The following is a 56,223-nucleotide window of genomic DNA, read 5'->3' on the forward strand; positions in this document are numbered from 1 at the left end:
GACAGGGAGTTGGAGTCGAGCGTGAATATGCCCGGCGTCGACTGGCCGTTCCAGGCGCTGTTCGGCACGGGGGCGGGATTGATGGCCGGCGCGGCGGGAGTGGCTTCGCCGCCCGTTCGCATCTCGAGAGGCGCCGGCATTTGCATTGGCGCCGGAAGTTGCGTTTGCGGCGGCAGCGGCGGCGGCGACGCTGTCTGGGATGGCAGGGACGGCTGGGTCGGAGATGGCGGCGTTTCCGGTTGGGTGGTTTCCGGCGGGGTCGTTCCCGGAAGCGTGCCTACCGTGAGCTCGTTGGCGCTGCCGTCGTGGGCGATATTGCCGGCCAGGTCGGTCACCGTCGTCACCACGTCGTAACGATTTCCGGCGCTCAGCGCCAAGGCGCCGCTCACGGGGATGGCGGTCGCCAGATCGAGGCTCCACCTGCCGGCCGTCGGGATGACATCGTAGGTGGCGCCGCCGACGGCGACGGTCATGGTTTCTCCGGCGGCCAGGGCGGCGTTGCCGGTCAGCGTGGGCGTGCTGCTATCGGTCTGCAGCGTGTCGACGGTCGCCACCGTCGCGGCGGTATTGTAGACATACGACTGGCTGAGCACGGCGCCGTCGTTGCCGGCGATATTGCTGACCTTGACCAGCAAGGTGTCGCTGGCGCTGAGCGTCCCGGCCAGCGACCAGGTGGCGGCGCCGGCGGTGGCGGCAGCCGTGGTCCAGGTGGCGCCGTTGTCGAGCGAAACCAGCACGACTTCGTTGGCGGCCAGGTTGGCCGACAGCGTGCCGCTGATGGTTTGTGCCGCGGTATTGGTGATGAAGTCGCTGCTCGAAACGCCGCTGTCGGCCGAGAAGGCAACGCTGGCCACGCTGGTGGTCGGGCCGCTGGTGTCGAGAACGTAGGCCTGGCTGGTGGCGGCGCCGTTGTTGCCGGCCGCATCGGTGACGCGCAACTGCAGCGTGTTGCTCGAGGCCAGCGTGACGCCGGTCCAGGTCAGCGTGGCGCCGCTGACTCTGTTGGTGATGTCGGTCCAGCTGGCGCCGTTGTCGAGCGAGCCCCAGACGGTGTCGCCGGCGGCCGGCGCGGCGCTGAGCGTGGCGCTGATGGTCTGGGCCGCGGTGTTGGTGATGAGGTCGCTGTTGCTCACGCCGGTGTCGGCCGACAGCGCGAAGTTGCTGAAGGTGATGGTCGGCGGCGTGGTGTCGAGCACATAGGCTTGCGCGTACTCGGCGCCGTTATTGCCGGCGTCGTCGCTGACGCGCACCTTGAGCGTGCCGCTGCCTGACAGCGTCTGGCCGGCCAGCGACCAGGTGGCGGCGCCGGCGGTGGCCGTGGCCAGGCTCCAGGTGGCGCCGTTGTCGAGCGAGACGTAGACATGCTCGCCGGCCGCCAGGTTGGACGCCAGCGTGCCGCTGATGGTCTGCGCCGCGATCCTGGTGATGAAATCGCTGCTGGAGGAACCGGTGTCGGCAGAGAAGGCGGCGCTGGCGATGGTGTTGGTCGGCGCCGTCGTGTCGATGACGATGTTCTTGTTGGCGCCCAGCGAGCCGGCCGTACCCGGTGTGGCCAGCGTGACTGCGGCGGGCGGATGGCTGCCGCCGGCGTCGGTGATGGTGGCGCCGTTGAGCGACAGCGCGCTGGTCGAGCTGTAATCGAGATCGGCGCTGTTCTGGCCGGCGCCGACGGTGTAGCTGAAGCTCAGCGTGCCGCTGCCGGAGCCGCCGATGTAGCTGGCGCTGCCGCCGCCATTGAGCGCCAGGGTCGGCGTGCCGTTGCTGGTGTCGACGCTGACCGCGCTGGAAAAATCGACCGTGATGATGATGGTCGAGCCGCTGCCGTAGGCGCCGTCGGCGGTGCTGGCGCTGACGCCGGTGATGCTGGGGTTGGTGCTGTTGACATTGACGCCGCTCGTGTCGCCTCTGCTGTTGAGGGTGGTCGCGGCATCGTTGCCGGCGAGATCCTGCAGCGTGCCGCCGTTGGCCGACAGCGCGCCGATGGTGATGCCATTGGCGTCGATGTCGCCGCTCTGTATGGTGTAGCGGAACAGCAGCGCGCTGGTGCCGGAACCGGACACGTAGCTGGCGTAGCGGGTGGTGGCGCCGACCACGATGGCGATGCGCGGCGTGCCGCCGAAGGTGTCGACGACGACGGTCTCGTCGAAGTTGACGGTGAAATTCAGCGCATCGCCGTTGTAGTAAGTGCCGCTGGCCGGCACCGCCACCGAGGCGACGACGGGTGCGGTGGTGTCGATCAGGATGGTCAGCGCGGCGGAGGTGGCGGAGGAATTGCCGGCGGCATCGGTGGACACGGCCACGATGGTGTGGGTCCCCTCGCTCAGCGCGCCGATGGTGTAGCTCCAGCTGCCGGCGCTGGCGGTGACGGTGCCGAGCAGCGTGGCGCCGTCAAACAGGGTGACCGTGCTGCCGCTTTCGGCCGAGCCGCTCAGGGTCGGCGTCGTGTCGGAAGTGATGTGGTCGTTGTTGAACGAGCCGGTGTCGCTGGCGGCGGCCAGCATCGGCGTGCCGGGTGTGGCCGGCGGCGTGGTGTCGAGGGTATAGCCCTTGGCCAGCACGCCGCCCGTATTGCCGGCGGCGTCGACAACTTTCAGTCGCAGCGTGTTGCTGCCGGCCAGCGTGACGCCGTTCCAGATCAGCGTGGTGCCGCTGACCTTGCCGGTGATGTCGGTCCAGGTGGCGCCGTTGTCCAGCGAGCCGTAGACGATGTCGCCGGCGGCCAGCGTCGTGCTCAGCGTGGCGGTAATGGTCTGGGCGGCGGTGTTGGTGATGAAGTCGCTGTTGCTGCTGCCGGTGTCGGCCGACAGCGCCAGGCCGCCAAAGATGATGGTAGGGGCGGTAGTGTCATAGACATAGGCCTGCGACAGTGCTGCGCCGTTATTGCCGGCGACGTCGCTGACCATGACCTTGAGGGTGTTGCTGCTCGTCAGTGCCTGTCCGCCCAGCGACCAGGTGTTCTGGCCGACGGCGGCCGTGGCGGCGGTCCAGGTGGAGCCGTTGTTGAGCGACACATAGACGGTCTCACCGGCTTCCAGGTTGCGCGACAGCGTGCCGCTGATGGTCTGCACCGCCGTATTGGTGATGAAGTCGCTCGACGAGGTGCCGCTGTCGTTGGAAAATCCGGCGGTGGCCACGGTGACGTCCGGTGCGGTAGTGTCCAGCGTGTAGTTCTGGAAGCTCAGTGCGCTGTCGTTGCCGGCCGCGTCGCTGACCTTGAACATGATGGAACTGCTGCCGGCGCCGAGCGTCGCGCCGTTCCAGCTCAGTGTGGTGCCGGTGACCTTGTTGGTGATGTCGGTCCAGGTGCTGCCGCCATCGGTGGAGCCCCAGACAGTGTCGCCGGCGGCCGGCGCGACGCTGAGCGTGGCGCTGATGGTCTGGGCCGCGGTCTTGGTGATGAAGTCGCTGCTGCTGATGCCGCTGTCGGCCGACAGCGCGATGTTGCTGAAGGTAGTCGTCGGCGCCGTGTCCAGCACGCCGTCGTACTGGGTCAACGCCAGCTCGCGGGTATCGATATCGCCGACATGCGCTTCCAATGTCCAGTTGCCGCCAAGGCGCGCGGCGCCGGTCAGGTCGGTCGATGCGGCGACGTCGGCGCCGGTGGCGCGCGCCAGGTCGGCCAGAAATACGGAATTGTCGGCCGCCACATCGCAGCCGTACAGCAGCAGATCGCCATCGGCCGTGAGCGCCTGCCCCAGCTGCGCCAGTTCGGCCTGCACCGTGGCCGAACCCAGCGCCGCCTCATTGAGTTGCATGCTGCCCAGGGTCAGCAGCCCCTCTGAACCGTGCGACAGGATGTGGATCGCATCCAGCCCGTTTTGCGTGGCCGCCCATTGCGCGATCTGCGCCAGGCCGTCTTTGCTGCCGTCGAATTCGACGATGCCGACGCCGTCGCGCACGCCAGCCTCCAGGCTCTTGTAATCGGCCACGGAAGTATCGACCAGCACCACCTCTTTCTTGCCTTCGTCCTTGGCCGGATCGGCCGCGCGCACGGTCACGGCCGGGGGCGTCGGCGGCGGCGCGCTGTCATGCGCCTGGGCGGCATGCGCGGCATCGGCCACGGCGCCGTCGAACATGAAGCGTTGCTCCAGCGGCAGCAATTGCGAGGCATGGCGCAGCGGGCGGCGGCCATGGGTGGAGATGGCGGGGATGGCGGCGCGGCGCAGGGTGGAAATCAATGGATCCATGGCTGGCTCCTGAAAGAGAAGCGTTTGTTCCGAAACGCCCCTGCAATGCGCGGGGCGGGAGAATGCTAGTGCCTAGGGTTGCGGCGGCGCCATCAGGACTTTGCCGCTCATGCCGGCGATCAGTTCGTTGAAGCGGCCGTCAATCACCGCCGTCAGCTTGACCGACTGGCTGACCGGGTCGACCCGGGCGCCGATGCGCAGCACCCTGGCCGGGTAGCTCTTGCCGGTTTCGTCGATGTTGACCTGGAAGGCCGCGCCATTGCGCAGCCATGCCAGCCAGCGCGAAGGGACGATGAATTCCAGTTCCAGCTGGCTGTCGTCGATGATCTCCAGCAGCGCCTGTCCCGGCTGCACGTATTGCTGTTCCCTGACCTTCTGTTCGGCGATGCGGCCGGAGAACGGCGCGGCGATCTGGCATTTGCCCAGCAAGGCGCGGCTGGCCGAGACCTCGGCTTGCGCCTTGAGCACATCGGCCCTGGAGATGTCGAGTTCCATCTTGCCGACCGAATTCAATTCAGCCAGTTTCTGGTTGCCGTGCCAGGCGGTATTGGCGGCCATCAGCGCGGCATCGGCCTTGGCCAGCTGGGTCTGCTGCAAGACGCAGTCGAATTGGACCAGCAACTGGCCTTGCTTGAAGGCGGCGCCTTCGGCCAGCGGCAAACGGTTGATCTTGGCGCCGATCTCGGCGGCGAGCGTGGTATAGCGGCGCGGCGCCAGCTGGGCGCGGATCTCGCGATTGTCCAGCGCGGCGCCGGCAACGGCGGCGGGCTGCGTGGCATGCGCGGCGGGCGCCAGCAACAGGCCCATGCCGGCCAGGCACAGGCCGGCGCAGGCGCCGCGCATGGCCGCAATCATGGCCGGCTCTCCGGGTCCGGCAATACGCCCCGGTCCCAGGCTTGCAAGGATTGGCCGACCGCCTCCGACAATGTGGCCAATGGCATGTCGGCGCTGGCATCGACCGCCGGTTCCATGCCCAAGGTGGCTTGCAGGCGCGATGCCGCGGCCTGGGCGTTGGACAAGGCCTGGTAGCGGCGCAATTGCGACAGCACCGATGTGCTCTGTTGCGAGATCCTGTCCAGCGCCGATTGCTTTTGCGCGCTGGCCTGGTTGGCGACGTGCTGGGCCAGGCGGATGTCAACCTGCGCAATCGCATCCGAGCGTTCGTACTGGCGCGCGGTATTGGCGTATTGCAGGCGCGCGATGTGCAACTGGCTCAGCACGGCCATCTGCACGGCCATGCGGCGCTGGTCGGCCAGGGCGACGCCGGCGTCGGCCAGCCGCATCTGCGCCGGGGCCGACAGCAAGCCCAGGAGATTGAACGAGATCTGCGCGCCGGCTTCGGTCCAGTTCTGGTGGATCAGGTACTCGTCGTCGCTGTGCTTGTAGCCGTAATTGAAAGACAAGCCGGGGAAGAACTTGAGCAGCGTGCGGCGCGTTTCCTGTTGGGCGATGCGGGCGTTGTAAATGCCTTCCCGCAGGTCGGGGTTGCGCAGCAGCGCCACCTCTTCCATCTGTTCCATCGGCTGGTCCAGCCACAACGTATTGACCGCGTTGGCCGGTTCGACCACCGTGTATTCGGCGGTCAGCGGCAAGGCGGTCAAGGTGGCCAGCTCGATGCGCGCGGTCGACAATTCCTGCTCGATGGTTTCGAGCAGGCGCAGGTTTTCGAGCAACTGGCGTTGATAGCGCAGCGGTTCCAATGGGGAGCGGATCCGGTCCTCTTCCGCCTTGCGCGCATCCTTGAGGGCCTGTTCCGATTCGCTGATGGTGGCGCGCAGCATCGGCATCAGCTTTTGCGCGGCGACGACGCGCCAATAGGCCGCGCGCACATCCAGGATCAGGTTATGCAGCGCCTTGCGGCGGCGTTCGCCGGCGATCAGGACGCGGTTGGCATTCTGGCGCGCCGCATAGTAACTTTGCCCGAAGTCGAGCAGGCTCCAGGAAATGCCCACCTCGGTGGTGAGCGCATTGCGGCTGGAAGAGATATAGGGATTGGCCAGGGAGGGCTGGCCGGTGACCGAATCCACGCTGCGGGTGATCAGGTCATTGTCGCGGCTGCGGTATCCGGCCGAGGCGATCAGCTTGGGCAGCATGTCGAATTGGCCGGCCTCGAAGGTGCCCATGGCCACCGCCTCTTCCATCGCGCGGTAACGGCGCTCGGCGTTGTACTTGATGGCGCGGGCAATGGCCTCGTTCAAGGTCAGCGGGCCGGCCAGGGGTTCGACATCGCGCGCCAATGCAGCCCTGTCCTCGGCCAGGGTGGAGCGGATTTCCGAATTCGAGAGGCGGGAGGATTCAACGTCGAGCGTTGAGCAACCGCTTAAGATCATCAGGCTGATAACAGCGCCGGCGGCGGCTTTGGCGGCCGACGGCCGCACGGCGGCAGTGATGGACGAAATATTCCCCAACGCAAATGACATTCGCGTTCCCCTATCCCTAAGTGGATGAGCTAAACCAAACTCATCTTGTTTTCAATATTTGGTATTTTTTCTTGTTAACAGGGAATTTTGGCATGTAACTCTTGGTTAATCAATGTATACAAGTGTTGCTTTATTTTTTTGGGGGGGCGGGGTTTGTTGCTTGTTTGACCATTCGTGCCGGGACTGATTTCGGTTAAAGAAAAAGGGCACCTGCCACCAATAGGCCAAGTACCCTTTCTTCACTTTAGAAGTAACGAAGCCCTGCTAACGGACTTTTTTCCGCGCCGCTATCAACAGTCCCGCGATCACCAGCAGGGCAATGACGACGACCGCCGCGATGGCCGGTGCGATATAGGGCTGCAGGCGGGCCAATGCCGGCGCTTCTCCCCCCTTGCGCGCCTGTGCCACGTAAGCTTCCGTCACCTGCACATCAGGATTGCCGTATTGCTTGAGCACGTAATTGGCGATCAGCGCGATCTGCTTGTCGGTCAAGGGATTGACGTAGGACTTGTCGTCGAAGCGCGGCATCAGGATTTCCTTGTCCCCGACCTTGCGTTCTACCCCATTGAGGATGGCCGCCACCAGGTTGGCCGGGTTGTGCGATCCCGTCGCGGTGTTGTTGAACAGGGAAGGATAGTCTTGTCCGCTGCTGCCGGCGCCGGACGCAGCGTGGCAACTGGCGCAATATCCGCTGAAAAGCACCGCGCCGCTGTTAAGGCTGCTGTGTTCGTTCGGCCCGTTCATTCCGCGCAGGCGGGATTCGTCGCTGGCGGCCTTGCCATAGCTGTACGCCGGTTGCGTTTGGGCGCTGTCGCGTACCGGCGGTACCGTGCGCAGATAAGCCACGATAGCGGCGATATCATCATCGCGCAAATGCTGGAAGCTGTTGGTCACGGCTTCAGCCATTGCGCCGCCGGCTTGTCCCTTGCCTTCCGCATGGCCGGTTTTCAGGTACTGCATCAGGTCCGCATCGCTCCAGCCGCCCACGCCGCTGACCGGGTCGGAGGTGATGTTGGGGGCATGCCAGGGACCCAGGGCGGCGCCCGCCAGCGCGGAACCGCTCTGTTCTCCCATCAGGAAGTTGCGCGGCGTATGGCAGGTGCTGCAATGGGCCAGTCCGTTGGCCAGGTAGGCGCCGCGATTGATTTGCTGCGATTTGTCGGCGTCCGGCGTAAATCGCTTGTTGTCCAGGAAGATCGCATTCCAGCCCAGCATCGATGCCCGCACGTTGAACGGGAACGGCAGTTGGGTCTGGCGGCTGGCCGGCTCGTCGACAGGTTCCACCGCATTCATGAAATAGCTGTACAGCTTGTGTACGTCACCGTCGGTCAGCATGGCGTAGCTGGTATAGGGCATCGCCGGATACAGATGGCTGCCGTCGGCCCGCACGCCTTCGCGGATGGCGCGGGCGAATTGCGCTTCGCTGTAGTTGCCGATGCCGGCCGTCTTCGAGGGCGTGATGTTGGTGGCGTAGATGGTGCCCAAGGGCGACTCGATCGCATAGCCGCCGGCGTATGGCTTGCCGGACGGCGCCGTATGGCAGGCCATGCAATCGGCCGCGATCGCAAGGTAGCGGCCAGCCTCGATGTCCGCCTTGGCGCCGTCCGCATTGGCCGCCGCCGGAGGCGTTGGCTGGGCGGGCGATTGTTCCTGCGCCTGGACATCGGCCGACACGGCCAATAGCAGGGTAGCGAACACGAGGGTGCTGCCGATGAGTTTGCGCATCGCGGTCAAGGCCGGGGCGCCGGGGAAAGTAGGGAGCGTCATGGGTCAGCCGTTCGCCAGTGTCTTGCTGATGTCGTCGGCTGCGCGCAGACCTAGCGCAGCCATGCTCAAGGTGCTGTTGACCACGCTTGCCGAGGGGATGGCGCCGCCTCCCGGCAGCCACAGGTTGGCATGGTCGTGGGCGCGGCAATTGCCATCCACCACCGAATCCTTGGGATTGCTGCCCATGATCACGCCACCCATTACGTGGTTGTTGGCGTTGAGGCTGGTCGTGATGTGGAACTCGACTGCGCCGAACAACTTGCCGATGTGTTCAAGCTGTTTATGCGCCGCCTCGGCGCCCTTGCGCACATAGTCGCCGACATCGTAGTAGATGTCGGGGCAGGCCAGGCCGAGCGGATCCTTGCGGGTCTTGCTCAGGGTCAGGCGGTTTTCCGCTTCCGGCAGCGGTTCCAGGCTGATCGACAAGTCCACGCCATAGGCGGCGCGTCGCCGGATTTCGTCGTCCAGTTCCTGGCCGACCAGGCCCAGCTTCAGCGCCTGCTGTGTGGCCGGGCCAACGCGGGTGATGTTGTTGAGGATCATCTTGTTGGATGAGTATTCGGAGCGGAACGCGCCATCGCGCGGCCCCACCAGGCAGCTGCTTTGGGCAGGGCCGCGGCCGGTCCAGATCGGTTCGTTGGCGAGGAAGGTGCAATGGAAGCCGGAGTGATCCATCATGTTGCGGCCGACCTGGTCCGACGAGTTCGCCAGGCCGTTCGGATTGCCTTCGTTGGCGGCCAGCAGCAGCAGGCGCGGGGTCTCGATGCCATTGCAGGCGAAGACGAAAACCTTGGCGCTGGCCTTGTGCGACTTCTTGCCGGCGTCATACCAGTGCACGGCCGTGATGCGATTGTTTTGGTCGGTATCGGCTTTGTAGACCACCGCCTCAGCCAATACTTTCGCCCCTTTCATTTCGGCGCGCAGCACATGGTGAATACCGTTGTACATGGCGCCGATCGGGCAGATGGGCTGGCAATTGTTGTTGCCGCAGCAGGTCGGGCGGCCTTGCCACGGGCGGGTGCTGCGACCCTGTGGAATCGGCACCGAGTTATAACCATGCGGATTGACCACTTCGGCAAAACGCTTGTCGCCGTAACCCCACGGCACCATGTCCATCGGGTAAGGCTTGCTGCGTTCGCTGGGCGACTGCAAGGCCGGATCGTTGGGGCCGGCCACGCCCATTTCTTCTTCGGCGCGACAGTAATACGGTTCAAGCTCTTCGTATGAAATCGGCCAGTCGCGGCCCACGCCGTAAGTCGATTTCATCTTCAGGTCGACTGGCAGGTGGCGCCAGCATGACGCCGCCCAATGCCAGGTCGTGCCGCCCACCGTGCGCAGGTAACCTTGCTGGAAACTGCTGCCGCTGGGGCCGGAGAGGGCGATGTAGTCGTTCTTCGGGAAGTAGAGCGGCGCCGGGGCATTCGGCGCTTGCGGATACAGGCCCTGGAAGTCAGAGCCGACGCGGTTTTCGAAAGGCATGTTGCGCCAGTTTTCCACCGCTTGCGCACGCTCGATGCGCAAGCCGGCTTCCAGCATCAGCACCGAGTGACCCTGGCTGACCAGCTGATCGGCGATCATGCCGCCGACCACACCGGTGCCGACGATGACGACATCCGCGACGGCATCGCCGTCGGCAGTAAAAGTAGGAAGTTTCATAGCGACGTGGATTTCGATTTTGGTTCAGGAGTGCCGCTGGCGGCAGGGGCGGGAGCGGCCCGGGCAGTTGGGGGCGCGACGCGGATGGCCGGCGGCGCCTTGGTCCACCAGAGCGGGCCATAGTTGCAGTAGGTCGGTACCGTCTGTCCGTCTGCCACTGGCTGGTACATCAGCGCTTCGGCATAGGACACGACGACCGCGCTCTTGCCGCTGCCGACAGTGCCGGTGTACCAGGCCGCCACGATGGCCAATGCCAGGTCGCGAAGTCCGGCGTCGGTTGCCGCTGCCAGCAAGGCCTTGGGCTCCTTGTGGTCTTGCAGGAAAGCCGCCAGTTTGGGCAATTGACTGGAAAAATCGGGATAGTTCTTTTGCATTGCCGCCTCGATGCGTCCGGCGGTTTCCGGGTTGAGGTCGGCATGGCCGGTAATCTGGACGGAGAATGCGAGAAAGGCGGCTGCCGATGGACTCAGCGCGGGGCCAGCGCCTGGCGTGGCCGTGCTGTTCGTGGCGGGTGTTTGCGCATTGCTGAAGAGGGGATTGCTCCAGAAGCCGGCTTCCGCAATCAACGCCGCCAGTCCGATCAGCATATGTCGCCGGGTGATGCCCCCGGTCAGTTTGAGGCCCGCGGCCGGGCGGGATGATCCGGAGGCGCCGGTAGGCACGATCGGATCGATGTCGGGAGGCGTCTTCATAAGGCGACTCCTGGGCTGGGTTCAGAAACCTGGCGCATGGTGCAAACTCCTGCAGTTTTTATTTGAGGCAATTTTCTGTCTTGCCGGGTGCGGTAAGACGGAACAGCCATTGCCGAAAATCGTTTCAGTCAAACTCTGGAAATTTTCTTCATAAACCGCTCGGAATTGAGGCGGGCATAGCCGGTAACAAGGGTGAGACAGGCGCGAAGAGGCAGCGATAAGACGGTCGAAACTGCGCCTATGTTAACGCTAACATTTGAAAAAGAAAGCAAAAATTTTCATCTGCGTTGGCACGGATGTCGATCATTCGCTTTCAGTGTCGCGGCCTTTTTTCAAAGGAAAAAGCTGGCAAGTTGATGCTTTGAAGGGCGGTGATGGGAAGTTGTTAGGCTGCTTATTCGAGGAAAGCTCATATTTCACCAAATGTGGCCGGAGCAGCGCTCCGCAATGAGTGCAAACCTCAACGGTGCTGCGAACATCGTCTGCCTCATCGTATGGGGTCGCTCTTATCACTGCGCCAGATAGTCAGGCTGGTTCGAAGGGGCCGCCTTTATAAATTCCGGCAATTGCGTGCAGTGCCTGTAAATAGCCATGATAGTCTCGAATTCTTCGATATCGCATTGCATCCTGAGCGCGTTAGCCACTTGTGGGATCAGTGCGCAATCGGCGAGCGTCGGCGCGTCGCCGACACAGTACCGCCCATTGCTCCACTGACGGAGCCGGGCTTCTACTGCAGACAGTCCTTCAGCTGCCCAATGTTTGTACCATGTGGCCTTTGCTTCATCGCTTAGTTTCAGCGTTTGTGTGAGATAGCGCAAAACGCGGAGATTGTTGATCGGGTGAATGTCGCAAGCGATATGCTGCGCGACCTCCAGCACATGGGCTCTTGCCATGCCGCTCTCGGGAATCAATCTCGGTTCCGGTTTCAACCGATCCAGGTAATCAATAATGGCAAGGGATTGGGTAAGCTGCATATCCCCATCTATCAGGATGGGGACGCCAGCCGCCGGGTTCATCGATTTGAATGTTTCCGTGAGTTGCTCTCCCGAACGCAAATTGACCGGATCGTAGTCGAATGAAATATGTTTCAGGGCCAGTGCAATGCGCACGCGATAGGAGGTGGAGCTGTTGAAGAAGTTAAGCAGTTTCATGCCTGATCCTTATTATCTATCTGACGACGAGCAGACCTTGCCGACGACTCGCCGCCGCTGACATTAGCCGATTGTCAGCGCGATGGAGCCGACGCCCGCAATGCTGCCGCTGATAACGTCGCCCTGTTTCACGGCGCCGACACCTTCCGGCGTGCCGGTGTAGATGACATCGCCAGGCATGAGGCGATAAAAATGCGAGAGGTGGGACACCACGTCGGCGACCGAATGGATCAGAAGGCTCAGGTCGGAGGATTGCTTTGTTTCTCCATTGACGCGCAGCACGATTTCACCGCTGTCCGGATGGCCGATTTCGCTAGCCGGAACAATCTCGGACAAGACCGCCGATTGTTCAAAATCCTTCCCTAGATCCCAGGGGCGTCGCTGCTCTCGAGCGATCAACTGCAGGTCTCTGCGAGTCATGTCCAGGCCGCAGGCATAACCGAAAACATAATCAAGCGCGCGGTCTTTGGATAACTGGAACCCTTCTTTGTGAATGACGGCGACCAGCTCCATTTCATAGTGGTAATTCTCAGTGCCGGGGGGATATGGCACGCTTGCTCCGCTAGGCACGTAATCCATTGCCGCTTTGGTGAAATAGAACGGGGCTTCGCGATCGACGGAAACGCCCATTTCCTTCGCGTGCGCTTCGTAATTCCTGCCCACGCAGAAAATCCGGCGTATCGGAAAAACTTCTTTTTGTCCCTTTATCGGGGCCGCAATCACTTGCGGCGGTTCGAAAATGTAGTTCTGCATGTTTTGCTCCTTAACCAAACACTTCATGGAAACCGAGTTTGCGATGCAATGGGGCATCGTCAACGATGAATAGAAAAGCAGGCGCCTTGTCCGATTTGTTGATGAGAGCGACATCGGCATGAGTTGGCACTGCGAAGGTATCTGCTTCCGAGAACGAGAAATCGGCGCCATCGATCGCGGCAACGCCACTCCCTTCAATGGCGTGCATGACCGCCGAGGATGATCGGCGAGGCAGGCGAAGCTCCTCGTTCGGGCGCAGCATCAGTGCCGAGAAACCCAGTGTCTGCAAGCATTCCCGAGCTGTCTCCGGATTCACGTATGCGACATGCACGGGTTGCCCGCTTGGCGTGACGGCAGAAATTCCTTGCAGGGTGGTTCGCACTTCCTGCCACGGAAAACGCAGCAGCGGATATTCGGTTCGCTGCTTGGCAAGCGAGGCGTACGGAATGACGCCACCTTGACGGAACCTGGCCGCAGAGCTGTTCTGTGGATCGGTGATCTCTTGCAGCGGAGCCTCGGTTGCGTAGGAGGCTTCCAATCCATACACCAAAGGCAGATCGAGGGCGTCGAGCCAGATGACGGGACCCTCGCCATCGTGCCCATGCTGATGCCACAAGCCTGGAGGTGTCAGGATCAGGTCGCCTTTTTCCATCGGTAACTTCTCGCCGTTGACCACCGTATAGCCACCTTTTCCTTCCACGACGAACCGGATGGCGGAGGGCGTATGTTTGTGATTGGGAGCGCTTTCACCCGGAAGGATCAGTTGCAGTCCGATGTAAATGGACGGGGTGGCCTGCATGTTCTCGATACCCAGGCCTGCATTGCAAAGAACGAGAACCCGCCGCTCGGCTTTTTCAATGGGTGTCAGTTCGCCGGCCTGAATGAGATTCGGACGAATGTCCGCATATTTCCATAGTTGTGCCTTGGTTCTCCTGGCCGGCTGATGATGCGGTAGCAACGAACGCAACGATGGCCACAGTGGCAGCAGATTCTTGTCCTTCAACCCTTGCAAATATTCCGCCGGAAGGTCTTCAGCCCGACCAAGAGAAGTACTCATGCTCATATCCTTATCAGTAAGTTAGAACCCGATGCCGTCGCATCGGGTCATCCGCGTCAGAAACTATGCTTGACGCCCGTGAGTAATCCGTTCTGGCTTCCGCCTGTGGCCACCGTTGCGCCGGGCGCCAAGGCCAGCGAGGAACTGCCGCTGTTGCTGATGCGTCCCGCCATTGCGTACACGGCGGTTCGTTTTGACAGGTTGTAGACCCCTCGCAGCACGTAGAGCTTGGCGCCGTTTGCGCTGTCCTTCACATTCAGGCGGGCAATCTGGACATCGACCGAAAACGCCGGGGTGAAGAGATAGGAAGCGCCCAGATACGCCAGATCGCTTTTCGGCGTTGCCGGATTTCCCTCGTTCTTTCGGCGCAAAATGCCGCCGCCAATCGTCAATGAAGACAGCTTTGCGTAGCCCGCAAGATGAAGTCGTGAATCCGACAGCGCACTGCTGGTGGGGCCGAATGCAGCGGCCGCGCCGGCACCGCCGTTGTATTTGTCATAGGCCGCTTCAGCCCCCCATGCCCTGGTGTCGTAACGCAGCAAGGCAGACCAGTTGCGGCAAGCACGGCTGTCGCCTGCGACTTCGCCGGCGCAATTGGTTGCCGAAGGGCCGCCCGCGGAAGAGGCGTCACGCCCAAAGCTGTAGGTTGCACCGACGGTTAGGCCGCCAAAGGCGCCTTTGTAGGAAATCGAATTGTCGTGTCGCGCATTGGGCAGATACGGATCGATGGAGCCCAGGGCGAATTCCGACGGCCCGATTACATCGACGTCGAACAGCGACTGGAACAGCATGCTGTATGTACGGCCGACCGTGACGGCGCCCCAATTTCCGGCCAGACCTACCCATGCCTGGCGACCGAAAAGACGGTTGCCTTGACCCAGTGCGCCGGAATCGGGCGCGAAGCCATTTTCGAGGGTAAAGACGGCGCGCAGGCCATCGCCGAGGTCTTCGGCGCCTCGAAATCCGATACGTGACGGGTACATGCCGCTGGAGATATTCGGCATACGCAAGAGGCCATTGCCTGCCGCGTTGACGTTTGTCAGATACTCGACGGACGTGTCGATGATTCCGTAGATGCTCACCGACGATTGCGCCGATGCGCCTTGCATAACACTCATCCCAAGCCCTATCGCCAGCAATGGCATCATCAGATTTTTCATGGTTGTCTCCTCTATCCCGGTCTCTATGCGCGCGGCGTTTCGTGGCTACGCGCTTGTCTGGTGCTTCATGCGGAGGGCTCGCTGGCGAAAATTGGCGTAAGCGAGCCCACCACGCCTGCCGAAGGCGTGTCGGAAGTCTTATTTTTGTCTAGTTGGTGACGGCCGGGGTTACTGCCTGGCGCCCTTTACCGCAGGGCGTGGATGCAGCGATTTGATTGCCGTATCGCTGATGATCTCGAGACCTGCTGCGCGCATGAGCTTCACCAGCTCATTGATTTCTTCTTGACGCGGCGCCGGCATGGGCGGGCGCATGTAAGGATGCGGGACAAGGCCGCGCAACCAGGTCGCCACCTTATAGCGGATATGGATACGCGAGAGATCGGCGTACATCCATTCCTGCAGGGCGCCCAGACCACCGTCCCAGATTTCCAGCGCGACTTTATGGTTGCCGGTGTTGATGGCGCGGATGTGATCCAGCATGGGTTCCATGGCATAGTTGAACGAGCCTGTCACTGTGCCGTCGAAGAGATCGCACGACATGGCCTCGTGGAACAGTGCCGCGCATGCGCCGAGAATGGCCACCGACGGTTCGCGCTTTTTCAGCGCGCGTCCAACGCGCTTCCAGCCTTCCCAGTTGTAGGTCATCTTCCAGCCGACCATGTTCGGCACCGCTTCGCAGATCGCCATCGTGGTTTCTTCCGGAATGCCGATGCCATACGCGATATTTGCGGCGCCAACCGGGTGGGCCAGAATCGGCAGGTCGCAGATGGCGTCGATTGCCTTGATTTCGTCGAGCCACACTTCCGGGTAGGCGACGGGGTTCCAGGAAGTGGTGATATCGATGGCGCCGATCGGCGGCATGACAAACACGCCATCAACACCCAGGCGTTTTACGTCATGGGCCACGGCCAGGGTTCCCTCGGTGCTGACGTCCAGGACGCCGGCGACGACCGGAACACGGCCGCCGACTTCTTCCATGACAATTTCAACGATGCGAGCCTTCTCTTGACGCGACAAGTAGAAGATTTCGCCGGCCTCGGGATTGACGATCAGGCCGATTTTTTCCTGCTTGCCTTTTTGCAGGTAATACTGGACCAGGTTGCGCAGGGCTGGCTCATCCAGTTCATACGTACCGGGCTTCCATGGATTGACCATGGCAATGAACAGGCGCTGCGAAAATTCTTCACGATTAAATTGACTCACGGTATTGCTCCTCTCAAAAAATTGGTTTGGTTTTAGGGGGAAAGTTCTTCCAGCGATTTGCCGGAGGTTTCTTCACTGAACAAGGCCATCACGACACCGCCGAACAGGGCCAATAAGGCAAACATTCCAAAGATCACGGACAGTGATCCGGCACTGATCAGTGCGCCGACCACGGTGGGGCCGATCGCAGAGGCAACGCGAAGCCATCCGCTGGCGGCGCTTACGCCTAAGGCTCGAACACGGGTGGGATACAGCTCGGGGGTGTAGAGGTATAAAGCGATAGCGACGGAGGCGATGAAGAAATAGCTCAGCGATGCCAGCAGCATGACTTGCATGGGCGAAGTGGCCCCCAGGAAATACAGGACTGCAAGACAGGCGCCGCCGATGAAGAAGTTGCAGATGAACCAGGTCTTGCGTCCGACCCTGTCAATCCAGATGGCACATGCCACATTGCCCAGGAAACCTGCTGCGCTGGTAATGAGGCCGTACTGCAATGCGGTCTCAAGCGGCAGCTTGAAGACCGTGCGGTACACCGTCGGCAGCCAGGCGGTAACCCCATATACGATGAAATAAGAGGACACCCACAGCACCCAGAGCAGCAATGTGCGGCGCAAGTAAATACCCTGGAACAGATCGCGCCATCGCCCTGGCTGCGGTGGAGGATTGTTGGCGCTGGCCGCGGAGATGGGGACAGGTTCTTGATTCGACGGGGTATGCCCGGCGTAGCGCTCCAGCTTCTCGACCACTTGGCGTGCTTCTTCCAAACGGCCGCGCGCAATCAACCAGCGCGGGGACTCTGGAAGCACTCTGCGCATAAACAGCGCGAGGATCGCCGGCAGGGCGCCAATCACGAACATCGCCTGCCAGCCGAGATTGGGCACAACCCACATGCCTATGAATGCCGTAATGAGCAGGCCCAGCGGGAACACCAGCTCGTAGAGCATGAAGAATCGGCCGCGGTTTTCCGCCTTGGCGAACTCGTTGACATAGGCGGCGGCGATGGGGACCTCTCCGCCAAGCCCGACACCCTGAATGAACCGCAAGGCGAGAAGCACGCTGTAGCTTGGGGCAAATGCACAAGCAAAACTGGCCAGGGCAAATATACCGACGGTCCATCCCGCGACGCGCAGTCTGCCGCAGCGCTCGGCAAGCCATCCGAAGACCAGCGCGCCTGCCAGCTGGCCCGCATAACCCACCGAGATCATGAAGCCGATTTCGACCGGGGTGAGTTTCCACAGCCCTGCCAGAACCGGCAAAACGTACGCAATGGCAAGGGCGTCGAATGCGTCGAAGAAAGTGGCTACGCCGATGATGACCCGTGCTTTGACGAGAAATCGGCTGACCGGAACGTCATCTAGCCGACCGAGCAAAGCTGCGCCGCGATCGAGCTCAATGGCTCTATCCATGATGTCTACCTCCAAGATGAAAGATTTATTGTTTGCAATTAAGCATTTTTATTGAGACGTGCCGATGGAATTCGGCGTCTCATTTGTTCCGAATAATACAATGTATTATCCTAAATGGAATTGAAAAAATAAATCTATCCTTGAAAATCGATATGGAAATTCAGGGGTGTGGAAACGCTCGCGCCATTGCGGCGACGTAGGATTGAACGATCGAATGAACGGAAATAGCAGGCGTGGTGTTATCAGGCCCCTCTCGAAGATGGGTATAAACTACCGGGCGGATAAACAAGGAACAGATTCAGCGATGGCCAAAAAAGACCGGTTAGAACTCGAACGAGACGATGAAAGCAGTAGCAAGCAGCGCGGCATTCAGTCTGTGGAGCAAGCCATTGACTTGCTTTCGGTATTTATCGAATCATCCAGCCCCATGTCATTGAAAGCCATTGCGGACAAGGCGGGGATGGCGACGAGTTCCACCCATCGCTATTTGGTGAGTTTGCGGCGCAGCGGCTTTGTCGTTCAGGACGAATTGACTGGTTTGTATGACGTCGGCCCGGCAGCTTTGCATTTGGGACTGGCGTTCATGCGACGGATTGACTCTTTGGGGGCGGCAGAAAATGCCGCTAGGCGCTTGGCCATGGAAACGGGGCATACGGCGTTCGTTTCTGTATGGACCGATGCCGGGCCTGCAGTCGTCCGCTGGATACACGGGAAAAACGTCATCATTACGACGGCCGCGGTAGGCACCGTTTTGCCGATATTCGATTCATCGACCGGACGGATTTTTGCGAGTTACTTCCCTGACCATGTGTTTGCCGGTCTGGTGGCGAAAGATAAGAAATATTCGCGTGCCGAGATCGAAACGCAAAAGGCCGGCATCATCAAAAACGGATACGCCTGGATCAACGAACTCGTTACGCCCGGCCTTTATGCCGTTGCTGCGCCGGTGCGGGATTTTGACGGGTTTCCCGTTGCGGTCATTACCTTGCTCAGCAAAGACGCGTCCCTCGTCGATTTTCCCAACGCATTGGTCGATAGTTTGCGGGAAGAAGCAGGCGCCGCATCGAAGGCGATCGGCTTCTCCAGCTAAGCCGCCGTGTCTTGGCGAGGGGGGCAGACGGTTTTTCGCCTGCACCTCGCAGACTCGCCGCAGGCAAGTTGGCCATCATCGGCGGTGCGGCGCATGTCATGACGCCGATGACGGGAAGCGGCTCTTTTACCGGCATCGAAGATGCCTTCGCGCTGGCGCGCTCAAGGCCGGGCAGATTTATAGGTCTCGGTTGCCTGATGCGCGATGTTTTGCCAGCTACCGTTTTCCTTCAGCCACACCCGAATGAAATGAGCATGTTTCGTCGGTTGCAGCCCATTTGGGGTGACGATGTCATTGTGGTAGATGCCTGTCACGATAGCTACATTGTTCTCCACCCTCGTTTGCATCGTATCTACCATAAAGGTATTGAAGCGATATTCCGCTGTGCGAAGGCCGTTGATGAATTCAGCCTTGCTGCGCGACTTTCCGCTGCTTTCAATATGCGTGTACCGGTCCGCGGTCATGTCTTCAAGCGCTTTGACGTCTACCGTCATCAGCGCCTGTGCTCTTTTCGCCTCCATTCGAGCCACTTCCTGTTGCATCTGTTTTTCTCGTGCCTTGTCATTTGCACCGATTTCGTCCGCATCTACGCAAGAAAACACCAGTAGCGGGGCGATGGGCAGCAAGCCCTTGAGCATGTTGATCGGTTTCGTTATTGGCATATCGATTTCTCCGAATGAATGAGTAGCAGCGCTGCTTGTGACAGCGAAGAACCAGATCGGCCGGGGCGGGCGCAGGTGAACCCCGGGCGTCATGTTCGGGTATGGGCATGGCGACCTCAACCGTTTCAGCCGCCCGGTGCGGACCCGCATGCCGGGTGGCGCGGCAGGGGGACTATTTCCGGACGGTAGCGGGCAATCCGGTTTCAGGTGGAGAAGTCCTTTCGCTGATGGCGCTGTGGAGTACGTCTTCGCTTCGTTGCTTGGCGTCTTCTCTTGCATCCTCTATTAAACGCCGAATATCCACTTTTTCCCGAAGCAGCGCCGCATGTGTTTCAGGGCTGATGGGGGCGGCGGTCATCAATTCCTTCAGATTGGCCGTACTTTCATTGTGTCGCTGGTGCATAGCTACTCCTGGTCGAAAGAGGTACCTGCTTTGTAGCACGGATGAGCCATTTGCACTAATTGGCGGGCGAAATCACCGATTTTCATCTCCGGATCTCGCCTGCCGTCACAACGTCAAGAAGATTCGCGGCCCAAGATCAATACTTCCAGTTGATCGCCACGCTGCCATTGATCGGTTCGGCGTAGTATCCCGATCCTTGCGACACGCTATAGAGGTACTTCTTGTTGAACACGTTGTTCAGATTCAGCGACACGCTTAGGTTCTTGTTGATCGCGTAGCTGGACATCAGATTGAGCACTGAATAGCCGCCCTGGTAAGCCGCGTTGGTGGTGTCGTAGCTGGTCTTGCTTTGATAGAGCAGGGCTGCGCCGACCTTGAGCTGTTCCAGCTGCGGCAGGCGGTAGGTGGTTGACAGGCGCAGCTGGCGACGCGGCACATAGGTGCGCACCTGCGCGCCAGTGTCATCAGTGATGCGCATCGTCACCAGTCCGGCGCCGGCCTGCCAGTTCCTGGCCAGTTGGCCGTTCAAGTTGAACTCGACTCCTTCGGATTTGGCGTTGATGCCTTCGTAGTAGTAGGAACCGTCGGTGGCGAAGACGCCGGCATAATTGGCCGCACCGTTCTGCTTGACCCGGAACACGGATGCCGAGGTATTGAGGCGGCGCTCGAAGAACTCGCCCTTGAGACCTAGCTCGTAGCTGTCGCCCCTGGCCGCGGCCAGGGTGGCATGGTTGGCATCGACCTGGTATTGCGGATTGAAGATCTTGGTATAGCTGCCGAAGGCGGAAATATTGCCGGTCAGGTCGATCACCAGACCAGCGTAGGGCGACACGGCGGATTGGCTCAGTACGTGGGAGCTGGATTCGGAGTAACCGCTGGAGTCGGCCTGGGTATAGTTGGCGCCGAGCAGCAGCTTGGCGCGATCGTGCAGGTTCAGGCGCGTGGCGGCGTAGACGGTCTTGCGCGTGTCTGAATAGGCTTGCGTGGTCATGTCGCCATCGTAGACGGGCGTCGGGAAGGCGCCGCCGAAAGCCTGCTCCAGCGAAATGTCGAGATAGTAACCGCCGGCCCCGGAGTCGGAGTTGCGGCTAACCTGATCCTGCGTGGAGCGCGACCAGCTCAGGCCTGCACTCAGGTCATGCTCGCGGCCGAACAAGCTGTACTTGCCGGTCACATTGCTGTCGAGGAAGGTGCGCTTGTTGCTGCTGGTGGTGGTCGACGGGAAACCCATCAAGCCGGTGCCGGTGGCGGCATCGTAGGCGCCGGCGACATAGAAGAGGGAGCTGTCGCTGTCGATTGCGTCATGGTTCAGCGAGTTCTTCCACTGCCAGCCATTGCCCAGTTGTTGCGTCAGTTCGGCAAACGCGCGTTGCTCTTTTGAATCGTAGTACGACCAGTCGGCGGAAGTGCTTGTGCCCACGCCATATTGCGCCTGGCTGCCGTCGGCATAAGTCAACGGCAGCGCGCCCCACATCGCGCCCTTGCCATGCACCTTCTGATAGCTGTAGCCCAGGGTGGCCACGGTCGAATTGCCGAGATCGGCCTGCACCACGCCATACACCAGGTCCTTGGTCGGCTGATAGCGGTCGAGGTAGGAGTTGCCTTCCTGGTGGGCGGCGACGATGCGCGCGGAGACGGTGCCGGCCTCGTTCAAGGGGCTGGAGATATCGGCGTCCAGGCGCTTGGTATTCCACGAACTCAGGGTTATGCCGGCCGAAGCCTGGAGTTCGGGCGTCGGGCGCTTGCGCACAAAATTGACGGTGGCCGAAGGATTGCCGGTGGACGCAGAGAGGCCGTTGGCGCCTTGCAATACTTCAATGCGGTCGAACATCGCCGTATCGAGGTCGCCGGCCTGGGCGCCGTAGGTCAGCGGCACGCCGACGCCATCGAACATGAAATTGGTGACGTCGAAGCCGCGCGCGGTGAAGTAAGTGCGGTCGGTTTCCGCTTTCTCGACGGTGATGCCGGCGGTATTGGCCAGCACGTCATTGGCGGTATTGAGCTTGAAGTCATCCATCTTGGCGCGTGTGGTCACCGTGATGGTTTGCGGCGTTTCGCGCGGCGACAGTGCCATTTTGGCGGCCGTACTGCTCTCCTGGATGGTGTAGGTGTCCGAACCTTCGGTCGGGCCCTGGCGGACGCGTTCGGCGGCCACGGTCACCACCGGCAGGCTGGCCTGTGCCGCGTCGGCGCCGGTCAAGCCGCGCTTGAGCGTCAGCGTGCCGTTCTCGGTTTGCAGTAGTTGCAGGTCGCTGTTGCCGATGGCTTGCTGTACGGCTTCGGCGGTGGTGAAGTTGCCTCGGATGGCCGGCGCCTGGCGTCCTCGCACCAGCTCGGGATCGACAGAGATTGCCTGGCCGCTCTGTTGCGCGATTTGCATCAGCGTCGCGCCCAAAGAACCGGCTGGCACCTGGTAGGAACGCGCCGCTGCCGCGTTTTGCGCCGATGCGGGCTGGGCCATGGTGGGCGGGGCGCACAGCAGGGTGCAGGCGGCTGAAACGGCAAGGACAAGGATGCGGGGGCGCAGTACGAGACGCTGGTTCACGATGGGTATTCCCTTTTTAGAATGATGGATCGGTCTAAAAAGGAGGTAACGCGAGGCGCGGCGGAGTGATCATCCAGGCGGAAAAAATCAGAATTATTTTTTATCGGCGGCCTGGCGCAGGTCTATGGTCACCAACAGATTTCCGTAATTGCATATGTGCAGCGGCATGGTTTGCTCCAGCGAGCGCAGCACGTTATCGGTATCGTCCAGCGGGAATGCGCCCAGCACGCGCAGGCGCGCGGCATCCGGCGACAGGCGGATGAATCCCTTGCGGTAGGGGCGCAGGGCCGCGACCACATCGGCCAGGCTTTCCTCGTTGGCCACCAGCATGCCGTCGGTCCAGGCGGCACGTCCGGAGAGGTCGCCGCTCACGCGTTCGATGCCGCCGGAGTGGTACCAGGCGGCCTCGCCGGTCTTGAGCACTTGTTCGCCGGCGCCGTTGCTGACGCGGATGCTGTGTTCCAGTACCAGCGCCAGCGTGCGCTCATCCTCGCGTCGAACCAGGAAGCGGGTGCCCAGTGCGCGCGCTGCGCCATGCGGCGTTTCGACGATGAAGGGCCGCGCGGCATCCGGCGCTACCGTGGCGACCAGTTCACCTTGGCGCAAGCGGACGCGGCGCACATTGCCGCTGAAATCGACATCGGCCGAGGAGCGGGCATTGAGCGCCAGTGTGCTGCCATCCGGCAGCGTGAAGCTTTGGCGCTGGCCGGTGCCGGTGTGCAGGTCGGCCGCCAGCGCGTCCAGCGGCCAGGATCGCCAGGATTGATTGAGCAGCAGGCCGGTCGCCACGCCTGTGGCGGCCAACATCAGCGTCTTGCGCAGTATCTTGCGCCGTTCGGACGAGGCGGCGGGCGCCGGTGGCCGCAGCATGATGCGTTCTACGGTTTCGGCCTGGCCGGGCGAGCGGCGCTCTACCTCGCGGATCGGCGCGAACGAGCACTGCAAGATGCCTTGCATGCGCTCCCAGGCTTGCGCATGGCGCGGGTCGACGGCGCTCCAGGTGGAAAAACGGCGATAGTCGTCAGGCGTCGCTTCGCCCGAGCGGAACAGGACCATCCATTCGACCGCCTGTTCGGCGACGGGATTGTCCAGCGCGTTGCCGACGCCGCGTTTGCTGGCCGCGCTCATTGTGGTTCGCCGGCCAGCCAGCAGGCGCGCATGGCCTGCGTCATGTAGCGCCGCACGGTGATGATCGGTATGCCCATGCGTTCGCCGATTTCGCGGTAGCCCAGTTCATGCAATTGGCTCAGCAGGAATACCTCGCGCACGTTGGGCTTGAGGTTGTCGAGGATGGCGTCAATCTGTTGCAGGGTTTCCAGCACCAACGCGCGGTCTTCCTCCGACGGCGCGCCGGCGGCGGGGAACTGGGCCAGTTCTTCCAGATAGGCGCGCTCGATGTCGCGCCGTCGCCAGAAGTTGAACATTACCCGTTTGGCCAGCGTCGCCAGGAAGGCGCGCGGCTTGTCGATCTCGGCCACATTACGCGCAGCCACGACCTGGATGAAGGTGTCCTGGCTCAGGTCGGCGGCATCGTGCCGGCAACCGAGCCGCTGCCGCAACCAGCCTTGCAGCCAGTCGTGGTGGGCATCGTAGAACTCTGTCAGAAGGGCATCCCGGGTGCCGGAAGACATCGCGCAGTCCGCAAATAGTGAGTAAAAATGAGAATTATTACTATTAACGTCGATCTGTGCAAGTTTTGCGGTCATCTTTACAAATCAAAAGCAGTGGCCTGCTTCTATTGGAAATCGACCGGCGTCGCCAACAGATCGGCGGCCCGGGCGGCGAGAGATAACAGTCGCCGGCCGTCAGCCGTATTGCTTCGGCAATACCTTCCACGGTTAATCAGCATTGGCCAGAAACCATGGCATGGCACTTGATGCCTTCATGTGCTGGCCACTGAATCGCCGTGTCGCCCGCGATCTGCAAATCTCCCGCGACTTTGTTTTTATTTATCGCCATTACCAACTGCTCTCGCGCTCCGCCGTCGACGAGATCTTGTGGATGGCCAGGTCGGCGCCTTCGAATTCCTGTTCGGGGTCGAGGCGGATGCCGATGGCGGCCTTGAGCAGGCCGTAGACGATCCAGCCGCCGATCACCGCGATGGCAATGCCCAGCATGCTGCCCAGCAGTTGCGACATGAAGGCCACGCCGCCGCGTCCGCCCAGCGCCTGCTGGCCGAAGATGCCGGCGGCCAGTCCGCCCCACAGGCCGCACAGGCCGTGCAGCGGCCATACGCCCAGCACGTCGTCGATCTTCCATTTGTTCTGGGTGCGGGTAAACATCCACACGAAGATGGCGCCGGCGATGCCGCCGGTGGCCAGGGCGCCGATCGGATGCATCAGGTCCGAGCCGGCGCACACGGCGACCAGCCCGGCCAGCGGGCCGTTGTAGGCGAAGCCGGGGTCGTTTCTGCCCATCAGCAGCGCCACCAGGGTGCCGCCGGCCATGGCCATGAGCGAATTCATGGCCACCAGGCCGTTCATCTTGTCCAGCGTCTGCGCGCTCATCACGTTGAAGCCGAACCAGCCCACCGTCAGGATCCAGGCGCCCAGCGCCAGGAACGGGATGTTCGACGGCGGGTGCGCGGCGACCGCGCCTTCCTTGCTGTAGCGCCCGCGCCGCGCGCCCAGCAGCAGCACCGCCGGCAGCGCGATCCAGCCGCCCACGGCATGCACGACGATGGAGCCGGCGAAATCATGGAAGCCGGCGCCGAAGGTCGCGGCCAGCCAGGCTTGCAGGCCCAGGTGCCCGTTCCAGGCGATGCCTTCGAAGAACGGGTAGACCAGCCCGACCAGCACGGCGGTGGCGATCAGTTGCGGATTGAATTTGGAGCGCTCGGCGATGCCGCCCGAGATGATGGCGGGGATGGCGGCGGCGAAGGTCAGCAGGAAGAAGAACTTGACCAGTTCGAAGCCGCTCCGTTGCGCCAGCGTTTCGGCGCCGGCGAAAAAGGAGACGCCATAGGCGACGTAGTAGCCGATGAAGAAGTAGACGATGGTCGAGACCGCGAAGTCGGCCAGGATCTTGACCAGCGCATTGACCTGGTTTTTCTTGCGCACGGTGCCCAGTTCGAGGAAAGCGAAGCCGGCATGCATGGCCAGGATCATGATGGCGCCGAGCAGGATGAACAGCGCATCTGCGCCGTTTTTGTGATCTTCCACCTGAAAACTCCCAAAGATTGTGCAATAAACGAATTGAAGCCTCGTTTTAAAGCAAATTTCATTCCATTTTGGTGCTTATGTTTTAAGTGGCTGATCTGGAAGGAGTTTTTTATTCCATTACCGTGAAGGGTTCTGGTTGTGCACGAAGTTTGTGCGAAATCGCCACGATGGCGAGGCGGAAAGCCATGTTTTGGTGCGGGGCGAAAATAACCGGGAGCGGGCAAGAAAAACCATGAAAAATCGGACATGAAGGCATGGTTTCATCGGACGGTCATACGCGATTGCTAGATTGCAACGCTTCAAGCCACCTGCCACGAGGAGTTGCCATGCCAGACCATCAAGATCCAGCCGACCAGCAACGTCGCCGCTTCCTGCTCGATAGCGCCAGCCTGGGCGCCGGCGCGGTGCTGGGAACCGCCGCCATGCCGGCGCGGGCCCAGGCGCCCGCTATCGTCACCGCCGAGCGCCTGCGTCCGCAGATGCCGGGCGGCGTGATGAGCGGCGACGTCACGCGCGATTCGGCCATCGTCTGGAGCCGTACCGACCGTCCCGCGCGCATGCTGGTGGAGTATTCCTCCAATGCGGATTTCGCCGGGGCCACGCGCATCGCCGGCCCGCTGGCGACGGTGCATAACGACTACACCGCGCGCCTGGACTTGCGCGGCCTGCCGCTGGGCCAGCGCCTGCACTACCGTGTGCGCTTCCAGGACCTGGCGCATGAATCGGCGCTGAGCGAGCCGGTCACCGGCAGCCTGATGGTGCCGGGCGGCGTGCACAATGGCCGGGCCGACGACATCACGTTCGCCTTCTCCGGCGACGAGGCCGGGCAGGGCTGGGGCATCAACGAGGCCTGGGGCGGTTACCGCGTGTATGAGAGCATGCGCCGCTTCCGTCCGGATTTCTTCATCCACTCGGGCGACCAGATTTATGCCGACGGTCCGATCCAGGCCGAGGTGAAACTGGACGACGGCAGCCTGTGGCGCAATGTCGTCACCGAAGCCAAATCGAAGGTGGCGCAGACGCTGGATGACTTCCGCGGCAACTTCGCCTACAACATGATGGACGCCAACAAGCGCCGCTTTTGCGCCGAGGTGCCGTTCCTGGTGCAATGGGACGACCACGAGGTGCGCAACAACTGGTATCCGGGCCAGGTGATCGGCAAGGAAGAGACGCGTTACAGCGAGCGCAACCTGGATGTGCTGGTGGCGCGTGCGCGCCAGGCGATGTTCGAACACAACCCGTTCCGCATCGATGTCGCCGATCCCTTCCGCATCTACCGCGCCTTCCACTACGGGCCGCTGCTGGAAGTGTTCATGCTCGATGAGCGCAGCTACCGCGGCGCCAATTCGCCCAACCGCCAGAAGGGCGGGCGCGATGCCGATTTCCTCGGCCCGCAGCAGATGCGCTGGATCAAGCAGGCGCTGCTGCGTTCGCGCTCGACCTGGAAGGTGATCGCCAGCGACATGCCGCTTTCCATCGTGGTGCCCGACCTCAATCCCGACGTGCCGAAAGGCACCTATGAAGCCTGGGCCAATGCCGATAACGGCAAGCCCTCCGGACGCGAGCTGGAGGTGGCCGAGCTGCTGCGCTTCATCAAGCGGCACGACATCAAGAACGTGGTGTGGGTCACCGCCGACGTGCACTATGCGTCGGCCACTTACTATTCGCCGGAGCGCGCGCAGTTCACCGAGTTCAAGCCTTTCTGGGAATTCGTCGGCGGGCCGATCAATGCCGGCACTTTCGGCCCCGGCGAGATCGACCATACCTTCGGGCCGGATGTGCGCTACGTCAGCAGTCCGGAAGGCATGAAACAGAATCGCCCGCCGACGGAGTTGCTGCAGTTCTTCGGCATCGGCAAGATCGATGCGAAGACGAAGGCGATGACGGTGTCGCTGCACAACGCCGACGGCAACGAGATCTACAAGGTCGAATTGCCGCCGGAGGCCTGAACCGTATTGGCCGGGGCAGCTTCAGAAACCGTTGTCGGAACTGAAGCTGCCGGCGCCGCTGCGGCTGCTTCCCATTTCTCCCATCCCACCCATTCCACCCATTCCACTGCCACCCTTGCCGCCTGAAGGCGGGCTGCCGCGTCCGCCGCCGCGCCCGCCTTCGCTGTTGCCGGGGCCGTCGGCCACGCGTTGCATGCGGTCGGCGATGTAATCCTGCACCAGCTTGCGCTGGCGGTCATCCAGCGCATCGGCCATCGAAAACCATACTTCGCGCAGTTGGCGCGCTTCCTGTTCGGATGCCGTGCCGTCTTCGTCATAGCCGCGCGCCAGGTCGCGCAATTCAGCGCCGGGCGTGTGCAGTGCCTTGTCGGTGTCTTCCTGCAAGAGGGCGCGGCGCTGCTGGCGCCGGGCGAGGATGGCGCGCGTCTTTTGCTCGGTCTGGCGCCACAGGATTTGCTGGTTGGGGGTGAGCTGCAGGTCTTTCTTGAGCTGCTCGGTCATGGGCAGGATGTCGGCGGCGTTCAGGTCGACCAGCGGCGTGGCTGCGGCTGGCAGCGAGGCGGCTGTCGCCATGCCGAAGGCGGCGGCGCACAGGGCCTGGCGCAGGGAGGGGAAGGTGAATGTCATCATCGCTTGGTGTGGTGGACGGCCGCGGCGGCGGCCAGGGCAAAGCGACGATTTAAGCAGGACTGCGCGCGCGTGTGCGCGGGCGCAGCATCCGGTAACACTTCATTGACGCTTGCGCGCCAGTTGTGAAGACGATTCAGCCCGGGCCGGCCAGCTTGCGCGAGATGGCGGCGCAGGTTTCCAGCAAGGGTTTGACATAGGCTTGCAGCGGCTCGTCGAGGCGCCGGAACAGCGGGATGCTGATGCTGATGCAGGCCGCCGGCAGCCCGTCCGGGCCCATGATGGCGGCGCCGTAGCAGAAGATCTGCGTCTCGTTCTCTTCGCGGTCTTCGGCATAGCCGCGTGCGCGGGTTTCTTCGATCTCGGCGCGCAGGGCATCGAGGTCGGTAATGGTGTGTTCGGTGAAGCGCTGCATGCGGATGCCCGGCATCAGCCGCTCGCGTCGGCCTTGGTCCAGCGCGGCCAGGTAGGCCTTGCCCACCGAGCTGGAGTAGAGCGTCACGCGGGTGCCGATGCGCGAGGTCATGCGCACCGCCTGCGGACTTTCCAGCTTTTCGATGTAGACCATGCCGGCGTCGGAGGGCAGCGCCAGGTGCACGGTCTCGCGCGTGGCGTCGCGCAGCGCGCGCAGGTGCTCGATGGCGGTGGCGCGGATGTCGCTGCGGTCCCAGGCGCGGCTGGCCAGGTTGATCAGGCGCGGGCCGACCTCGAACTGTTTGGTGCGCGGGTTTTCCAGCACCATGCCTTCGGCCATGAGCGCACCCAGGATGCGGTAGACGGTCGGGCGCGGATAGCCGGAAAGGGCGGCCAGCTGGGCGATGGTCAACGGCGCATCCTGGTCGGCGATCAGTTGCAGCACGGCCATGAACTTGGAGAAGGCGGCGGTGCCGGCGATCTTGGTCTGGTCTTCCGTGGCTTTATCTTGGGCGGACATGGGCGATGGACGCTGGTTGGTGTGTGATGGGAGGCGGCGCCAGATTATAGCGGAGCGGTTTGCGGCGTCCGACAAAAAAAGCCCGCGCCGGCATGGAGGCGCTGACGCGGGCAAATGGCATGCAATCGAGACAGGTTTGCCGCTCAGGCAACCAGGTAGCCGCCGTCGACCGGCACGATGGTCCCGGTCATGAAAGAGGCGGCCGGCGTGCACAAGAAGGCGACGACATTACCGATGTCTTGCGGCGTGCCCCAGCGGCCCAGCGGCGTGCGCGCCAGGATCGGGCCGGCGCGCGCCGGGTCGTCCTGCAGCGCTTGCGTCAGTGGGGTGGCGATCCAGCCCGGCGCCACCGCGTTGACGCGGATGCCGTCGGCCGCGTAGGCGATCGCCAGCGACTTGGTCAGTTGCGCCACGCCGCCCTTGCTGGCGCTGTAGCCCGGCACCAGGCCGCCGCCGAAAAAGCTCAGCATGGAAGCGGTGTTGACGATGCAGCCCTGGGACTGCTTGAGCAGTTCGCGCGCGGCGGCGCACACGCGCATGGTGCCGGTGAGGTTGACCGCGATCACCTGTTCGAAGACCTCGGTTTCCAGTTCGGCGCCGCGCTTGATGATGCCGGCGCAATTGACCACGATATCGAGCTTGTCGATCTTGGCCAGCGCGCCGCGCACGCTGTCTTCAGAGGCCACGTTCATCTCGATGAGCGACACGCCGCTGTCCTTGAACTCGTCGGTGGCGAACGGCGGCAGGCCGGCGGCGATCACCTTGGCGCCCATCGATGCCAGCTGGCGCGCGATGGCGCCGCCGATGCCTTGGGTGCCGCCGGTGACCAGCGCGGTCTTGCCTTTGAAAAGATCGGCGGAGAAAGTCATGTGGTTTCCTTTGCTGTTTTCTATGGTGCGGGGGACTGGCTGGATGCCGCCGGTAGTATTTGCCGGCGGCATCGGGTCAGGCTCCTGCGTTGCGATGTTGCGGTTGACCTCGTTCGGACTGAGTAGCCGCGCAGCGGCGTATCGAAGTCGGCGCGCAACTGCTTGCGTTCCGCGCTCGGACTACCCTTCGATACGCCCTGCGGGCTACTCAGGGCGAACGGAGTCGGGGCGCATAGACGATCAGGCGTGCGCGTCGATCGGCTTGTTCACCACGAACATGTAGACCAGTGCGGCGGCAAAAGCCACGGCGGCGCTGATCAGCAGTGCGTTGACGAAGGAGTGGGTCTGGTCCACCACCACGCCGGTGATCACCGGGGCCAGCGAGCCGCCCAGGTAGCCGCCGAAGTTCTGCATGCTGCCCAGCGACGCCACCAGGCGGCGCGGGATCGCCACCGAGACCAGCGCCCAGGCGCCGCCCGAGGCCATGTTCACGAATGCCATGGCCAGCGAGATGTAGACGATCGCCATGGTGGTGCTGGGGGTGTAGGCGGCGGGGATGGTGAAGGCGCCGGCGCCGATCAGGCCGGCGCAGATCGGCCACTTGCGGCTGCGGATGGCCGGCATGCCGCGCTTCATCAGGCCGTCGGCGATGTAGCCCGAAGACAGCATGCCCAGCGTGCCGAAGATGTAGGGGATCACCACTACCCAGCCGGTGCGCGCGATCGACAGGTGGCGCTCATGCTCCAGGTAGGCCGGCAGCCAGGTCAGGTACAGCCACACCATGTAGATCACGCCCATGAAGCCGAACAGCATGCCCCAGGTGGTGCGGTATTTGAACAGGCTCTTCCATTCGGCCCAGGTCAGCTTGGCGTTGGCGTTCGGATCATTGTCGTTGTCGTCGGCCAGGTACAGCACTTCGGACGGGGTCAGTTCGACTTCGTTGCGGTTGCGGTAGAACAGGTACCAGCCGACCGACACCGCGATGCCCAGCACGCCCATGATGACGAACATCATGCGCCAGCCGAAGGACAGCATCAGCACGGTGAGGATCGGCGGCGCCAGGGCCGGGCCGATGGTCGAGGAGGCGACGAAGATGCCGGTGGGGCCGCCGCGCTCGCGCATGGCGAACCATTCCGACACCACCTTGGCGCCGGCCGGGAACTGCGGCGCTTCGCCCAGGCCCAGGAACACGCGCGCCACCAGGAACTGCTGCAGGTTGGTGACGAAACCGCCGGCCAACTGCGCCACCGACCAGATGAACATGCCCGCGCCCAGCATCACGCGTGCGCCGAACTTGTCGAGCATGGCGCCGATGGGCAGTTGCGAGAAGGCATAGGCCAGCGAGAAGGCCGACAGCAACAGGCCCATTTGCGAGGCCGACAGGCCCAGCTCCTGGCTCACGGAATGGTTGGCGATGGACAGGGTGCTGCGGTCAAGGTAGTTGACGATCCCGGCCAGCATCAGGAACGTCAGCGCGACGACCTGGATGCGTTTGAGCTTGGGGCTCTTTTCTTTCTGAACTTCCATGAAGTGTGTCTCCAAAGTGAATGAGTAAGCCATTTGGTCGCTTCCTGCCAACATCGTCTTTGCGCGATGCTTGATACGGAAAGCTTTTTGGGTGGGGCGGCACTGTCGTCGCCGGCGTTGTGGATGCCGCCGGCGCGTGTTTGATCGGCCGTTGCCGGCCGGTCCGGCGCGGGATGCTGCTTGGCTGCACCCTCCCGCGACCGCCTCTTGTCCGGATCATTCTTTGCTGCTGCCCATTCCGGTGATGGGCCGGACTGCATTCAGTACGTCGCGCGGCCGCCGGAGAGGTCGAACACGGCGCCGGTATTGAAGGTGCACGACCCCGAGCATAGCCAGGCCACCATCTCGGCGACTTCGTCGACCGTGCCCAGGCGCGCCATAGGGCTCTTGTTGATCATGTTCTGCACGTGCGCGGGCGACATCTGCTCCAGCAGCGTGGTCTTCACCGCGGCCGGCGCCAGTGCGTTGACCAGCACGCCGGCATTGGCCAGCTCCTTGCCCAGCGACTTGGTCAGGGCCAGCACGCCGGCCTTGGCGGCGCTGTAGGCCGACGCGTTGGGCGTGCCTTCCTTGCCCGCCAGCGAGGCGATGTTGACGATGCGCCCGCTGCCGGCGGCGCGCATGGCCGGCGTCACGCTGCGGCAGGTGTGGAATACGCCCAGCAGGTTGACGTTGACGATGCGGTGCCATTCGGCCACGTCATATTCGTCCAGCGGCACGGTGGAGCCGGCATAGCCGGCGTTGTTGACCAGGAAGTCGACGCGGCCGGTGTCGGCCAGCAGGCGCTGCACGGCGGCATCGGTGGCAGCCGGGTCGGTGATGTCGACTTCCTCCTGCCGCAACGGCGAGGCCGGATTGGCCTTCAGGTCCCAGCAAACCACTTGCGCGCCGGCGCGTGCCAGGCGTTCGCCAATGGCCGCGCCGATGCCGCCGTTGCCGCCGGTGACGACAGCCACGCAATCCTTGAAATCGTAGTCGGCGTTGTTGTAGGCCATGCTTATCTCACTTATCTCACGAACCGGTTGACGTAATCGCCGCCCAGGCCGACCGCTTCGTAGTGTTTGCGGCACATCTCGAGCTTGGTATAGACGTCTTCGTAGCCCTCGAACTTGCCCCAGGGGTCGCAGTAGAACATGACGCCGGTGATGTGGAAGTAGGTGATCATTTCTTCCACGTCTTCGGGCACGAACAGGGTGTGCGTTTCACCCGGCGGTTCGAACACATAGCTGCCTTGCTCGGCGATCCAGTTGTGTTCCAGGTAACGCCATTTGCCCTTCAACACCATGCCGTGCACCGGCGCCGGGTGGCGGTGGCGCGACAGCACGCCGGACTTGCGCACGCGCAGCAGGTTGGTCCAGTAGCCTTGCGAGACGTTCAGGCACAGCGGGCGGAACCAGACGTTCTCGGCCTGCGGCACCCAGATGCGCTCGTCTTCGGGAATGGCCGGGTTGACCACGATCTCCAGCGGGGCTTCCTTGGGGTTGGGAAATTGGTAGGGCATCATCTTCGAATCGGCTGGCATGGGCGCGCTCATTGGGTTCTCCTCATTGATTGGTCTCTTAGACCGTATGTTCATTATATGGACATATGGTCTGCAATATGGTCACTTTGAGCGATCCACAGGAGGATGTCAAGCCGGGGAACAAGGTGGGCGCCGCCATGAAAGCGAGCGATCTCTATTGATGCCGATCAAGAATTGCCTCGATTTTTCTGCATTGGTGGATCGTATTGCGGGGAAATTTCGTGCCTTGTAACGCGAGCCATGTTTTTTGTATCGAGAACATGAAGTCGCCCGCCTGCGACAAAATCGCCGACCAATGCAATGGTCATACCAATTTCGGAGAGGCGCAGTGTAGTCCGGCAGCACCAGAAAATGCGTTGGATGAAGCATGAAAATTCTGCACAGACGCATTCATCCCAAACGATGGGAAGAATGTCGGAGAAAGAAGACCGGGCCGGAAGACGGCGCTCAGTCGTTCCAGTGCACTTGCTTGAAGGCCTCGGACAGGAAGTCCAGCATCGCCCGCACCTTGGGCGGCAGATGCGCGCGGCTGGGGTAGACCGCGTAGATGCCCAGTTCGGGCGAGGTGTATCCGGGCAGCAGCGGCACCAGCTGGCCGCTGCGCAGATAGTGGTCGATCATGAAGGTGGGTTGGCGGGTGATGCCGGCCCCGCCCAGCGCCGCCGCCACGCAGCTGTCGCCGTTGTTGACGTGCATGCGCGAGTGCATCTTGACGCTGACCGGGCCTTCGGGGCCGTTGAACTGCCAGCCGTCCTTGCTGGTGTTGTAGCTGTAGCTGATGGCCTGGTGCCGCGCCAGTTCGTGCGGATGGGTCGGCGTGCCGTATTTCTCGAGATAGTCGGGCGAGGCGCACACTTGCAGGTTGGTGCTGGTCAGCTTGCGGTGCACCAGCGTGGAGTCGGACAGGCGGGCGATGCGGATGGCCATGTCGAAGCCTTCGTCGATGATGTCGACGATGCGGTCCGACAGCGTGATGTCCAGCGCCACGCCGGGATAGCGTTCCATGAACATCGGCCACAGCGGCGCCAGGTGCAGTACGCCGAAGGTGTGCGGCGCGTTGATGCGCAGCAGTCCGCCGGGGTTGGAGGCGCCGGCCAGCAACAGGTCGTCGGCTTCTTCCAGCGCGGCCATGATCTGCTTGCAGCGTTCCAGGTACAGGGTGCCGGCTTCGGTCAGGGAGAGGCGGCGCGTGGTCCGCTGCATCAGGCGCGAGCCCAGCCGCGCTTCCAGTTCAAGGACGGTGCGCGAGACTGCCGCCTTGGAGATGCCCAGCGCATCGGCGGCCTTGACGAAGCTGCCCAGTTCGGCCACGGCGATGAAGCATTCGATTTCCCGCAGTTTGTTCAAATCTCGTGTCCCCGGAATGGCTCAGGCGGCTGCCGGTAGTTGTGCCAACAGTTTGGAGGCCGAGCCGAAGGCGAAGGCATCCATGCGCAGGCTATGATACGTCGAACCGCTGTCCAGGTGCACGAACTGCGTCCAGTCGTCGGCCGCGCCCATGGCGAAGAACAGCGTGAGCAAATGGTCGTCGCTGGGATGGTTGCGCACCGCATGCGGCGCGGTGCTGCGGTAGCCGAACAGGCCTTGCAGGTCGCCGGCATGCATGCGTTCGAGGAACCAGTGCAGGAACGCCATCGTATGCGGTGCGTCGGCCGCGGCCGGATCGTTGCGGTGCAGTTCGCGCAGGTTATGCGTGAAGCTGCCGGAACCGATCAGCAGGATGCCTTCCCGGGCCAGCGGCGCCAGCAACTGGCCGACGCGATAGTGGTAGTCCGGCGGCATGTGCGACTGCAGCGACAGTTGGATCACCGGCACATCGGCTTGCGGATACAGGTAGCGCATCGGCACCCAGGCGCCATGGTCCAGGCCCCAGCTGCCATCGGCGCCGGCCGGCACGCCGCCGTCGCGCAGCAGGCGCGCCACATGCTCGGCCAGTGCCGGTTGGCCGGGGGCCGGATAATCCAGTTGGTAGAGCGCTTGCGGGAAGCCGCCGAAGTCGTGGATCACCGGCGGCCTGGGCTGGTTGCCCACGCGCGCGGTCGCGGTTTCCCAGTGCGGCGAGACGATCACGATCGCCTTGGGTCGGGGCAGGGCGGCGCCGATGCCCGACAGCAGCGGGCCGGTGCGGCCGGGTTCCACGGCCAGCATGGGCGAGCCGTGCGAGACGAACAGCGAGGGCAGGGGCATGGAATCGGACATGGTGCTCTCCGGTGGAATGGTTGGTCATGCTACTCCCCGTTGGTCCTGAGTAGCGGCTGCGCCGCGTATCGACGGCGCGCCGTCTGCGTGTCTTCGATACGGCCCTTGACGGGCCTGCCCAGTCCGAACGGTGCTTGGGTACTTGGGATTTCTTAGTTGCGATGTTCGCGCTTGAGGGCGAAAGCGCCGTCACCCAGCAGATGGACGGCAACCAGGCCGACGATCCACAGCGCCAGGTATTCCCAGCCGCCCTTCGGATTGGTGAAGAAGAAGCCGGCCGGGCCGTGCACCAGCACGATCGCGCCCAGCAGGTCCAGCGCCAGCGGGATGGCCAGCCAGCGGCCGTAATAACCCAGCAGCAGCGCCAGGCCGCCGACCACTTCCAGCAGCATCACCGGATAGGCCAGGAAACCGGGCACGCCCAGCGAGGCGAAAAAGCCCGCGGTGCCGGCCGGCGTGAAGACGAAGATCTTCAATCCGGCATGGATCAGGAAGAAGATACCCATGGTGACGCGCAGCAGGAAGGCGGCGTAGTCGGCTTTGGTATTGGTGGTGACGGTCGTCATGATATTCCCCGGATAAGTGTGTGGATGAGGCAGCCGGATGACGCGCATTGCGTTGTGGAACGGCTGTTCATGACGACACTTTAGGGAAAGATCGGGGGCGGATAAATCCGTTTGCGCGGGAAGGATTGTCTCGTTGAGGTTGACAATCGCCGGGTGATTGGCAGGAAATCACCCGGCAATCACCCGGCAATCGCTTCCCCTCCCGCGTGAAGGCTCAGTCTTCGCCGCTGTTGACCGGCGGTTTGGCTTCTTCGCGGCGGTTGTAGCCGGCCACCATGTCGAAACGGAACAGGCGGCATTCCAGCGCGCCGTTGAAGAACGGGGTCTTGCGCGACTCCTTCAGGCGCATCAGCTTGGGCAGGCCGAGGTCGGCCGAGAACAGGAACACGCTCCAGCCGGCGAAGCGTTGCTTGAGCGTGGTGCTGAAGGCGCTGAAGAACTGCGCGAACAATTCTTCGGTTGGCAAGGCGCGGTCGCCGCGCACGCCGATACGCTCGCCATAGGGCGGATTGGTGAGGATGATGCCGACCAGCGGCTTGCCGTCGGCGCCGACCGGCGGTTTCACTTCCTGCGCCTCGATTTGTTTCAACGGGATCTCGAACTGGATGCCGGCGCGCGCCAGGTTATGGCGCGTCAGCTCGACCATGTCGCCCGAGATGTCGCTGCCGAACAGCGTTGGGGTAGTCGGCAGCGGATTGGGCTTGAAGTCGCCCTTGATGGCCAGCCAGGTTTCGGCATCGAAGTTGCTGAACTTCTCGAAGGCGAAGCGGCGGCGCGCGCCCGGCGGCACGCCGGCCACCATTTGCGCGGCCTCGGCCAGGATGGTGCCGGAACCGCACATGGGGTCGAACAGCGGCACGCCCGGCTTCCAGCCGGAAGTGCGCAACAGGCCGGCGGCCAGGTTCTCGCGCAGCGGCGCGTCGCCGGTTTCCTCGCGCCAGCCGCGCTTGAACAGCGCTTCGCCGGAGGTGTCGAGGTAGACCGTGTAATTGTGGGCGTCGACGAAGCCGGCGATGCGCATGTCAGGCGTCTTGGTGTTGACCGACGGGCGCAGCTTCATCAGTTCGAGGAAGCGGTCGCAGATGGCGTCCTTGATCTTGAGCGTGGTGAATTCCAGGCTGCGCAGCGGCGACTTGACCGCCGTCATGTCCACGCGGATGGTGTGCGAGACCTTGAACCAGTCTTCCCACGGCTGGGCCAGGGTCAGGTCGTAGATGTCGTTTTCGTTCTTGTAGGAACCGTGCGCCATGCGCAGCAGCACGCGGCTGGCGATGCGCGAATGCAGGTTCAACTGGTAGGCCGCCAGCAGCGTGCCCGAGCAGTGCACGCCGCCCGGCACCTGGTTGTGCACCTTGAGCGCGGCGGCCGGTCCGGCGTGTTGCGCGATCTCGTTGAGTTCTTCGGCCAGGGCGGCTTCCAGCCCGCGCGGGCAGGGGCAGAAGTAGGAATAGGTGGTCTGGAAGGATTGCATGGGAGTACCTTTTGTCCGTTGTGTGTCATGTCCAAATGAGGACGCCGGGCCGCGAATGCGCGACCCGGCGTCATTTTACCGCTGAAGTCCTCAGGACTTGGCGAATGCGCGTTCGACGAAGTCCAGGCGATCCTGGCCCCAGTAGCCTTCGCCTTCATAGATGAACCACGGCGCGCCGAATACGCTGGCGGCATTGGCTTCATCGGTGAAACGGTCGAACTCGGCCTGCACGCTGGCGGTTTCCGACGACTTCAGCAGCGCCGCGCCGTCGTGGTCCAGTACGTTGGCGATGGTCGCCAGCGTGTCGTTGTCGGCGATGTTCTTTTGCTCTTCCCACACGCCGCGCATGACGGCGCCGGCCAGCTTGAGCGAGGCGGCGGTGCCGTGCGCCAGTTGGGCGGCGATGATCATGCGCGCGGCGGTGTCGCTGTTGACCGGGAAATAGGTCGGCTGCAGGTGCATCGGCTTGCCGAGGAATTCGCTCCAGCGCGCCAGTTCCTTCAAGCGGTAGGCCTGGCGCTGCGGGGCGCGCTTGGCCAGCGGCAGGCCGCCGGAGACGCCGAAGATCTTCGACAGGTCGAACGGCTTGGGCAGGATCTGCACGTCGTATTTTTCGGCGAGGGCGACGAAGCGCTCGTGGCCCAGGTAGGCGAACGGCGAATGCGGCGCGAAGAAGTATTCACAGGTTTTGCTCATGACCGGCTCCGGTTGGCTGATGAGAGTGGATGGTGTACGACCCGAAACAGACTGCCCGCCCCTGGCGAAGGGCGCTTCTTAAAATGGCTTGACCACGACCAGGATCACGATGGCCAGCAGCAGCAGCACCGGCACTTCGTTGAACCAGCGGAACCAGACATGGTTGCGCGTATTTTTCCCCAGTTCGAATTTCTTGAGCAGCGAACCGCAGGCATGGTGGTAACCGATCACCAGCAGCACCAGGAAGATCTTGGCGTGCAGCCAGCCGTTGCCCGGCCCGCGCCAGAATTGCCAGGTCAGCGCCAGCAGCCAAAGGCCGGAGCCCAGCGCCGCCAGCGCCGTGATGCCGGTGAAACGGTACAGCCGGCGCGCCATGCCCAGCAGGCGCTCGCGCGCCACCAGTTCGCTCTCTTGCGCCAGGTTGACGAAGATGCGCGGCAAATAAAACAGCCCGGCGAACCAGGAGGCGATGAAGACAATGTGCAGCGCTTTGATCCAGAGCATGGTGTTCCTTGGCTGGTCGATGGGATGGACGGCCGCCGCCTGTCCGCGCATGGCGGACAGTTTCAGCGCCATGATGGCGGCGGCTTGTGTCCGCCTGATTACCTGATTGCTGCCGGTGTCGCCGATGATGCCGCCGAGGCGGCTTACTGGCGCACCTGGCCCTGGCCAAGCACTACGTACTTGAGCGAGGTCAGGCCTTCCAGCCCGACCGGGCCGCGCGCGTGCAGCTTGTCGTTGGAAATGCCGATCTCGGCGCCCAGGCCGTATTCGAAGCCATCGGCGAAACGGGTCGAGGCGTTGACCATCACCGAGGCCGAATCCACTTCGCGCAGGAAACGCATGGCGCGCGTGTAGTCCTCGGTGATGATGCTCTCGGTGTGCTGCGACGAGTGATGGTTGATGTGCTCGATCGCTTCGTCCATATCGGCCACTACCTTGATGGACAGGATCGGCGCCAGGTATTCGGTGTCCCAGTCCTCGGGCACGGCATCCTTGAGCAGCGGATAGCCGGCCAGGATGGCGGCGGCCTCGGGGTCGCAGCGCAGTTCCACTTCCTTGGCACGGTACAGCTCGGCCAGCGGCGGCAGGACGGCGGCGGCGATGCCGCGCGCCACCAGCAGGGTTTCCATGGTGTTGCAGGTGCCGTAGCGGTGGCACTTGGCGTTGAAGGCCACGTCCAGCGCCTTTTGGGTATCGGCGCGGTCGTCGATGTAGACGTGGCAGATGCCGTCCAGGTGCTTGATCATCGGCACCTTGGATTCCTTGATCAGGCGCTCGATCAGGCCTTTGCCGCCGCGCGGCACGATCACGTCGACGTATTCCGGCATGGTGATGAGCGCGCCCACCGCGGCGCGGTCGGTGGTCTCGACCACCTGCACCGCCTCTTCCGGCAGGCCGGCGCCGGCCAGGCCTTCCTTGACCAGTTTGGCCAGCGCCTGGTTGCAGTGGATCGCTTCCGAGCCGCCGCGCAGGATGGTGGCGTTGCCGCTCTTGATGCACAGGCCGGCGGCATCCACCGTCACGTTCGGGCGGGCTTCGTAGATGATGCCGATCACGCCCAGCGGCACGCGCATCTGGCCGACCTGGATGCCGGTGGGGCGGTATTTCATGTTGCTGATCTCGCCGATCGGGTCGGGCAGCTGCGCGATCTGTTCCAGGCCTTCGGCCATGGTGGCGATGGCCTTGTCGGACAGCGTCAGGCGATCCAGCATGGCTTCGGCCAGGCCATTGGCGCGCGCCGCTTCCAGGTCGCTGGCATTGGCCGCGCGCAGCGCATCCGCGTCGCGCCGGATGGCGGCGGCGATCAGGAGCAGCGCCCGGTTCTTGGCGGCGGTGTCGGCACGGGCCATGGCGCGCGAAGCCGCGCGCGCGCGTTGGCCGATCTGGTTCATGTAGAGCGTGATGTTTTCCATGATTCTGCTTCCCTGCGGCAACCCGCTTCTCGATGCGAGGCGGCCTTGCCGTATTGATGTGTCCCCGCCGTCATCCCGGCGGGTTGTTGATTTTATTCCATGCCGAGGCCAGGGCCAGGGCCGCTTTGATTCAGCGGCCGCGCGCCAGTTTCAGCCCCAACTGCGACAACGCATCCCACGGGTCGCCGGCGAAGGCCTTGGCGCGCAGCCCTTTGACCATGCGGTCGATATGCGCGGCTTCCTGCAGCGCGGTTTGCAGCGCCGGCAGGCTGATGCGGCGCAGCGCCGGTTCCATCAGCTTTTCGCGCGGGCCCCAGATGCGGTATTCCTTGAGCAGGGCGCCGACGGCCTTGCCTTGCGCCATGCCGGACTTCAGTTTCAGCAAGGTGCGGATCTCTTCGGTCACCGCCCACAGCACCAGCGGCAGCGCTTCGCCTTCGCCCTTGAGGCCGTCCATCATGCGCGTCAGGCGCGCCACGTCGCCCGACAGCATCGCTTCATTGAGCTTGAAGACGTCATAGCGCGCCACGTTGAGCACGGCGTCCTGCACCTGTTCGAACGAGAGCTTGCCGGCCGGATGCAGCAAGGCCAGCTTCTGGATTTCCTGGTGCGCCGCCAGCAGGTTGCCTTCCACGCGGTCGGCGATGAAATCCAGGCAGGGGCGGTCGGCGCTCTGTTGCTGGGCCGCCAGGCGGTTGCCGATCCAGCCCGGCAACTGGGCGCGTTCGACCAGCGGGATGTCGATGTAGACCGCGGCCTGTTGCAAGGCGCCGACCCAGGCCGCTTTTTGCGTGGCCCAGTCGAGCTTGGGCAGGCTGATGATGGTCAGGTTGTCGGGGCTCAGGTTGGCCGCATATTCCTGCAGCGCGGCGCCGCCATCCTTGCCGGGTTTGCCGGTGGGGATGCGCAGCTCGATCAGTTTCTTGTCGCCGAACAGCGATTGCGACTGGTTGGCCGCCAGCAGTTCGCCCCACTTGAAGCTGCGCTCGACCACCAGCACTTCGCGCTCGGTATACCCGTTGGCGCGCGCGTTGCGGCGGATCTTGTCGGCCGCCTCCAGCGCCAGCAGATGCTCGTCGCTGGCGATCACATACAGCGGCGCCAGCGTTTTGCCGAGATGGGTGTCGAGGGCGTCGTGCCGTAGTTGCATGGGGCGGGTTCCGTCAGGCGCGGCTCAGGAGTCGCCGTCGGCCGCGGCCTTTTCGGTCGAGAGCGCCGATTTCGAGGCCGACAGGCGGCGCAGGATCTGCTGCACCAGGTCGGACTGCATGTCGCGGTACAGCAGCACTTCTTCGGCCTGCTTGGCCAGTTCCTGGTTGGCGTCGTAGGTGATCACGCGGCGCAAGGTGATGGCCGTCGGCGGGATGGTCACGGCGCCCTTGGGGTCGGTCACCGAGAAGGTAAAGCGCTGGAACAGCGCGTATTCGCGCACCCGGCCATCGGTGTTGAGGGTCAGGACCTGTTTGTCGCGGGTATCGGAAATCACCTTCAGGATGGCCTCGGCTTCCTTCTGGTTGTCGACCACCCTGGTGCCGCTGGCCTGGATGTTGCGCTTGAGTTCCACGCCGACCGCCGAATTGGGCGCGAAGCCCAGGTAGATCGACTTGAACGGCAGGTCGGCCGCGCCGCGCAGGTGGAAGCCGCAGGCCGCCAGCAGCAGGGTGGCGGCCAGCATGAGCAACCATTGCCCGATGCGTGTTTGTTGTGCTTGAGCGTGCATGGATATCCGTTCGAAATCAGACCACGATGTTGACCAGCTTGCCCGGCACCACGATGACTTTCTTCGGGGTGCCAGCGACGAACTTCTGTACGTCTTCATTGCCCAGCGCGGCGGCTTCGATGGCGGCGCGGTCGGCATCCTTGGCGACCGTCACTTCGCCGCGCAGCTTGCCGTTGACTTGCACCACCAGCTTGATTTCGCTTTGCTCCAGCGCGCCGGCGTCCACCTGCGGCCATTCGGCGTCGAGGATGTCGCCGAAGGCCTGGGCGTAGCCCAGTTCCTGCCACAGCGCGTGGGTGATGTGCGGCGCCACCGGGTTGAGCACGCGCAGGAAGATCGAGAAGCCTTCTGCGACCACCGCGTTGGCGGCGGCGCTGTCGTCCGGCTTGGCGCCTTCGAGCGTGTTGAGCATCTTCATGCAGGCCGAGACCACGGTGTTGTACTGGATGCGCTTGAAGTCGTTGTCGGCCTGTTGCAGCACCTTGTGCACTTCGCGGCGCAGGGTTTTGAGCGCGTCGTCCAGCTGGGAGGCGTCGAGCTTGCCGGCCGCGGCAATGCGCGCGGCATTGTTGTAGCCGAAGGCCCATACGCGGCGCAGGAAACGGTTGGCGCCTTCCACGCCGGCGCCCGACCATTCCAGCGTCTGTTCCGGCGGCGAGGCGAACATGGTGAACAGGCGCGCGGTGTCGGCGCCGTACTGGTCGATCTGCGCTTGCGGGTCGATGCCGTTGTTCTTGGACTTGGACATCTTCTCGGTGCCGCCGATTTCCACCGGCTGGCCGTCGGCCTTGAGGATGGCCGACACCGGACGCCCCTTGTCGTCGAAGGTCAGTTCCACATCGGCCGGGTTGATCCAGGTCTTCTTGCCGGCGGCGTCTTCGCGGTAGTAGGTTTCGTTGAGCACCATGCCCTGCGTGAGCAGGTTGGTGAAGGGCTCGTCGAACTTGACCAGGCCGAAGTCGCGCATGACCTTGGTCCAGAAGCGCGCGTACAGCAGGTGCAGCACGGCGTGTTCGATGCCGCCGATGTACTGGTCCATCGGCATCCAGTAGTCGTTGCGGGCGTCGATCATGGCCTTGTCGCTGTGCGGCGAGGTATAGCGCATGTAGTACCAGGACGAATCCACGAAGGTGTCCATGGTGTCGGTTTCGCGGCGCGCCGGCTTGCCGCAGCTGGGGCAGTCGACATGCAGGAATTGCTCGTGCTTGTTCAGCGGGTTGCCGCTGCCGTCCGGCACGCAGTCTTCCGGCAGCACCACCGGCAGGTCTTTTTCGGGCACCGGCACGTCGCCGCAATCCGGGCAGTGGATGATGGGGATCGGGGTGCCCCAGTAGCGCTGGCGCGAGATGCCCCAGTCGCGCAGGCGGAAGGTGACCTTCTTTTCGCCCACGCCCTTGGCGGCCAGGTCGGCGGCGACCGCATCGATCGCGGCCTGGCTGCCCAGGCCGTCATACTTGCCGGAGGCAATGGCCTTGCCGTTTTCCTTGTCGGCGTACCATTCTTGCCAGGCGTCGGTGGAGTAGGTCTTGCCTTCCACGGCGATCACCTGCTTGATCGGCAGGCTGTACTTCCTGGCGAACGCGAAGTCGCGCTCGTCGTGCGCCGGCACGCCCATCACGGCGCCGTCGCCGTAGGTGATCAGCACGTAGTTGCCGACCCACACTTCGATTTGCGCGCCGGTCAGCGGATGGGTGACGAACAGGCCGGTCGGCATGCCCTTCTTTTCCATCGTCGCCATGTCGGCCTCGATGACGCTGCCTTTCTTGCACTCGGCGATGAAGGCCTGCAGTTCCGGCTTGTCGCGGGCGGCGAAGGTGGCCAGCGCGTGTTCCGGCGCCACGGCGCAGAAGGTCACGCCCATGATGGTGTCGGCGCGGGTGGTGAACACGAACAGCTTGCCGTCATTGATCGGCTGGCCGTTTTCCTTGATGTCATGCGTGAAGGCGAAGCGCACGCCGGTCGACTTGCCGATCCAGTTGGCCTGCATCAGGCGCACGCGTTCCGGCCAGCCGGGCAGCTTGGTTTCGACGTGGTCCAGCAGCTCGTCGGCGTAGTCGGTGATCTTGGCGTAGTACATCGGGATTTCGCGCTTTTCGATCAGCGCGCCCGAGCGCCAGCCGCGGCCGTCGATCACCTGCTCGTTGGCCAGCACGGTCTGGTCGATCGGGTCCCAGTTCACGGTGCCGGTCTTCTTGTAGATGATGCCTTTTTCCAGCATCTTCAGGAACATCCACTGGTTCCACTTGTAGTACTCGGGCGAGCAGGCGGTCATTTCGCGCGACCAGTCGATGGCCAGGCCCATCGAGGCCATCTGCTTCTTCATGTACTCGATGTTGGAATAGGTCCATTGCGCCGGCGGCACGCCATTGGCCATCGCGGCGTTTTCGGCCGGCATGCCGAAGGCGTCCCAGCCCATGGGCATCAATACGTTGTAGCCGCTCATGCGCAGGTAGCGGTACATCACGTCATTGATGGTGTAGTTGCGCACGTGCCCCATGTGCAGCTTGCCGGACGGGTAGGGCAGCATCGAGCAGGCGTAGAACTTCTTCTTGTCGCGGCCTTGCTTGTCGCGGGCGTTCTCGACGGTCTTGTAGGCGTCGATGGCGTTCCAATGCTGCTGCGCGGATTGTTCGACTTCGGCGGGGCTGTATTTATCTTGCATGACGGGATGAAACGAATGGAAACGGTTGGAATTCGAAACCTTGCATTATACCGGCTCGTTCCTGGGGGAGGCAGTCTGATGCCGATGGCCGCGTACGGATGTAAGAACCTGCAAGTATTTCCTTCCCGGAAACAAAAAAGCCCGCTTCGCAGGCGAAGCGGGCAAGTGGCCCTCAGGGAGGGCCAGGGAAGACTATTTCCGGATGGCCTCAGAAAAACTGCGGATGTTGCCGGCTTACAGGTACTTCACTTCGATCGTGGCCGAACCGTCCAGGTTGATCTCCTGGGTCAGGTCCAGGTTTTCAGGCTTGTTCAGGATGGCGACCACGGACAGGGTGCCGGTGACGACCCGGTAGGAACCCGGGGTGGTGCTGCCGGCCGGCGCCCAGGACAGCATGCGGCCCGTGGTCATGCCGCCGGCGCTGGTCGTGGTCCAGCTCGGGGTGGCCGACACCGCCGAACCGATGGTGTTCACGGCAGCGCCGTCGCCGGTGAAGGAGCCTTGCTTCATCGAGAAGTGGAAGGCGCCGATGTTCTTGCCGGCGGCCGCGCCCAGGCCGAACATGCTGGTTTCGGAGGCAGTGTTCGAGACCATCGTGGCCAGGCCGGTCACCTTGCTGGCGGCCTTGTTGTCGACCGCCGTCACGGCCATCCTGACCGGGGCTTCGCAAGTGATCGTGAACGGCACTTCCTTGGCGTCGAGCACCTTGTTGGCGCCCGCGGTCAGGGAACCGGTGGGGATGTTGCCATAGTCGATCACGGCCGAACCGGTGCCGATGGTGGGGGTGCAGGCGACCGGCTTGATCACGCCGGTGACCTTCAGCTCGGCGCTGGGGCCGGCAAAGGCTGCTGCCGAAGCGAGCGCGGCGATAGCGGTGAAAGCGGAGCGGACGATGACGTTTTGCATGATATTTCCTCGGTTGGGGATGGCGTTGGATTCATGTGCATCGCGCTGTTTGCCGACTTCGTTTGCTTGATGCAGTGACGTCAGTTTGCCGTTTCGTTCCTCGTGTTTATATGAGAAAAGTCTTAAAAATTCGATGGTGGGGGAATCGCGACACGTCATTGCGCGGGTGATGAAAATTGCAATAAATGCAATGTTTGACGGGTTCCGCCCAAGCCTGGCATGGGCATCGATGGTCATAAGGCCGTCATAATCGGCTGGCACGATGTAATCGTTTTCATGTCACCGAGCGATTCCCGTGCGACCTTCCATCAAGCAAGTAGCCAATCTGGCCGGCGTCTCCATCGCCACCGTTTCGCGCCTGTTGAACAAGCCCGGTTCGGTGAGCGCCGAAACCGCCGAGAAGATCCAGCGCAGCATCGAGCAGCTTGGCTTCCGCCCCAACTTCAACGGGCGCAACCTGCGCGCCGGCAATTCGCGCACCGTGGGCGTGGTGGTGCCGACGCTGTCCAACACGGTATTTGCCCAATGCCTGCAAGGCATTGAGCTGGCCGCGCGCGAACTCGATTACTCGGTAATGTTTACCACCACCGAATACCAGCCCCATGACGAGTCGGCCGCGGTCGAACTGCTGTTGAGCCATCGCGTCGACGGCGTCATCCTGACGGTGGCCGACGCCGGCGCCAACGCCACGCTCGACTTGCTGGAGCGCGAGAAGATTCCCTTTGTGCTGACCTACAACCAACTGGCGCAACCGGCGCCGGGCCAGCCGCCGTGCGCGCGGGTATCGGTGTCGGTCGACAACCGGGCCGCCGCCTGCGACGCCGTGGCGCACCTGATCCGGCTGGGGCATCGCCGTATCCGGATGCTGTCGGGCCGCTTCAATGCCTCGGACCGGGCGATCCAGCGCTATTACGGTTATCTGGACGCGATGCGTGTGGCCGGGCTGGAGCCCATGTCCGCCATCGAAGTGGAGCGCCATACGCTGACCGCGGCGACCGACTACCAGCAGATGATGGCCGACCCGGCCCGGCGTCCCACCGCCTTGTTCTGTTCCAACGACCTGCTGGCCATGAGCGCCATGCGCGACCTGCGCGCGCTTGGCTTGCGCGTGCCGCAGGACATCTCGGTGATGGGCTTCGACGGCATTCCCGTGGGGGCCCTGATGGCGCCGGTGCTGGCCAGCGTGGTGCAGCCTTCGGAGCAGATCGGCGACGTCGCCTTGCGCACGCTGGTGGCGGCGATCGAACGCGGCGCCGCGGCTGCCGGCGCGGCGCCTGCCGCCGCTGCGCGCCATGTATTGCCGCATGCGGTGAGGGCGGGCGGATCGGCCGCGCCGCCGAACCAGTCCTGAACTGTTGCTGTTTTTTCGTAGCGCCTTTGTCTTTGTCGTTCAACCTATTGGAAAGGACCTGACATGTTCCTGAAACGTGTTGTTCAAACCGTCGCCGGCGCCCTGCTGCTGTCGGCTTCCGTCGCGGCCTCCGCACAGACCGCGATCTGCTACAACTGTCCGCCGGAATGGGCCGACTGGGCTACCCAGATCAAGGCCATCAAGGACAAGACCGGCATCACCGTGCCGCCGGATAACAAGAACAGCGGCCAGGCCCTGGCGCAACTGACGGCCGAGAAGGCCAGCCCGGTGGCTGACTTCACCTACCTCGGCGTTTCCTTCGGCATCGAAGCCAAGGCCAAGGACCTGGTCTCGCCCTACAAGCCGGCCAACTGGAATGACATTCCCAACGGCCTGAAGGACCCGGACGGCTACTGGTTCACCATCCACTCCGGCACCATGGGCATCATGGTCAACGTCGACGCCCTCAAGGGCAAGCCGGTGCCCAAGTCCTGGGCCGACCTGCAAAAGCCGGAATACAAGGGCCTGATCGGCTACCTCGATCCGGCCTCGGCCTTCGTCGGCTATGTCGGCGCGGTGGCGATCAACCAGGCGCTGGGCGGTTCGCTGGACGACTTCTCGCCGGCCATCGCCTACTTCAAGAAGCTGCAGCAGAACCAGCCCATCGTTCCCAAGCAGACTTCGTACGCGCGCCTGATCTCGGGCGAGATCCCGATCCTGCTGGGCTATGACTTCGACGCCTACCGCGCCAAGTACAAGGACCGCGCCAACGTGGCTTTCGTGATCCCGTCCGAAGGCACGGTGAGCGTGCCCTACGTGGTGTCGCTGGTGAAGAATGCGCCGCACCAGGCCGAAGCGAAGAAGGTGCTGGACTTCCTGCTGTCCGACCAGGGCCAGGCGATCTGGGCCAATGCCTACCTGCGTCCGGTGCGCGCCTCGGCCATGTCCAAGGAAGCCGAGTCGCATTTCCTGCCGGCGGCGGAATACGCCCGCGCCAAGTCGGTGGACTACGGCAAGATGGCTGAAGCGCAGCGCAAGTTCGGCGAGCGCTACATGGCGGAAGTGCGCTGATGCAAGCGGCAGGACAGGCAATGGCCGCGCCGGGCCGGACACGGCGCAACGGCAACGGCGTCTGGCTCTGGTTCGCGGCGCCGGGGATGGCCTTGTTCTGCGCCTTCTGGCTGCTGCCCATGGTGCGCCTGCTCGGCGTCGGCGCTTCCGGGCCGGATGGCGCGCTGGCCTATCTCGCGGTGCTGACCAACCGCCATTACTTCGCCAGCCTGGTGTCGACGCTGGCGTTGTCGGCGGCGGTCACGGCCGCCACCCTGGCGATCTCGGTCTTGGTCGGCCTGTTCCTGCAGCGCAACCGTTTTCCCGGGCAATCCCTGTTGCTGGCCATGCTGACTTTCCCGCTGGCGTTTCCCGGCGTGGTGGTCGGCTTCATGGTGATCATGCTGGCCGGCCGCCAGGGGGTGATCGGCGCCTTCACCGACTGGCTGTTCGGCCAGTCGCTGGTGTTCGCGTATTCGCTGTCGGGGTTGTTCCTCGGTTACCTGTATTTCTCGATCCCGCGCGTGATCCTGACCGTGGTGGCCGGCGCCGAGAAGCTCGATCCCGCGTTGGAAGAAGCCGCCCGATCATTGGGCGCCAAGCCCTGGCAAGTGCTGCTGCATGTGGTGCTGCCGGCGCTGTCGCCGGCCCTGATCTCGTCGGGCGCGATCTGTTTCGCCACCAGCGTGGGCGCCTTCGGCACCGCGTTCACGCTGGCGGCCAACATCGACGTGTTGCCGATGACCATCTATAACGAATTCACCGGCTATGCCAATTTCGCCGCCGCCGCGTCGCTGTCCATCGTGCTGGGGGCGATCACCTGGCTGGCGCTGGCATTGGCGCGTTCGCTGACCGGCAACGGCGTGGCCGCGGCGGCGTGAGGCAATGACGATGAAACGTAATCTGCGTTTTTACCTGCAACTGGCCTTCACGCTGCTGGTGTGCGCCTTCCTGATCGTGCCGGTGCTGCTGTCGATGCTGGCCGGGGTGACCGAGAATTTCTTCGTCGGCCTCTCCAGCGGCTTCACGCTGCGCTGGGTGGCGCAGGTGTGGGAGATGTACCAACCCACCATCTGGCGCTCCATCTTCATCGCGCTGGCCTGCTTGCTGGTCACGGCGGTGGTCGGCGTGCCGCTGGCCTACATGCTGGCGCGCTACAAGGGCGGCAACAGCCGCATCGCGCGCGCCATCGAAGAGTTGCTGATGATGCCGGTGGCGGTGCCGGGGCTGGCCACCGCGCTGGCGTTGATCATGGCCTACGGCCAGTTCCGCGCCTTTCGCGGCAGCCTGGCCTTTATCCTGGTGGGGCATGTGCTGTTCACCCTGCCGTTCATGGTGCGTCCGGTGCTGGCGGTGATGCAGTCCTCGCAACTGGCCCTGCTGGAAGAGGCGGCAGCCAGCCTCGGCGCCGGCATGATGCGGCGCTTTTTCGGCATCGTCATTCCCAACGTGATGTCCGGCATCCTGGCCGGCGCGCTGATGGTGGTGACGCTGTCTATCGGCGAATTCAACATCACCTGGATGCTGCATACGCCGCTGACCCAGACCCTGCCGGTGGGCCTGGCCGATGCCTACGCCTCGATGCGGCTGGAAGTCGGCTCGGCCTATACCCTGATTTTCTTTTTCATGATCATTCCGCTGCTCATCGGCATGCAGTGGGTGACCCAGGCGACACGCAAGAGAGCAAGCTTATGAAGCAACCTGTTTCGATCCGGCTGGCGCAATGCGCCAAGTCCTTTGAGAATGGCGCACGCGCGCTGCAGCCGCTCGACCTTGAAATCCGCGCCGGCGAGACACTGGTGCTGCTGGGCCCTTCGGGCTGCGGCAAGACCACCACGCTGCGCATGATCGCCGGCCTGGAATTCCCCGACCGGGGCGGGCGCGTGATGTTTGGCGACGACGATGTCACCGACTTGCCCATCGAGAAGCGCGGCGTCGGCATGGTGTTCCAGAATTACGCGCTGTTCCCCAACATGACGGTGGGCGAGAACATCGCCTACGGCATGAAGATCCGCAAGGTCGCCGCCCCTGAGCGCGCCGAGCGCGTCGAGAAATTACTGGAGATGGTGCACCTGCAGGGTTTGTCGCATCGCCGCGTCGACCAGCTTTCCGGCGGCCAGAAACAGCGCGTGGCGCTGGCGCGCGCCCTGGCGGTGGAACCCAAGGTGCTGCTGCTGGACGAGCCGCTGACCGCGCTCGACGCCAAGCTGCGCGAAGCGGTGCGCAGCGACTTGAACCAGTTGCTGCGCAAGCTTGGCATCACCGCCGTCTATGTCACCCACGACCAGGGCGAGGCGATGGCGCTGGGCGACCGCATCGTGGTCATGGAACGCGGCAAGATCTCGCAGATCGGCAGCCCGCAGGACATCTACTACTGCCCGGCCAACGCCTTCGTGGCCGAGTTCATCGGCGCCATGAACCGGGTCGAGGGCATCGCCGGCGCCGGCCGGCTGCAACTGCCTGCGGGCAGCCTGCCGTTGCCGGATAATGTGGCAGACGGCCAGCCGGCGAGCGCCATGTTCCGCCCGGAAGACGTGCAGTTGCTGGACGCCGAGGATGGCGCCGGGGATACCTTGCGCGGGGTTATTCTCAACAGTTTCTTCATGGGCGACCGCAGCCGTGTCGAGATCGACATCGGCGCCGGCCGGCCGGTGATCGTGGAAACCAGCAAGCGCGGGCTGTGGCAGCCGGGCCAACTGGTCGCGCTGAACGTGCCGGCCGAGGCCTTGGTGAAGGTGCCGGCCGGCAAGGAGACAGCATGATATTGGGACAAATTTCCGATCTGCACATCAAGACCGATGGCAAGAAGTCTTATCGCGTGGTCGATACCGCCGAGAGCCTGCGCCGTTGCGTGGCGCAGGTGAACGGATTGCGGCAGAAGCCGGATGCCGTGGTGATCACCGGCGATCTGGTCGATTTCGGCAAGCCGTCCGAATACGATTTCCTGCGCAAGCTGTTGGCGCCGTTGAGCATGCCGTATTACCTGTTGCCGGGGAACCATGACGAACGCCATGCCTTGCGCGCGGCGTTTCCCGATCATGCTTATCTGCAGCAGGGCGGGGAGCGTATCGAGTATGTGGTCGACGAGCATCCTTTGCGCATCGTGGCGCTGGATACGGTGATTCCGCATTCGAGCAGCGGGGCGCTGGCGCCGGCCAGCTTGCACTGGCTGGACGAGGTGCTGGCGGCGCAGCCGGACAAGCCGACCGTGATCGTGATGCACCATCCGCCGTTTCGTACCGGCATCGGGCATATGGACGATATCGGGCTGGCTCAGCCTGACATCCAGGCGCTGGAGGCGGTGGTGCGCAGGCATGCTCAAGTTGAGCGGGTGTTGTGCGGGCATTTGCATCGCTCTATTCAGCGGCGTTTTGGGGGGACATTGGCTTCTACTTGTCCCGGGGTGTCGCATCAGGTTTTGCTTGATCTGGATCCGCGGGCGGATTCATGTTTTGTGATGGAGCCGCCGGGGTTTCAGTTGCATTGGTGGGATGAGGTGGCGTGCGGCTTGGTTAGCCATACTGCCTTTGTGGGGGAGTTTGAGGGGCCTTATCCGTTTTATGATGGGGATGGGTTGATTGATTGACGTGTTGGGTTGAGTTGAGTTGCGTGCAAGGGGTAGTCTGGTCTTGCTTTGTGCAGATGTACTGGCTTTATGCTTTTCTTTCTCCGGTCGAAGCGGCGCGCCGGGGGCGGCCCGGCAGCCGCTCACTTTTCTTGTCTCGCCAAGAAAAGTAAGCAAAAGAAGGCGACCGCTACTGCCCAGCCCCTTCGGGGTTCCCGGAAAAGAGATGAGAAAAATGGGAAAGGCAGAGTCGCTTCGCTCCGACTGCCTTTCTGATCCATTTTTCTCATCTCTTTTCCGGCTGGTCAGAAGCGGACTTCGTGTCCGGCTCGCCTTCGGCCTCGCGGTGCTTTCTCCCGCCTGCGGCTTCGGTGTTTTTGATCGCTATCGTTTCTACGCGTCGTCCTGACGAAAGTCAGGACCCAGCGTCGTTCAGCGCCTCACATCACTTCCAGACCAACTCCAGCACCGGCTCTTCCCCATAATCCTCGCAACGGTCGTTGATCGCCGTGCAGCAGAATTCCACATCCTCCACCAGTTCCGGCAAGCGCTTGTGCAAGTCGGCGCTGCCGCTGATCTCGATGCGCAGCACTTCCTTCGGTTTGAGCTTGAACTTGCACATGCCGTCGTCATCGCGCAGGTAAGAGAGGCAGTCGACCCAGGCGTCCATGTTGCGGCCGTAGAAGTCCGGGAAGCCGAAGGCTTGCGCGCTTTCGGTGTGGAAGCTGTCCCAGTCGGTGATGCGGTCGCCTGCGAGTTGTACGGTTGCCATGGATTACTTGCCTGCGTTGTTGCCGGCGGCTTTCGCGGCGCCGGGTTTGGGGTCGGTGACGAAGCCGATTTTGGTCAGGCCCGCGCCTTGGGCGGCGGACATGACTTCGGCGATGGTTTCGTAACGGGTGGATTTGTCGGCGCGCAGTTGCATTTCAGGCTGCGGTTGCTTGGCTGCTGCTGCGGCCATGCGTGCGTCCATTTCTTCGGCGTTGACCGGCTGGTCGTTCCAGTACAGCTTGCCGGCGGCGTCGATGCCGACGGTGACGGTTTCCGGTTTTTCCGGCGCCGGGGCGGATTGGGCGGTGGGCAGGTCGAGCTTGAGCGCGTGCGTGAACAAGGGCGCCGAGATGATGAAGATCACCAGCAAGACCAGCATCACGTCGACCATGGGCGTGACGTTGATGTCGGCCATCGGGGCCGAGTGCTGGTTGTCGTTGAAGCCGCCGAAACTCATCGCGTTCTCCTTCGCTGTTTATTTGCGTACGCCGCCGACGCGTTCGCCGGTGGTGAGGTAGGCGTGCAGGTCGTGGGCGAAGCCGTCCAGTTCGGCCAGCACCACGCGGTTGATGCGGGTGAAGGCGTTGTAGGCCAGCACCGCGGGGATCGCTACCACCAGGCCCAGCGCGGTCATGATCAGCGCTTCGCCGACCGGGCCGGCGACCTTGTCGATCTGCACCGTGCCGCTGGCCGAGACCGCCGCCAGCGCGTGGTAGATGCCCCAGACCGTGCCGAACAGGCCGACGAAGGGGGCGGTCGAGCCGACCGAGGCCAGTAGCGTCAGGCCGCGTTCCAGGCGCGCCGAGACGCGGTTGATTTCGCGCCGCAAGGTGCGGGTGATCAGTTCGTCGCGGTCGGTGGTGGCATTGAGGGACGGCGATGGCGCCGATTGCTGGCGCGTGCCGAGGTCGGCGGCGTCGGCGGCGCGTTCGGCCATCGGGGTGTAGATCAGTTCGCTGTCCGCGCCCTGCATCGCGGCGATCGCATCCGGCAGCGACGGCGCCTGCCAGAACTGCTCCAGCGCGTTGCTGCCGCGGCGGATGCGCCAGGCCGACCAGGCCTTGGACAGGATATAGAACCAGCTGGCCACCGACATGATCAGTAGCAGGTAGGCCACGGTGTGCGAAACGGCATCGCCTTGCGCCCAGTAATGGGCAAATCCGACATTCGATTCCATAGGAGCAGTCTCTTGATCGTTAACAGGTTCTTGGATCGGTGTTCCAGAAAAAAATTCGCTGCCGGACCAGGCAGGCGCGGCAGCGAATTTCTGTCATGGCATCTTCGCAGTCTTACTTGAAGCCCAGCACATCTTGCATATCGTACAAGCCGGTCTGCTTGCCGGCCAGGAAACGTGCGGCGCGCAGGCTGCCCATGGCGTACGAGACGCGGCTGGAGGATTTGTGCGAGATCTCGATGCGCTCGCCGATGCCGGCGAACAGCACGGTGTGGTCGCCGATGATGTCGCCGCCGCGCACGGTGGCGAAACCGATCGAGGACGGGTCGCGTTCGCCGGTCACGCCTTCGCGCGCGTAGACGGCGACGTCGTCGAGCTTCTGGCCCAGCGCGTCGGCGATCACTTCGCCCATCTTCAGCGCGGTGCCGGAGGGGGCGTCGACCTTGAAGCGGTGGTGCGCCTCGATGATCTCGATGTCGTAACCCTGCGCGAAATTCTTGGCGGCCATTTCCAGCAGCTTGAGCGTCACGTTCACGCCCACGCTCATGTTGGGCGCGGCCATGATGGCGGTCTTTTGCGCGAAGGCGGCGATGGCGTCCTTGCCGGCTTGTTCGAAGCCGGTGGTGCCGACTACCACTTTCACGCCGTGCGCGGCGCAGTATTCCAGGTGTTTCAGCGTGCCTTCAGGGCGGGTGAAGTCGATCAGCACGTCGGCGTTGGCCAGGCCGCGGGCCAGGTCGGATTCGATTGTCACGCCGGTGGCTTTGCCCAGGAAAGCACCAGGATCGGTGCCCACGGCGGGCGAGGTCGGGGTGTCCAGCGCGCCGGCCAGGGCCAGGTCGTCGGCGTTGAGGACGGCTTCGATCAGCATGCGGCCCATGCGCCCGGAGGCGCCGGCTACCGCGATTTTCAGTGCACTCATGAATCAGCTTCGGTGGTTATTGTTTGGCGGACGAGGGGGCTTCAGGCGAAGCCTGTTTGACGTCGCTATTATTGGTGAATGCCGCCTTGGCGCCCACTTTGGCATTGGTGATCAGCGTCAGGTATTCGCTTTCGGTGGGCAGGTTTTCACCGCCGTCGACGTGTTCCACCAGGTCATCCTTGAAGAACACCGAGACGCGGCTGGACATGATTTCGCCATTGCCTTTGGCCAGGCGGAAGTCATAATCCCAGCGGTTGGAGTGGAACATGTCGTTGAGCAGCGGCGTGCCCAGCACGAAGCGCACCTGGTCGCGCGTCAGGCCGGGACGCACCTGGGCGACCATTTCCTTGGAGACGAAGTTGCCTTGCTGGATATCGATGCGATAGGGCTTGAGGAAGCCGAACAGGCTGTTGCTCTTGCCGGACACCTTCACGCCCGATGTGTCGGTTGCGGCCGCCGGTTCCGGCGCCTTGGTCGAGGAACAGCCGGACAGCGCCACGCTCAGCGCTGCAAACATGCCGATCACGGCAATGAGGGAATGGGACTTCATTCGGGAAAGCATTCGCATAAAGATGTCAACCGGGTTGAGCCATGGGCCTAAAACGCTATATGATAAAGCAGATAACCGGGAAATTAACTTAACCATGCCTAATAATCCATCCGAACTCAAAGCAAGCGGCTTGAAGGCAACCCTGCCTCGGCTGAAGATCCTGGAGATCTTCCAGAACACGTCCGTGCGCCACCTGAGCGCTGAAGATGTCTACAAACAGTTGCTGTCCGACAATCTGGATGTCGGCCTGGCCACCGTCTATCGCGTGCTGACCCAGTTCGAACAGGCGGGCCTCCTGCAGCGCAACCACTTCGAGACCGGCAAGGCCGTGTTCGAGCTCAACGAGGGCTCGCACCACGACCACCTGGTCTGCCTGGATTGCGGCAAGGTCGAAGAATTCTTCGACGCCGAAATCGAGAAGCGCCAGCTGAAGATCGCCCAGGAACATGGTTTCGAGATCGCCGACCATGCCTTGGCGTTGTACGGCCATTGCAAGAACTGCAAGAAAATCAAGAAATAATTGATGCATGCCGGCTGCAAGGCTGCAATCTTTTTCCTGTTCTTACAGCCGCAAGAAAATGCAAAAGCCACGTGAATCCACGTGGCTTTCTTGTTTCCGGCCCGCGCATGGCCGGATATTGCCTGCCGTCAGTGCTGGCTCAGCGCGCTGGAGAGCAGCTTGGCCGTGATGTCGACGATCGGGATCACGCGTTCGTAGGCCATGCGGGTCGGGCCGATCACGCCCAGCGTGCCGACGATGCGGCCGTTCACCTCGTACGGCGCGGTGACGATGCTCATGTCGTCCATCGGCACCAGTTGCGATTCGCCGCCGATGAAGATCTGCACCCCGGTGGCCTTGCTGGAGACATCCAGCAACTGCAACAGGCCGGTTTTCTGTTCGAACATGTCGAACAGCTGGCGCAGCGAGTTCATGTTGGAAGACAGGTCGGTCACCGACAGCAGGTTGCGCTCGCCGGAGATCACCACGTTGCTGTCGGCATCCTCGCTCATGGCGTCGCTGCCGGCTTCGACCGCGGCCTGCATCAGCACCGTCATGTCGTCGCGCAGCTGGCGCAGTTCGCTTTTCAGCAGCAGCCGCACCTGGTCGAAGGACTGGCCGGCGTAATGCTGGTTGATATGGTTGGCGGCCTGGACCAATTGGCTGGGCGTGTAGTCGACCTCGGTGAGCAGCATGCGGTTCTGCACGTCGCCGCCCTGGTCGACGATCACCAGCAGGATGCGCTTTTCCGACAGGCGCAGGAACTCGATCTGCTGGAATACCGATTCGCGCTTGGGCGTCATGACCACGCCGGCGAACTGCGACAGCGAGGACAGCACCTGGGCGGCGTTGATGATGATCTTTTGCTGCGAGGAATTTTGCAGGCGATGCTGCAGGCGTCCTTCCAGCGCGCTTTCGTTGATCGTTTCCACCGTCAGCAGGGTGTCGACGAACATGCGGTAGCCGCGCGGCGTCGGCACGCGGCCAGCCGAGGTGTGCGGGCTGGCGACGAACCCCATTTCTTCGAGGTCGGCCATGATGTTGCGGATGGTGGCCGGCGACAGTTCCAGGCCGGACAGTTTCGACAGGGCGCGCGAACCCACTGGCTGGCCGTCGGCAATGTACCGTTCGACCAGCGCCTTGAGCAGGGTACGGGCGCGGTTATCGAGTTGCATACGTCGTATTCTAACGACTTATCGGCGTAAAAGTCCGTTCCGGCGCCGGCGACGGCGCAAATAGCTGCGCCAGGTCATGCCTGCGATGCGGCCTGGGCATCCAGCCACGCATGCAGTTCATGCAGGTCGCGGCAGATGGCGTCGGGCACGATGCCGGCCGGCAGCGCGCGGCCGAAGCGGTTCATCCACACCGCCCGCAAGCCCGCCTGCTGGGCGCCTTGCACGTCCAGCTGCAAGTCGTCGCCGACGTACACGGTCTCGGCCGGCGCCACGCCCAGCGCTTCGCAGG

General features: G+C 63.0%; 52 protein-coding genes and 1 pseudogene (2 of these 53 cut by a window edge). 11 read left to right on the plus strand and 42 right to left on the minus strand.

Going from position 1 to position 56,223, the window contains the following annotated elements; translation table 11 throughout:
* The 12 genes from AC07N6_RS02300 to AC07N6_RS02355 all read right to left on the minus strand — a co-directional run.
* Positions 1–4,187 carry the 5' portion of an Ig-like domain-containing protein gene (locus AC07N6_RS02300; protein WP_494780704.1) on the minus strand. Its footprint begins 523 nt before the window's first position, so the window shows 4,187 of its 4,710 coding nt (coding positions 1–4,187); the start codon lies at positions 4,185–4,187; its stop codon lies off the left edge, out of view.
* 72 nt (positions 4,188–4,259) lie between these two features.
* Positions 4,260–5,042, minus strand: a complete 783-nt coding sequence (locus AC07N6_RS02305) for an efflux RND transporter periplasmic adaptor subunit (RefSeq protein ID WP_494780705.1) — start codon at positions 5,040–5,042, stop codon at positions 4,260–4,262.
* The gene (locus AC07N6_RS02310) at positions 5,039–6,607 is read right to left on the minus strand and encodes a TolC family protein (RefSeq protein WP_494780706.1); all 1,569 of its coding nucleotides are present in this window, start codon (positions 6,605–6,607) and stop codon (positions 5,039–5,041) included. Before AC07N6_RS02310 ends, AC07N6_RS02305 begins: the two co-directional genes overlap by 4 nt.
* 264 nt (positions 6,608–6,871) lie before the next feature.
* Positions 6,872–8,374 (minus strand): c-type cytochrome, encoded by a 1,503-nt coding sequence (locus AC07N6_RS02315; RefSeq protein ID WP_494780707.1) that lies wholly within the window; start codon positions 8,372–8,374, stop codon positions 6,872–6,874.
* A gap of 3 nt (positions 8,375–8,377) precedes the next feature.
* On the minus strand, positions 8,378–10,030 hold the full coding sequence (locus AC07N6_RS02320) for a GMC family oxidoreductase (RefSeq protein WP_494780708.1): 1,653 nt from the start codon (positions 10,028–10,030) through the stop codon (positions 8,378–8,380).
* On the minus strand, positions 10,027–10,722 hold the full coding sequence (locus AC07N6_RS02325; protein WP_494780709.1) for a sugar dehydrogenase complex small subunit: 696 nt from the start codon (positions 10,720–10,722) through the stop codon (positions 10,027–10,029). Before AC07N6_RS02325 ends, AC07N6_RS02320 begins: the two co-directional genes overlap by 4 nt.
* 509 nt (positions 10,723–11,231) lie before the next feature.
* On the minus strand, positions 11,232–11,873 hold the full coding sequence (gene maiA, locus AC07N6_RS02330; RefSeq protein WP_494780710.1) for a maleylacetoacetate isomerase: 642 nt from the start codon (positions 11,871–11,873) through the stop codon (positions 11,232–11,234).
* A 63-nt stretch (positions 11,874–11,936) separates the two neighbouring features.
* Positions 11,937–12,626: a fumarylacetoacetate hydrolase family protein gene (locus tag AC07N6_RS02335; protein WP_494780711.1), complete on the minus strand. Its 690-nt coding sequence runs from the start codon at positions 12,624–12,626 to the stop codon at positions 11,937–11,939.
* A 10-nt stretch (positions 12,627–12,636) separates the two neighbouring features.
* Complete coding sequence (locus tag AC07N6_RS02340; RefSeq protein WP_494780712.1) at positions 12,637–13,683, minus strand: cupin domain-containing protein; 1,047 nt, start codon at positions 13,681–13,683, stop codon at positions 12,637–12,639.
* A 56-nt stretch (positions 13,684–13,739) separates the two neighbouring features.
* Complete coding sequence (locus AC07N6_RS02345; RefSeq protein WP_494780713.1) at positions 13,740–14,843, minus strand: porin; 1,104 nt, start codon at positions 14,841–14,843, stop codon at positions 13,740–13,742.
* A 168-nt stretch (positions 14,844–15,011) separates the two neighbouring features.
* Complete coding sequence (locus AC07N6_RS02350) at positions 15,012–16,046, minus strand: dihydrodipicolinate synthase family protein (protein ID WP_494780714.1); 1,035 nt, start codon at positions 16,044–16,046, stop codon at positions 15,012–15,014.
* A gap of 32 nt (positions 16,047–16,078) precedes the next feature.
* The gene (locus tag AC07N6_RS02355; protein WP_494780715.1) at positions 16,079–17,452 is read right to left on the minus strand and encodes an MFS transporter; all 1,374 of its coding nucleotides are present in this window, start codon (positions 17,450–17,452) and stop codon (positions 16,079–16,081) included.
* A gap of 304 nt (positions 17,453–17,756) precedes the next feature.
* Here AC07N6_RS02355 and AC07N6_RS02360 point away from each other — a divergent pair, with 304 nt between their 5' ends.
* Both AC07N6_RS02360 and AC07N6_RS02365 read left to right on the plus strand, forming a co-directional pair.
* Complete coding sequence (locus AC07N6_RS02360) at positions 17,757–18,542, plus strand: IclR family transcriptional regulator (RefSeq protein ID WP_494780716.1); 786 nt, start codon at positions 17,757–17,759, stop codon at positions 18,540–18,542.
* Positions 18,543–18,553: 11 nt separating this feature from the next.
* Positions 18,554–18,691 (plus strand): annotated as a pseudogene (locus AC07N6_RS02365) (FAD-dependent monooxygenase); the annotation flags it as partial.
* Between the two features lie 12 nt (positions 18,692–18,703).
* Here the strand turns inward: AC07N6_RS02365 and AC07N6_RS02370 are convergent.
* From AC07N6_RS02370 to AC07N6_RS02395, 6 genes are all read right to left on the minus strand, one after another.
* Positions 18,704–19,204, minus strand: coding sequence for a nuclear transport factor 2 family protein (locus AC07N6_RS02370; protein WP_494780717.1), 501 nt, complete (start codon positions 19,202–19,204; stop codon positions 18,704–18,706).
* A gap of 172 nt (positions 19,205–19,376) precedes the next feature.
* Entirely contained in the window at positions 19,377–19,607 is a 231-nt protein-coding gene (locus tag AC07N6_RS02375; RefSeq protein WP_494780718.1) for a hypothetical protein, read from the minus strand.
* A gap of 136 nt (positions 19,608–19,743) precedes the next feature.
* Complete coding sequence (locus AC07N6_RS02380) at positions 19,744–22,152, minus strand: TonB-dependent siderophore receptor (protein ID WP_494780719.1); 2,409 nt, start codon at positions 22,150–22,152, stop codon at positions 19,744–19,746.
* A gap of 93 nt (positions 22,153–22,245) precedes the next feature.
* Positions 22,246–23,280, minus strand: a complete 1,035-nt coding sequence (locus AC07N6_RS02385) for a FecR family protein (RefSeq protein ID WP_494780720.1) — start codon at positions 23,278–23,280, stop codon at positions 22,246–22,248.
* On the minus strand, positions 23,277–23,783 hold the full coding sequence (locus tag AC07N6_RS02390; protein ID WP_494780721.1) for a sigma-70 family RNA polymerase sigma factor: 507 nt from the start codon (positions 23,781–23,783) through the stop codon (positions 23,277–23,279). The genes AC07N6_RS02385 and AC07N6_RS02390 overlap by 4 nt, the downstream gene beginning before the upstream one ends.
* Before the next feature lie 327 nt (positions 23,784–24,110).
* Positions 24,111–25,313: an ammonium transporter gene (locus tag AC07N6_RS02395; protein WP_494780722.1), complete on the minus strand. Its 1,203-nt coding sequence runs from the start codon at positions 25,311–25,313 to the stop codon at positions 24,111–24,113.
* A 326-nt stretch (positions 25,314–25,639) separates the two neighbouring features.
* Here AC07N6_RS02395 and AC07N6_RS02400 point away from each other — a divergent pair, with 326 nt between their 5' ends.
* Positions 25,640–27,262 carry an alkaline phosphatase D family protein gene (locus tag AC07N6_RS02400; protein WP_494780723.1) on the plus strand — a complete coding sequence of 541 codons (1,623 nt, stop codon included), beginning with the start codon at positions 25,640–25,642 and terminating at the stop codon, positions 27,260–27,262.
* A gap of 21 nt (positions 27,263–27,283) precedes the next feature.
* On the opposite strand, the gene AC07N6_RS02405 is transcribed toward AC07N6_RS02400, so the two are convergent.
* The 17 genes from AC07N6_RS02405 to AC07N6_RS02485 form a co-directional block, all read right to left on the minus strand.
* Positions 27,284–27,892, minus strand: coding sequence for a hypothetical protein (locus tag AC07N6_RS02405; protein WP_494780724.1), 609 nt, complete (start codon positions 27,890–27,892; stop codon positions 27,284–27,286).
* A gap of 133 nt (positions 27,893–28,025) precedes the next feature.
* The gene (locus AC07N6_RS02410; RefSeq protein ID WP_494780725.1) at positions 28,026–28,823 is read right to left on the minus strand and encodes an IclR family transcriptional regulator; all 798 of its coding nucleotides are present in this window, start codon (positions 28,821–28,823) and stop codon (positions 28,026–28,028) included.
* A 143-nt stretch (positions 28,824–28,966) separates the two neighbouring features.
* Entirely contained in the window at positions 28,967–29,692 is a 726-nt protein-coding gene (locus AC07N6_RS02415; protein WP_494780726.1) for an SDR family NAD(P)-dependent oxidoreductase, read from the minus strand.
* A 240-nt stretch (positions 29,693–29,932) separates the two neighbouring features.
* On the minus strand, positions 29,933–31,219 hold the full coding sequence (locus tag AC07N6_RS02420; RefSeq protein ID WP_494780727.1) for an MFS transporter: 1,287 nt from the start codon (positions 31,217–31,219) through the stop codon (positions 29,933–29,935).
* A gap of 260 nt (positions 31,220–31,479) precedes the next feature.
* Positions 31,480–32,214: an SDR family NAD(P)-dependent oxidoreductase gene (locus tag AC07N6_RS02425; RefSeq protein ID WP_494780728.1), complete on the minus strand. Its 735-nt coding sequence runs from the start codon at positions 32,212–32,214 to the stop codon at positions 31,480–31,482.
* An 11-nt stretch (positions 32,215–32,225) separates the two neighbouring features.
* Positions 32,226–32,753 carry a 2,4'-dihydroxyacetophenone dioxygenase family protein gene (locus AC07N6_RS02430; RefSeq protein WP_494780729.1) on the minus strand — a complete coding sequence of 176 codons (528 nt, stop codon included), beginning with the start codon at positions 32,751–32,753 and terminating at the stop codon, positions 32,226–32,228.
* A gap of 435 nt (positions 32,754–33,188) precedes the next feature.
* On the minus strand, positions 33,189–34,088 hold the full coding sequence (locus AC07N6_RS02435) for a LysR family transcriptional regulator (RefSeq protein WP_494780730.1): 900 nt from the start codon (positions 34,086–34,088) through the stop codon (positions 33,189–33,191).
* Positions 34,089–34,109: 21 nt separating this feature from the next.
* Entirely contained in the window at positions 34,110–34,940 is an 831-nt protein-coding gene (locus AC07N6_RS02440; protein ID WP_494780731.1) for a dioxygenase family protein, read from the minus strand.
* 152 nt (positions 34,941–35,092) lie between these two features.
* Positions 35,093–35,506, minus strand: coding sequence for a DoxX family protein (locus tag AC07N6_RS02445; protein ID WP_494780732.1), 414 nt, complete (start codon positions 35,504–35,506; stop codon positions 35,093–35,095).
* A gap of 214 nt (positions 35,507–35,720) precedes the next feature.
* Positions 35,721–36,977, minus strand: a complete 1,257-nt coding sequence (locus AC07N6_RS02450; RefSeq protein ID WP_494780733.1) for a THUMP domain-containing class I SAM-dependent RNA methyltransferase — start codon at positions 36,975–36,977, stop codon at positions 35,721–35,723.
* A gap of 90 nt (positions 36,978–37,067) precedes the next feature.
* A complete protein-coding gene (locus tag AC07N6_RS02455; RefSeq protein ID WP_494780734.1) occupies positions 37,068–37,673 on the minus strand; it encodes a 2-hydroxychromene-2-carboxylate isomerase in 606 nt (201 codons plus the stop codon).
* Positions 37,674–37,751: 78 nt separating this feature from the next.
* Positions 37,752–38,177, minus strand: a complete 426-nt coding sequence (locus tag AC07N6_RS02460) for a CopD family protein (RefSeq protein WP_494781267.1) — start codon at positions 38,175–38,177, stop codon at positions 37,752–37,754.
* Positions 38,178–38,320: 143 nt separating this feature from the next.
* Positions 38,321–39,589: a glutamate-5-semialdehyde dehydrogenase gene (locus AC07N6_RS02465; RefSeq protein ID WP_494780735.1), complete on the minus strand. Its 1,269-nt coding sequence runs from the start codon at positions 39,587–39,589 to the stop codon at positions 38,321–38,323.
* Positions 39,590–39,719: 130 nt separating this feature from the next.
* Positions 39,720–40,739 (minus strand): DNA polymerase III subunit delta, encoded by a 1,020-nt coding sequence (gene holA / locus AC07N6_RS02470; RefSeq protein ID WP_494780736.1) that lies wholly within the window; start codon positions 40,737–40,739, stop codon positions 39,720–39,722.
* A 24-nt stretch (positions 40,740–40,763) separates the two neighbouring features.
* Positions 40,764–41,309, minus strand: coding sequence for an LPS-assembly lipoprotein LptE (locus AC07N6_RS02475; protein WP_494780737.1), 546 nt, complete (start codon positions 41,307–41,309; stop codon positions 40,764–40,766).
* A gap of 16 nt (positions 41,310–41,325) precedes the next feature.
* A complete protein-coding gene (leuS, locus tag AC07N6_RS02480) occupies positions 41,326–43,971 on the minus strand; it encodes a leucine--tRNA ligase (protein ID WP_494780738.1) in 2,646 nt (881 codons plus the stop codon).
* Between the two features lie 234 nt (positions 43,972–44,205).
* Positions 44,206–44,877: a DUF1120 domain-containing protein gene (locus AC07N6_RS02485; RefSeq protein ID WP_494780739.1), complete on the minus strand. Its 672-nt coding sequence runs from the start codon at positions 44,875–44,877 to the stop codon at positions 44,206–44,208.
* Between the two features lie 295 nt (positions 44,878–45,172).
* Between AC07N6_RS02485 and AC07N6_RS02490 the strand changes: the two genes are divergently transcribed.
* From AC07N6_RS02490 to AC07N6_RS02520, 7 genes are all read left to right on the plus strand, one after another.
* Entirely contained in the window at positions 45,173–46,228 is a 1,056-nt protein-coding gene (locus AC07N6_RS02490) for a LacI family DNA-binding transcriptional regulator (RefSeq protein WP_494780740.1), read from the plus strand.
* A 63-nt stretch (positions 46,229–46,291) separates the two neighbouring features.
* Positions 46,292–47,299 (plus strand): ABC transporter substrate-binding protein, encoded by a 1,008-nt coding sequence (locus tag AC07N6_RS02495; RefSeq protein ID WP_494780741.1) that lies wholly within the window; start codon positions 46,292–46,294, stop codon positions 47,297–47,299.
* Between the two features lie 20 nt (positions 47,300–47,319).
* Positions 47,320–48,159: an ABC transporter permease gene (locus AC07N6_RS02500; protein ID WP_494781268.1), complete on the plus strand. Its 840-nt coding sequence runs from the start codon at positions 47,320–47,322 to the stop codon at positions 48,157–48,159.
* Between the two features lie 10 nt (positions 48,160–48,169).
* Positions 48,170–48,973 (plus strand): ABC transporter permease, encoded by an 804-nt coding sequence (locus tag AC07N6_RS02505; protein WP_494780742.1) that lies wholly within the window; start codon positions 48,170–48,172, stop codon positions 48,971–48,973.
* Entirely contained in the window at positions 48,970–50,040 is a 1,071-nt protein-coding gene (locus tag AC07N6_RS02510) for an ABC transporter ATP-binding protein (protein WP_494780743.1), read from the plus strand. The genes AC07N6_RS02505 and AC07N6_RS02510 overlap by 4 nt, the downstream gene beginning before the upstream one ends.
* Positions 50,037–50,864 (plus strand): phosphodiesterase, encoded by an 828-nt coding sequence (locus AC07N6_RS02515; RefSeq protein WP_494780744.1) that lies wholly within the window; start codon positions 50,037–50,039, stop codon positions 50,862–50,864. Before AC07N6_RS02510 ends, AC07N6_RS02515 begins: the two co-directional genes overlap by 4 nt.
* Before the next feature lie 214 nt (positions 50,865–51,078).
* Positions 51,079–51,252, plus strand: coding sequence for a hypothetical protein (locus tag AC07N6_RS02520; protein WP_494780745.1), 174 nt, complete (start codon positions 51,079–51,081; stop codon positions 51,250–51,252).
* Positions 51,253–51,288: 36 nt separating this feature from the next.
* Here the strand turns inward: AC07N6_RS02520 and AC07N6_RS02525 are convergent, their stop codons facing one another.
* The 5 genes from AC07N6_RS02525 to AC07N6_RS02545 form a co-directional block, all read right to left on the minus strand.
* Positions 51,289–51,615 carry a barstar family protein gene (locus AC07N6_RS02525; protein ID WP_494780746.1) on the minus strand — a complete coding sequence of 109 codons (327 nt, stop codon included), beginning with the start codon at positions 51,613–51,615 and terminating at the stop codon, positions 51,289–51,291.
* A gap of 3 nt (positions 51,616–51,618) precedes the next feature.
* Positions 51,619–52,071 carry an ExbD/TolR family protein gene (locus tag AC07N6_RS02530; protein ID WP_494780747.1) on the minus strand — a complete coding sequence of 151 codons (453 nt, stop codon included), beginning with the start codon at positions 52,069–52,071 and terminating at the stop codon, positions 51,619–51,621.
* Between the two features lie 18 nt (positions 52,072–52,089).
* Positions 52,090–52,791 (minus strand): MotA/TolQ/ExbB proton channel family protein, encoded by a 702-nt coding sequence (locus AC07N6_RS02535; protein WP_494780748.1) that lies wholly within the window; start codon positions 52,789–52,791, stop codon positions 52,090–52,092.
* A 112-nt stretch (positions 52,792–52,903) separates the two neighbouring features.
* On the minus strand, positions 52,904–53,710 hold the full coding sequence (gene dapB, locus AC07N6_RS02540) for a 4-hydroxy-tetrahydrodipicolinate reductase (protein ID WP_494780749.1): 807 nt from the start codon (positions 53,708–53,710) through the stop codon (positions 52,904–52,906).
* A 16-nt stretch (positions 53,711–53,726) separates the two neighbouring features.
* The gene (locus AC07N6_RS02545; protein ID WP_494780750.1) at positions 53,727–54,260 is read right to left on the minus strand and encodes an outer membrane protein assembly factor BamE; all 534 of its coding nucleotides are present in this window, start codon (positions 54,258–54,260) and stop codon (positions 53,727–53,729) included.
* 94 nt (positions 54,261–54,354) lie between these two features.
* On the opposite strand from AC07N6_RS02545, the gene fur reads away from it, so the two are divergent.
* Complete coding sequence (gene fur, locus AC07N6_RS02550; RefSeq protein ID WP_494780751.1) at positions 54,355–54,780, plus strand: ferric iron uptake transcriptional regulator; 426 nt, start codon at positions 54,355–54,357, stop codon at positions 54,778–54,780.
* 128 nt (positions 54,781–54,908) lie between these two features.
* Here the strand turns inward: fur and hrcA are convergent, their stop codons facing one another.
* A complete protein-coding gene (gene hrcA, locus AC07N6_RS02555; protein WP_494780752.1) occupies positions 54,909–55,934 on the minus strand; it encodes a heat-inducible transcriptional repressor HrcA in 1,026 nt (341 codons plus the stop codon).
* Positions 55,935–56,008: 74 nt separating this feature from the next.
* A protein-coding gene (locus AC07N6_RS02560; protein WP_494780753.1) for an HAD family hydrolase crosses the window boundary here: on the minus strand, positions 56,009–56,223 show its 3' portion. 514 nt of this gene lie beyond the right edge of the window; only the last 215 of its 729 coding nucleotides appear in the window; its start codon lies beyond the right edge, outside the window; the stop codon is at positions 56,009–56,011.

The sequence above is a fragment of the Herbaspirillum sp. GW821-FHT09A12 genome (assembly GCF_059418325.1).

What these genes read in the sequence shown, in the direction of transcription:
- AC07N6_RS02410 (WP_494780725.1), bottom strand. Translation starts at nt 28,823, where the DNA reads ATGTCCGCCCAAGATAAAGCCACGGAAGACCAGACCAAGATCGCCGGC.
- AC07N6_RS02355 (WP_494780715.1), bottom strand. Translation starts at nt 17,452, where the DNA reads ATGGATAGAGCCATTGAGCTCGATCGCGGCGCAGCTTTGCTCGGTCGG.
- AC07N6_RS02520 (WP_494780745.1), top strand. Translation starts at nt 51,079, where the DNA reads ATGGGAAAGGCAGAGTCGCTTCGCTCCGACTGCCTTTCTGATCCATTT.
- leuS (WP_494780738.1), bottom strand. Translation starts at nt 43,971, where the DNA reads ATGCAAGATAAATACAGCCCCGCCGAAGTCGAACAATCCGCGCAGCAG.
- AC07N6_RS02305 (WP_494780705.1), bottom strand. Translation starts at nt 5,042, where the DNA reads ATGATTGCGGCCATGCGCGGCGCCTGCGCCGGCCTGTGCCTGGCCGGC.
- AC07N6_RS02465 (WP_494780735.1), bottom strand. Translation starts at nt 39,589, where the DNA reads ATGGAAAACATCACGCTCTACATGAACCAGATCGGCCAACGCGCGCGC.
- AC07N6_RS02320 (WP_494780708.1), bottom strand. Translation starts at nt 10,030, where the DNA reads ATGAAACTTCCTACTTTTACTGCCGACGGCGATGCCGTCGCGGATGTC.
- hrcA (WP_494780752.1), bottom strand. Translation starts at nt 55,934, where the DNA reads ATGCAACTCGATAACCGCGCCCGTACCCTGCTCAAGGCGCTGGTCGAA.
- AC07N6_RS02370 (WP_494780717.1), bottom strand. Translation starts at nt 19,204, where the DNA reads ATGCCAATAACGAAACCGATCAACATGCTCAAGGGCTTGCTGCCCATC.
- AC07N6_RS02310 (WP_494780706.1), bottom strand. Translation starts at nt 6,607, where the DNA reads ATGTCATTTGCGTTGGGGAATATTTCGTCCATCACTGCCGCCGTGCGG.
- AC07N6_RS02450 (WP_494780733.1), bottom strand. Translation starts at nt 36,977, where the DNA reads ATGCAATCCTTCCAGACCACCTATTCCTACTTCTGCCCCTGCCCGCGC.
- AC07N6_RS02340 (WP_494780712.1), bottom strand. Translation starts at nt 13,683, where the DNA reads ATGAGTACTTCTCTTGGTCGGGCTGAAGACCTTCCGGCGGAATATTTG.
- AC07N6_RS02425 (WP_494780728.1), bottom strand. Translation starts at nt 32,214, where the DNA reads ATGGCCTACAACAACGCCGACTACGATTTCAAGGATTGCGTGGCTGTC.
- AC07N6_RS02375 (WP_494780718.1), bottom strand. Translation starts at nt 19,607, where the DNA reads ATGCACCAGCGACACAATGAAAGTACGGCCAATCTGAAGGAATTGATG.
- AC07N6_RS02455 (WP_494780734.1), bottom strand. Translation starts at nt 37,673, where the DNA reads ATGAGCAAAACCTGTGAATACTTCTTCGCGCCGCATTCGCCGTTCGCC.
- AC07N6_RS02515 (WP_494780744.1), top strand. Translation starts at nt 50,037, where the DNA reads ATGATATTGGGACAAATTTCCGATCTGCACATCAAGACCGATGGCAAG.
- AC07N6_RS02535 (WP_494780748.1), bottom strand. Translation starts at nt 52,791, where the DNA reads ATGGAATCGAATGTCGGATTTGCCCATTACTGGGCGCAAGGCGATGCC.
- AC07N6_RS02505 (WP_494780742.1), top strand. Translation starts at nt 48,170, where the DNA reads ATGAAACGTAATCTGCGTTTTTACCTGCAACTGGCCTTCACGCTGCTG.
- AC07N6_RS02530 (WP_494780747.1), bottom strand. Translation starts at nt 52,071, where the DNA reads ATGAGTTTCGGCGGCTTCAACGACAACCAGCACTCGGCCCCGATGGCC.
- maiA (WP_494780710.1), bottom strand. Translation starts at nt 11,873, where the DNA reads ATGAAACTGCTTAACTTCTTCAACAGCTCCACCTCCTATCGCGTGCGC.
- holA (WP_494780736.1), bottom strand. Translation starts at nt 40,739, where the DNA reads ATGCAACTACGGCACGACGCCCTCGACACCCATCTCGGCAAAACGCTG.
- dapB (WP_494780749.1), bottom strand. Translation starts at nt 53,710, where the DNA reads ATGAGTGCACTGAAAATCGCGGTAGCCGGCGCCTCCGGGCGCATGGGC.
- AC07N6_RS02500 (WP_494781268.1), top strand. Translation starts at nt 47,320, where the DNA reads ATGGCCGCGCCGGGCCGGACACGGCGCAACGGCAACGGCGTCTGGCTC.
- AC07N6_RS02430 (WP_494780729.1), bottom strand. Translation starts at nt 32,753, where the DNA reads ATGAGCGCGCCCATGCCAGCCGATTCGAAGATGATGCCCTACCAATTT.
- AC07N6_RS02475 (WP_494780737.1), bottom strand. Translation starts at nt 41,309, where the DNA reads ATGCACGCTCAAGCACAACAAACACGCATCGGGCAATGGTTGCTCATG.
- AC07N6_RS02400 (WP_494780723.1), top strand. Translation starts at nt 25,640, where the DNA reads ATGCCAGACCATCAAGATCCAGCCGACCAGCAACGTCGCCGCTTCCTG.
- AC07N6_RS02420 (WP_494780727.1), bottom strand. Translation starts at nt 31,219, where the DNA reads ATGGAAGTTCAGAAAGAAAAGAGCCCCAAGCTCAAACGCATCCAGGTC.
- AC07N6_RS02485 (WP_494780739.1), bottom strand. Translation starts at nt 44,877, where the DNA reads ATGCAAAACGTCATCGTCCGCTCCGCTTTCACCGCTATCGCCGCGCTC.
- AC07N6_RS02525 (WP_494780746.1), bottom strand. Translation starts at nt 51,615, where the DNA reads ATGGCAACCGTACAACTCGCAGGCGACCGCATCACCGACTGGGACAGC.
- AC07N6_RS02545 (WP_494780750.1), bottom strand. Translation starts at nt 54,260, where the DNA reads ATGAAGTCCCATTCCCTCATTGCCGTGATCGGCATGTTTGCAGCGCTG.
- AC07N6_RS02460 (WP_494781267.1), bottom strand. Translation starts at nt 38,177, where the DNA reads ATGCTCTGGATCAAAGCGCTGCACATTGTCTTCATCGCCTCCTGGTTC.
- fur (WP_494780751.1), top strand. Translation starts at nt 54,355, where the DNA reads ATGCCTAATAATCCATCCGAACTCAAAGCAAGCGGCTTGAAGGCAACC.
- AC07N6_RS02345 (WP_494780713.1), bottom strand. Translation starts at nt 14,843, where the DNA reads ATGAAAAATCTGATGATGCCATTGCTGGCGATAGGGCTTGGGATGAGT.
- AC07N6_RS02440 (WP_494780731.1), bottom strand. Translation starts at nt 34,940, where the DNA reads ATGTCCGATTCCATGCCCCTGCCCTCGCTGTTCGTCTCGCACGGCTCG.
- AC07N6_RS02445 (WP_494780732.1), bottom strand. Translation starts at nt 35,506, where the DNA reads ATGACGACCGTCACCACCAATACCAAAGCCGACTACGCCGCCTTCCTG.
- AC07N6_RS02385 (WP_494780720.1), bottom strand. Translation starts at nt 23,280, where the DNA reads ATGAGCGCGGCCAGCAAACGCGGCGTCGGCAACGCGCTGGACAATCCC.
- AC07N6_RS02405 (WP_494780724.1), bottom strand. Translation starts at nt 27,892, where the DNA reads ATGATGACATTCACCTTCCCCTCCCTGCGCCAGGCCCTGTGCGCCGCC.
- AC07N6_RS02335 (WP_494780711.1), bottom strand. Translation starts at nt 12,626, where the DNA reads ATGCAGAACTACATTTTCGAACCGCCGCAAGTGATTGCGGCCCCGATA.
- AC07N6_RS02390 (WP_494780721.1), bottom strand. Translation starts at nt 23,783, where the DNA reads ATGTCTTCCGGCACCCGGGATGCCCTTCTGACAGAGTTCTACGATGCC.
- AC07N6_RS02415 (WP_494780726.1), bottom strand. Translation starts at nt 29,692, where the DNA reads ATGACTTTCTCCGCCGATCTTTTCAAAGGCAAGACCGCGCTGGTCACC.
- AC07N6_RS02510 (WP_494780743.1), top strand. Translation starts at nt 48,970, where the DNA reads ATGAAGCAACCTGTTTCGATCCGGCTGGCGCAATGCGCCAAGTCCTTT.
- AC07N6_RS02325 (WP_494780709.1), bottom strand. Translation starts at nt 10,722, where the DNA reads ATGAAGACGCCTCCCGACATCGATCCGATCGTGCCTACCGGCGCCTCC.
- AC07N6_RS02315 (WP_494780707.1), bottom strand. Translation starts at nt 8,374, where the DNA reads ATGACGCTCCCTACTTTCCCCGGCGCCCCGGCCTTGACCGCGATGCGC.
- AC07N6_RS02360 (WP_494780716.1), top strand. Translation starts at nt 17,757, where the DNA reads ATGGCCAAAAAAGACCGGTTAGAACTCGAACGAGACGATGAAAGCAGT.
- AC07N6_RS02495 (WP_494780741.1), top strand. Translation starts at nt 46,292, where the DNA reads ATGTTCCTGAAACGTGTTGTTCAAACCGTCGCCGGCGCCCTGCTGCTG.